47 protein-coding genes are annotated in these 51749 nt (G+C 74.1%); 33 read left to right on the forward strand and 14 right to left on the reverse strand.

The features are described 5' to 3' along the window. Positions 1–155: 155 nt before the first annotated feature. From ABT093_RS33430 to ABT093_RS33500, 15 genes are all read left to right on the forward strand, one after another. Positions 156–521, forward strand: coding sequence for an FKBP-type peptidyl-prolyl cis-trans isomerase (locus ABT093_RS33430; RefSeq protein WP_350570767.1), 366 nt, complete (start codon positions 156–158; stop codon positions 519–521). Positions 522–688: 167 nt separating this feature from the next. Beyond that, positions 689–1669, forward strand: a complete 981-nt coding sequence (locus ABT093_RS33435) for a helix-turn-helix transcriptional regulator (protein WP_350570769.1) — start codon at positions 689–691, stop codon at positions 1667–1669. A gap of 73 nt (positions 1670–1742) precedes the next feature. Then, complete coding sequence (locus tag ABT093_RS33440) at positions 1743–2699, forward strand: helix-turn-helix transcriptional regulator (RefSeq protein ID WP_350570770.1); 957 nt, start codon at positions 1743–1745, stop codon at positions 2697–2699. A 3-nt stretch (positions 2700–2702) separates the two neighbouring features. Further along, positions 2703–2933, forward strand: coding sequence for a hypothetical protein (locus ABT093_RS33445; RefSeq protein WP_350570771.1), 231 nt, complete (start codon positions 2703–2705; stop codon positions 2931–2933). A 23-nt stretch (positions 2934–2956) separates the two neighbouring features. Beyond that, positions 2957–3136 carry a hypothetical protein gene (locus ABT093_RS33450; protein ID WP_350570772.1) on the forward strand — a complete coding sequence of 60 codons (180 nt, stop codon included), beginning with the start codon at positions 2957–2959 and terminating at the stop codon, positions 3134–3136. A gap of 273 nt (positions 3137–3409) precedes the next feature. After that, positions 3410–3706 (forward strand): Sec-independent protein translocase subunit TatA, encoded by a 297-nt coding sequence (gene tatA, locus ABT093_RS33455; RefSeq protein ID WP_350570774.1) that lies wholly within the window; start codon positions 3410–3412, stop codon positions 3704–3706. A gap of 118 nt (positions 3707–3824) precedes the next feature. Next, the gene (gene tatC / locus ABT093_RS33460; RefSeq protein ID WP_502884376.1) at positions 3825–4715 is read left to right on the forward strand and encodes a twin-arginine translocase subunit TatC; all 891 of its coding nucleotides are present in this window, start codon (positions 3825–3827) and stop codon (positions 4713–4715) included. 138 nt (positions 4716–4853) lie between these two features. Further along, positions 4854–6020 (forward strand): NAD(P)/FAD-dependent oxidoreductase, encoded by a 1167-nt coding sequence (locus ABT093_RS33465; RefSeq protein WP_350570776.1) that lies wholly within the window; start codon positions 4854–4856, stop codon positions 6018–6020. A 60-nt stretch (positions 6021–6080) separates the two neighbouring features. Beyond that, positions 6081–6401, forward strand: coding sequence for a (2Fe-2S)-binding protein (locus tag ABT093_RS33470; RefSeq protein WP_350570777.1), 321 nt, complete (start codon positions 6081–6083; stop codon positions 6399–6401). Next, positions 6382–7845 carry an FAD/NAD(P)-dependent oxidoreductase gene (locus tag ABT093_RS33475; RefSeq protein ID WP_350570779.1) on the forward strand — a complete coding sequence of 488 codons (1464 nt, stop codon included), beginning with the start codon at positions 6382–6384 and terminating at the stop codon, positions 7843–7845. The genes ABT093_RS33470 and ABT093_RS33475 overlap by 20 nt, the downstream gene beginning before the upstream one ends. Positions 7846–8022: 177 nt before the next feature. Beyond that, positions 8023–8886, forward strand: a complete 864-nt coding sequence (locus tag ABT093_RS33480) for a dihydrodipicolinate synthase family protein (RefSeq protein WP_502884377.1) — start codon at positions 8023–8025, stop codon at positions 8884–8886. Between the two features lie 120 nt (positions 8887–9006). After that, a complete protein-coding gene (locus ABT093_RS33485) occupies positions 9007–10011 on the forward strand; it encodes a proline racemase family protein (RefSeq protein ID WP_350570781.1) in 1005 nt (334 codons plus the stop codon). A 55-nt stretch (positions 10012–10066) separates the two neighbouring features. Further along, positions 10067–11431 (forward strand): aldehyde dehydrogenase family protein, encoded by a 1365-nt coding sequence (locus ABT093_RS33490; RefSeq protein WP_350570782.1) that lies wholly within the window; start codon positions 10067–10069, stop codon positions 11429–11431. Then, a complete protein-coding gene (locus ABT093_RS33495; protein WP_350570784.1) occupies positions 11431–12486 on the forward strand; it encodes a proline racemase family protein in 1056 nt (351 codons plus the stop codon). Before ABT093_RS33490 ends, ABT093_RS33495 begins: the two co-directional genes overlap by 1 nt. Next, positions 12483–13493 (forward strand): ornithine cyclodeaminase family protein, encoded by a 1011-nt coding sequence (locus tag ABT093_RS33500; protein ID WP_502884375.1) that lies wholly within the window; start codon positions 12483–12485, stop codon positions 13491–13493. The genes ABT093_RS33495 and ABT093_RS33500 overlap by 4 nt, the downstream gene beginning before the upstream one ends. A gap of 227 nt (positions 13494–13720) precedes the next feature. Here the strand turns inward: ABT093_RS33500 and ABT093_RS33505 are convergent, their stop codons facing one another. Next, complete coding sequence (locus ABT093_RS33505) at positions 13721–14332, reverse strand: TetR/AcrR family transcriptional regulator (protein WP_350570785.1); 612 nt, start codon at positions 14330–14332, stop codon at positions 13721–13723. 107 nt (positions 14333–14439) lie between these two features. Here ABT093_RS33505 and ABT093_RS33510 point away from each other — a divergent pair, with 107 nt between their 5' ends. Beyond that, positions 14440–15330: an NAD(P)-dependent oxidoreductase gene (locus ABT093_RS33510; protein ID WP_350570786.1), complete on the forward strand. Its 891-nt coding sequence runs from the start codon at positions 14440–14442 to the stop codon at positions 15328–15330. Between the two features lie 174 nt (positions 15331–15504). Then, positions 15505–16215: a GntR family transcriptional regulator gene (locus ABT093_RS33515; RefSeq protein ID WP_350570787.1), complete on the forward strand. Its 711-nt coding sequence runs from the start codon at positions 15505–15507 to the stop codon at positions 16213–16215. Positions 16216–16403: 188 nt separating this feature from the next. Here ABT093_RS33515 and ABT093_RS33520 read toward each other — a convergent pair whose 3' ends face one another. Together ABT093_RS33520 and ABT093_RS33525 are read right to left on the reverse strand one after the other, a co-directional pair. Further along, entirely contained in the window at positions 16404–17084 is a 681-nt protein-coding gene (locus ABT093_RS33520; protein ID WP_350570789.1) for an ABC transporter ATP-binding protein, read from the reverse strand. Next, entirely contained in the window at positions 17081–18157 is a 1077-nt protein-coding gene (locus tag ABT093_RS33525) for an ABC transporter permease (protein WP_350570827.1), read from the reverse strand. Before ABT093_RS33525 ends, ABT093_RS33520 begins: the two co-directional genes overlap by 4 nt. Positions 18158–18319: 162 nt before the next feature. Here ABT093_RS33525 and ABT093_RS33530 point away from each other — a divergent pair, with 162 nt between their 5' ends. The 3 genes from ABT093_RS33530 (at position 18320) to ABT093_RS33540 (ending at position 21315) form a co-directional block, all read left to right on the forward strand. Next, positions 18320–19549, forward strand: a complete 1230-nt coding sequence (locus ABT093_RS33530; RefSeq protein WP_350570790.1) for a sensor histidine kinase — start codon at positions 18320–18322, stop codon at positions 19547–19549. Next, on the forward strand, positions 19546–20196 hold the full coding sequence (locus ABT093_RS33535) for a response regulator (RefSeq protein WP_350570792.1): 651 nt from the start codon (positions 19546–19548) through the stop codon (positions 20194–20196). The genes ABT093_RS33530 and ABT093_RS33535 overlap by 4 nt, the downstream gene beginning before the upstream one ends. 81 nt (positions 20197–20277) lie before the next feature. Then, complete coding sequence (locus ABT093_RS33540) at positions 20278–21315, forward strand: nitronate monooxygenase (protein WP_350570793.1); 1038 nt, start codon at positions 20278–20280, stop codon at positions 21313–21315. A 28-nt stretch (positions 21316–21343) separates the two neighbouring features. Here the strand turns inward: ABT093_RS33540 and ABT093_RS33545 are convergent, their stop codons facing one another. Beyond that, complete coding sequence (locus tag ABT093_RS33545; protein ID WP_502884378.1) at positions 21344–22747, reverse strand: aminopeptidase P family protein; 1404 nt, start codon at positions 22745–22747, stop codon at positions 21344–21346. 303 nt (positions 22748–23050) lie between these two features. On the opposite strand from ABT093_RS33545, the gene ABT093_RS33550 reads away from it, so the two are divergent. The 5 genes from ABT093_RS33550 to ABT093_RS33570 are packed head-to-tail and all read left to right on the forward strand — an operon-like array spanning position 23051 to position 28742. Further along, entirely contained in the window at positions 23051–24808 is a 1758-nt protein-coding gene (locus ABT093_RS33550) for an ABC transporter substrate-binding protein (protein WP_350570796.1), read from the forward strand. A gap of 13 nt (positions 24809–24821) precedes the next feature. Next, complete coding sequence (locus ABT093_RS33555) at positions 24822–25784, forward strand: ABC transporter permease (RefSeq protein WP_350570798.1); 963 nt, start codon at positions 24822–24824, stop codon at positions 25782–25784. After that, positions 25781–26767, forward strand: a complete 987-nt coding sequence (locus ABT093_RS33560) for an ABC transporter permease (protein ID WP_350570799.1) — start codon at positions 25781–25783, stop codon at positions 26765–26767. The genes ABT093_RS33555 and ABT093_RS33560 overlap by 4 nt, the downstream gene beginning before the upstream one ends. After that, on the forward strand, positions 26767–27768 hold the full coding sequence (locus ABT093_RS33565) for an ABC transporter ATP-binding protein (protein ID WP_350570801.1): 1002 nt from the start codon (positions 26767–26769) through the stop codon (positions 27766–27768). Before ABT093_RS33560 ends, ABT093_RS33565 begins: the two co-directional genes overlap by 1 nt. Further along, positions 27765–28742, forward strand: coding sequence for an ABC transporter ATP-binding protein (locus tag ABT093_RS33570; RefSeq protein WP_350570802.1), 978 nt, complete (start codon positions 27765–27767; stop codon positions 28740–28742). The genes ABT093_RS33565 and ABT093_RS33570 overlap by 4 nt, the downstream gene beginning before the upstream one ends. A gap of 297 nt (positions 28743–29039) precedes the next feature. On the opposite strand, the gene soxR is transcribed toward ABT093_RS33570, so the two are convergent. Beyond that, on the reverse strand, positions 29040–29588 hold the full coding sequence (gene soxR, locus ABT093_RS33575; protein WP_350570804.1) for a redox-sensitive transcriptional activator SoxR: 549 nt from the start codon (positions 29586–29588) through the stop codon (positions 29040–29042). Between the two features lie 47 nt (positions 29589–29635). Between soxR and ABT093_RS33580 the strand changes: the two genes are divergently transcribed. Next, positions 29636–31102, forward strand: coding sequence for an MFS transporter (locus ABT093_RS33580; protein ID WP_350570805.1), 1467 nt, complete (start codon positions 29636–29638; stop codon positions 31100–31102). A 153-nt stretch (positions 31103–31255) separates the two neighbouring features. Here the strand turns inward: ABT093_RS33580 and ABT093_RS33585 are convergent, their stop codons facing one another. Further along, the gene (locus tag ABT093_RS33585; protein WP_350570807.1) at positions 31256–33634 is read right to left on the reverse strand and encodes an immune inhibitor A domain-containing protein; all 2379 of its coding nucleotides are present in this window, start codon (positions 33632–33634) and stop codon (positions 31256–31258) included. A 166-nt stretch (positions 33635–33800) separates the two neighbouring features. Beyond that, positions 33801–35879 carry a S9 family peptidase gene (locus ABT093_RS33590; protein ID WP_350570809.1) on the reverse strand — a complete coding sequence of 693 codons (2079 nt, stop codon included), beginning with the start codon at positions 35877–35879 and terminating at the stop codon, positions 33801–33803. A gap of 92 nt (positions 35880–35971) precedes the next feature. On the opposite strand from ABT093_RS33590, the gene ABT093_RS33595 reads away from it, so the two are divergent. Continuing rightward, positions 35972–37141, forward strand: a complete 1170-nt coding sequence (locus tag ABT093_RS33595) for an aminotransferase class V-fold PLP-dependent enzyme (RefSeq protein ID WP_350570810.1) — start codon at positions 35972–35974, stop codon at positions 37139–37141. 11 nt (positions 37142–37152) lie between these two features. Here ABT093_RS33595 and ABT093_RS33600 read toward each other — a convergent pair whose 3' ends face one another. Beyond that, entirely contained in the window at positions 37153–37485 is a 333-nt protein-coding gene (locus ABT093_RS33600; RefSeq protein ID WP_350570812.1) for an ArsR/SmtB family transcription factor, read from the reverse strand. A gap of 42 nt (positions 37486–37527) precedes the next feature. After that, on the reverse strand, positions 37528–37902 hold the full coding sequence (locus ABT093_RS33605; protein WP_344322143.1) for a hypothetical protein: 375 nt from the start codon (positions 37900–37902) through the stop codon (positions 37528–37530). A gap of 263 nt (positions 37903–38165) precedes the next feature. On the opposite strand from ABT093_RS33605, the gene ABT093_RS33610 reads away from it, so the two are divergent. Next, positions 38166–41039, forward strand: a complete 2874-nt coding sequence (locus tag ABT093_RS33610; RefSeq protein ID WP_350570829.1) for a DEAD/DEAH box helicase — start codon at positions 38166–38168, stop codon at positions 41037–41039. Between the two features lie 111 nt (positions 41040–41150). Here ABT093_RS33610 and ABT093_RS33615 read toward each other — a convergent pair whose 3' ends face one another. From ABT093_RS33615 to ABT093_RS33630, 4 genes are all read right to left on the reverse strand, one after another. Then, positions 41151–41492, reverse strand: a complete 342-nt coding sequence (locus ABT093_RS33615; protein ID WP_350570814.1) for a winged helix-turn-helix domain-containing protein — start codon at positions 41490–41492, stop codon at positions 41151–41153. Further along, the gene (locus ABT093_RS33620) at positions 41489–42286 is read right to left on the reverse strand and encodes a hypothetical protein (protein WP_350570815.1); all 798 of its coding nucleotides are present in this window, start codon (positions 42284–42286) and stop codon (positions 41489–41491) included. The genes ABT093_RS33615 and ABT093_RS33620 overlap by 4 nt, the downstream gene beginning before the upstream one ends. Before the next feature lie 134 nt (positions 42287–42420). Next, positions 42421–43323, reverse strand: coding sequence for a 5'-3' exonuclease (locus ABT093_RS33625; RefSeq protein WP_350570830.1), 903 nt, complete (start codon positions 43321–43323; stop codon positions 42421–42423). Positions 43324–43380: 57 nt separating this feature from the next. Then, positions 43381–44424 carry a cation diffusion facilitator family transporter gene (locus ABT093_RS33630; RefSeq protein WP_350570817.1) on the reverse strand — a complete coding sequence of 348 codons (1044 nt, stop codon included), beginning with the start codon at positions 44422–44424 and terminating at the stop codon, positions 43381–43383. 183 nt (positions 44425–44607) lie between these two features. On the opposite strand from ABT093_RS33630, the gene chrA reads away from it, so the two are divergent. After that, entirely contained in the window at positions 44608–45783 is a 1176-nt protein-coding gene (gene chrA, locus ABT093_RS33635; protein ID WP_350570819.1) for a chromate efflux transporter, read from the forward strand. Between the two features lie 18 nt (positions 45784–45801). Here chrA and ABT093_RS33640 read toward each other — a convergent pair whose 3' ends face one another. Next, positions 45802–46539: a gamma-glutamyl-gamma-aminobutyrate hydrolase family protein gene (locus ABT093_RS33640; RefSeq protein ID WP_350570821.1), complete on the reverse strand. Its 738-nt coding sequence runs from the start codon at positions 46537–46539 to the stop codon at positions 45802–45804. Positions 46540–46695: 156 nt separating this feature from the next. On the opposite strand from ABT093_RS33640, the gene ABT093_RS33645 reads away from it, so the two are divergent. From ABT093_RS33645 to ABT093_RS33660, 4 genes are all read left to right on the forward strand, one after another. Further along, a complete protein-coding gene (locus tag ABT093_RS33645) occupies positions 46696–48138 on the forward strand; it encodes a glutamine synthetase family protein (protein WP_350570822.1) in 1443 nt (480 codons plus the stop codon). 5 nt (positions 48139–48143) lie between these two features. Continuing rightward, positions 48144–49535, forward strand: coding sequence for an aldehyde dehydrogenase family protein (locus ABT093_RS33650; RefSeq protein WP_350570831.1), 1392 nt, complete (start codon positions 48144–48146; stop codon positions 49533–49535). A gap of 90 nt (positions 49536–49625) precedes the next feature. Further along, complete coding sequence (locus ABT093_RS33655) at positions 49626–50381, forward strand: 3-oxoacyl-ACP reductase (protein ID WP_350570833.1); 756 nt, start codon at positions 49626–49628, stop codon at positions 50379–50381. 110 nt (positions 50382–50491) lie between these two features. Next, positions 50492–51622, forward strand: a complete 1131-nt coding sequence (locus ABT093_RS33660; RefSeq protein WP_350570824.1) for a DUF2510 domain-containing protein — start codon at positions 50492–50494, stop codon at positions 51620–51622. Positions 51623–51749: the final 127 nt, after the last annotated feature.

The following is a 51749-nucleotide window of genomic DNA, read 5'->3' on the forward strand; positions in this document are numbered from 1 at the left end:
GGCGGGCGATTTGGGGGGGGGGGGTGCGGCCGGGCCGGGCGGGGGGGGGGGGGCCGGCCGGGGGGGGGGCCCCGCGGCCGGGGGCCCCCCCCCGGGGGGGGCCCCCCCCCCCGCCGCTTGGTCATGGACCGAACCAACCGTGAGATGAGGCACTAGTGAGCAAGCCCGAGATCGACTTCCCGGTCGGCGACGCGCCGACCGAGCTGAAGATCCGCGACATCACCGTCGGCACCGGTGAGGAGGCCAAGCCGGGCCAGGTCGTCGAGGTCCACTACGTGGGCGTGACCTTCGCGACCGGCGAGGAGTTCGACGCCAGCTGGAACCGCGGCTCGACCTTCAAGTTCCCGCTCGGCGGCGGCCGGGTCATCAAGGGCTGGGACCAGGGCGTCGCCGGCATGAAGGTCGGCGGCCGCCGCGAGCTGGTCATCCCGCCGCACCTGGCCTACGGCAACCAGTCGCCCAGCCCGCTCATCCCGGCGGGCTCGACCCTGATCTTCGTGGTCGACCTGATCTCCGTCTGAGGACGCTGATCGCCAGGGCCGCACCCCGCACGCGGGGTGCGGCCCCACGTCTTCGTGGACTCGGCTTTTGCAGTGCGTACCGCTACCGGTACGGTCGGTCCCGCCGGGTCCACGACGCCCCGGCGGGCGCACCCCGCGCGCTGCGCGGCACACCGGAAGGGTCAGCGATGGCGATCGCCAAGGCAGAGCGGCTGATGAATCTCGCCCTGTGCCTGATGAACACCAGACGTCCGCTCTCCAAGAAGGAGCTGCGGGAGTCCATCGAGGCCTACCGCGAAGCCTGGCAGCACAGCAGCGAGGAAGCCTTCAACCGGATGTTCGAGCGGGACAAGGACGACCTGCGCGAACTCGGACTGGTCATCGACGTCGACGAGAACGCCCTGGACGGCGAGCTCGGCTACCTCGCCCGCGCCGACCGCAACCGCCTGCCGGAGATCGCCCTGGACGCCGAGGAGGCGGCCGCGCTCACCCTCGCCGCCCGGGTCTGGCAGCAGGCCAAGATGAGCGGCGCCGCCAGCGGCGCGCTCCAGAAGCTGCGGGCCGCCGGCATCCCCTTCACCGAGACCGAGCGCCGCCCCGCCCTCGAACCGCGCATCCCCGCCCGCGAGGCCGCGTTCGAGCCGCTGCTCACCGCCGCCCGCGACCGCCGCCCGGTCACCTTCGAGTACCGCAAGGCCGGCGCCGCCGCCGTCGAGCAGCGCACCGTCGAACCCTGGGCCCTGGAGTGCTGGCGCGGCCACTGGTACCTGGCCGGCTGGGACCGCGACCGCGAGGACGCCCGGGTCTTCCGGCTCAGCCGGATCACCGGCAAGGTCCGCGCCCGCTCCGGTGCCTTCCTCGGCGCCGTCCCCGAGCACGTCGACGTGCGGGCCACCGTCGCCAAGTTCGCCGGTGAGGGCGCCACCGCCACCGCCGTGGTCCGGGTCCGCCGGGGCGCGGGCTTCCCGCTGCGCACCAAGGCGCTCGCCACCCGGCGGGCCGACGACAGCTGGGACGAGCTGGAGATCCCGTACGGCAACGGGCTCGGCGCCGACCTCGCCGAGTTCGGGCCGGACGTGCTGGTGGTCGGCCCCGAGGAGCTGCGGGCCGACGTCATCGACCGGCTGCGCGCGGTGGCCGGCACCGTGGTGGAGAGTGTGGACGCATGAGCGAGCGAAGCGAGCGGATCACCGGAAGGCGCGTCCTGTGCGCAGCGCCTGCCGAGCGTAGCGAGGTGGCCGCATGAGTAACGCGATCGACCAGACCCGGCGGATGCTGTCGCTGGTCACCTATCTGCGCGAGCGCCCCGGCGCCGAGGTGGCCGAGGTGGCCCGCGCCTTCGGCATCAGCGAGCGCGAGCTGATCGGGGACCTCAACGTCCTGCCGATGTGCGGCACCAGCTTCCGCGGCGGCGACCTGCTCGACATCGACACCGACGGCGAGCGGATCTGGTGGCACAACGTCGACGACGTCGCCCAGCCGCTGCGGCTGGCCGCCGACGAGGCGACCGCGCTGCTGGTGGCCGCCCGCGCCGTGGCCGGCCTGCCCGGCCTGCGGGCCGGCGACCGCGAGGCGCTCACCCGGGCCGTCGCCAAGATCGAGAACGCGGCGGGGGAGAGTGCCGAGGGCAGCGCCCGGGTCGGCGTCACCTTCGAGGCCGAGAGCCACGTCTTCGCCGACATCGACCGTGCCCTCAGCGAGGGCCGTCGGCTCTGGCTGCGCTACTACTCGCACGGCCGCGGCGGCATGACCGAGCGCGAGGTCGACCCGATCCGGCTGCTCACCGAGGGACACACCTACCTGGAGGCCTGGTGCCGGACCTCCGAGGACCACCGGATGTTCCGGCTCGACCGGGTCGCCGAGATCAGGGTCCTGGACGTCCCCGCCGACCCGCCCAAGCGCGAGCCGCGCGACCTCTCCGGCGGGCTGGTCAACCCCTCCGCCGACGACCCCGAGGTGGTCGTCGAGGTCTCCTCCGGCGGCCGCTGGGTCGCCGAGTACTACACCCACGACCGGGCCGAGGAGCTGCCGGACGGCGGTCTGCGGATCACCCTGCGCAGCGCCGACCCCTCGCAGCTGCGTCCGCTGGTGCTGCGGCTGGGCCGCGACGGGCGGATCGTCTCGCCGCCGGAGCTGGCGGAGCAGGCACGCGCGGCGGCGCTGGAGGCGCTGGCGCACTACGGGGAGGGGCAGGTCTGAGCCGTGGAGCCCGGTACCAGATTCAAGGTGTACTGCTCGGAGTGCCGGGAGAAGGTGGAGCTGCCGGTCGAGGCGTTCCGCCTCACCTTCGGCCGTACGGCGGCGCAGACGCACTACAGCTTCGGGTGCCCGCTGTGCGGGGCGGCGGTGCGCAAGCCCGCAGGGGAGAAGATCGTCGCGGCGCTGACCGGGGCCGGGGTGCGGACCATGCGGCTGGTGCCGGCCGAGGGGTGAGCGGGGCCCGCTAGGGTGGGGGCATGTCCTGGATGCTCGTCGCCGCCGTCCTCCTCGCCACCGCCGGCCTGCTGGTGCTGGGTGTCCTCGCGGTCCGGCTCTGGCTGGACGTGCGGGCGCTGGCGAAGGGCGTGGACGCCGCCTCGCGGGCGCTGGCCGAGGCGGCCGGCGACCTCGCGGCCACGGCGGCGGGCCGCTCCTGACGGGGCGCGGGCCGCGCGGGCCGGGCGTACGGGGCGTCCGCCCCGGCGCACGGAGCGCGGCGGCCCGCCGCCGACCTGCCGGCAATGTCGAACAGGGGGTACCGGGGGCTGCTGCGCGCGGGCGGTGGCGCGTTACGCTCTCAGATGGCTCCTGAGCGCGAACGGGGGCCGCTGTCCTGTTCGGGCGGCCGTCGTCACGGCGTCACCCGCAGCGGTTACCATCCCCGCAGCGGGCGGCCCGTCGGGTGCCGCCAAGACTGAAGGTGGTCGAGCATGCGGGTCTCGTTCACCGCGATCCTCCTGGTCGCGGTCATTGCCATTGTGCTCTTCGGGGCCAAGCGGCTGCCGGAGCTGGCGCGTTCGCTGGGCCAGTCGGCACGGATCCTCAAGAGCGAGGCCAAGGCGATGCGCACCGACGGCACCGCCGACGCCGCGGTGCCGCCCGCCCCGGCGGTCGCCGACGGCGGTACGGCGAAGACCATCCAGTCCGCTCCGGGCGCGTCCGCGACCGCCCGTCCGGTGAGCGAGCAGCCCGCCGGGCGGTCCGCGCAGGACGGCGGGGCGCGCTGAGCGCGCACGCGCGACCACTGGAGGCCCGTCGACCGGCGGGCCTCGACGCACGAGTTGAGGACCGGGGTTGAGCAAGCTCACCAAGGCGTCGAAGACGCCCAAGGATCCCGAGGGGCGGATGGCCCTCGCCGACCACCTGCGGGAACTGCGGAACCGCGTGGTCAAGTCGGTCCTGGCGATCGTGGTGATCACGATCGTCGCGCTGATCTTCCACAAGCAGATCGAGACGCTGCTGCTCAAGCCGCTGCCCCAGTGCACCCCGGACACCATCGAGTCCACCAAGGGCAGGTGCGCGCAGGTCTCGACCATCGGTCTGACCGCGGGCTTCAACTGGATGCTCAAGGTCGCCCTGACGGTGGGCGTGGTCGCCACCGTCCCGATCTGGCTGTACCAGCTGTGGGCCTTCGTGGCGCCGGGCCTGCACAAGCACGAGCGCAAGTACACGGTCATCTTCATGGCGTGCGGCGCGCCGCTGTTCCTGGCCGGTGTGACCCTGGCGATCCTGCTGCTGCCGCTGACCGTCGAGGTGCTGATCTCGTTCACCCCGGACGAGACCACGCCGATCCTGCCGCCGGCGGACTACTTCGACATCGCCACCCGGCTGGTCCTGGTCTTCGGCCTGGCCTTCGAGTTCCCGCTGCTGCTGGTCATGCTGAACCTGGTCGGCATGGTCACCGGCAAGCGGCTGCTGGGCTGGTGGCGCGGCATGGTGATGGGCATCACCGTGTTCGCCGCCTTCGCGACGCCCAGCGCCGACCCGCTCAGCATGCTGGCGCTGGCCGCGCCGATCTGGGGCCTGTACTTCCTCGCGGTGGGCGTGGCGATGGTGAACGACCGGCGCAGGGCCCGGCGCAACCCGGACCTCGCGCTGAGCGACGAGGAGGCCTCGGACGTCGACCTCTCGGTGGCACCGGTCGCCGGGGCCGAGGCGATCGAGGCCTCGGGCACCCCGAGCGCTTCCGCCCCGGTGCCGGCCGCCCGCCAGGAGCAGATGGACGACATCACCTGATCCGCCCGACCTTCTGAGACCCACCGGTCCCGGCCCCGGCCCGCCGCCTCCCAGCGGCGGGCCGGGGCTTTTCGGTGCTTTTCGCGGTTTTGGCCCGGCGGTCTTGGCAGGTTCGATGGCATGTGACATATTACTGACGTGTCCCACTCCCAGAGACTCCCCGACGTCGTGGTGGTCGGTGCCGGTGTCGTCGGTGCCGCCTGCGCGTACTACGCCGCACGGGCCGGCCTCGCCGTCGACGTCGTCGACCGCGGCCCGGTCGCCGGCGGCACCACCGGGGCCGGCGAGGGCAACCTGCTGGTCTCCGACAAGGAACCCGGCCCCGAGCTCGACCTCGCCCTGTACTCCACCGGCCTGTGGCGCGAACTCTCCGACGAGTTCGGCGCCGCCGTCGAGTACGAGGCCAAGGGCGGCCTGGTGGTCGCCGGCACGCCCGCCCGGCAGGAGGCGCTGCGCGCCTTCGCGGCCGCGCAGGCCGAGGTCGGCGTCACCGCCGAGGAGATCCCCGGCGAGCGGCTGAACGAACTGGAGCCGCACCTCGCGCCCGGTCTGGCCGGCGGGTTCCACTACCCCCAGGACGCCCAGGTCCAGCCCGCGCTGGCCGCCGCCCACCTGCTGCGCGCCGCCCGCCTCGCCGGGGCGCGGCTGCACCTCGGCGAGGCCGTCCGGGCCGTGCGGCTGGGGAGCGACGGCGCCGTGCGCGGCGTGGAGACCGAGCGGCGGCGGCTCGACGCGCCCGCCGTGGTCAACGCCGCCGGCACCTGGGGCGGCGAGCTGGCCGCGCTGGCCGGGGTCGGGCTGCCGGTGCTGCCGCGGCGCGGGTTCGTGCTGGTCACCGAGCCGCTGCCGCGGATCGTCCGGCACAAGGTGTACGCCGCCGACTACGTGGCCGACGTGGCCAGCGGCTCCGCCGCGCTGCAGACCTCGGCCGTGGTCGAGGGGACGCCCGGCGGGCCGGTGCTGATCGGCGCCAGCCGCGAGCGGGTCGGCTTCGACCGGACGCTCTCGGTCGAGGTGCTGCACCGGCTGGCCGCCCAGGCGGCCGCGCTCTTCCCGGTGCTGGCCGGGGTGAACGTGATGCGCGCCTACCGCGGCTTCCGTCCGTACCTGCCGGACCACCTGCCGGCGATCGGTGCCGACCCCCGGGTGTCCGGGCTCTACCACGCCTGCGGCCACGAGGGCGCGGGCATCGGCCTGGCCCCGGCCACCGGGCTGCTGATCGCCCAGCAGCTGGTCGGAAAGGAGCCGGACCTCGGCCTCGCGCCCTTCCGGCCCGACCGCTTCCCGGCCGAGGACGCCGCCTGAGGCCGCCCGCGCGGTCCGCCCACCCCACGATCGGCTCATGAGCTGAACGGAGATCCCCCCATGCGCCGTAGCCGCACCCCCGCGGAGCTGGTCCGGGCCGAGCCCGCGCCCGCGCACACCATCGACTTCGACGGCCGGCCCGTGCCCGCGCTGCCCGGGCAGACCATCGCCGCCGCCCTGTGGGCCGACGGCGTGCTCGCCTGGCGCACCACCCGGGTCGGCGGCAAGCCGCGCGGGGCGTTCTGCGGGATCGGCGCCTGCTTCGACTGCCTGGCCACCGTCGACGGGCGGCCCAACCAGCGCACCTGCCTGCTGCCGGCCGAGCCCGGCACCACCGTCACCACCCAGGAGGGCCACGGCCGTGCCGACCTCGACGTCTGAGCCCGCGAACGGCTCCGGATCCGCCGCCGACGCGCGGTACGACCTCGCGGTGATCGGCGCCGGTCCGGCCGGCCTCGCCGCCGCCGTGACCGCCGCGGACCTCGGGCTGCGCTGCGCCCTGGTCGACGCCGGCCGGAGCACCGGCGGGCAGTACTACCGCCACCCCGCGCCCGGCCTCGGCGCCAACCGGCCCGACCGGCTGCACCACGGCTGGTCCGTCTACACCGGCCTGGCCGACCGGCTCGCCGTCCACCGCGAGACCGGCCGCGTCCGGCTGCTCTCCGGCCACCAGGTGTGGGCGCTGGAGCGCGCCGGCGACGGCGACTGGCGCCTGCACGCCACCACCGGACCGGACGCCGACGACCGGGCCACCGTCCGGGCCGCCGCCGTCCTGCTCGCCACCGGCGCCTACGAGCGGCAGCTGCCCTTCCCCGGCTGGACCCTGCCCGGGGTGGTGACCGCCGGCGGCGCGCAGGCCATGCTCAAGGCCGGCCTGGTGCTGCCCGGCCGGCGGATCGTGGTGGCCGGGAGCGGCCCGCTGCTGCTCGCGGCGGCCTCCTCCCTGGTCACCGCCGGTGCCGAGGTGCCCGCGGTGGTCGAGGCCACCGCGTACCTCGGGTACGCCCGGCGCCCCGGCGTCCTGGCCGCCGTCCCGGCCAAGCTGGTCGAGGGCGCCGGGCACGGCTCCGCGCTGCTGCGGCACGGCGTGCGGCTGCGGCCGCGCAGCGCGGTCGTCGAGGCGCACGGCACCGACCGGGTCACCGCCGTCACGGTGGCCCGACTGGACGCCGACTGGCGTCCGGTCCCCGGCAGTGAGCGGCGGATCGAGTGCGACGCGCTCGCCGTCGGTCACGGTCTGATCCCGCAGATCGAGCTGGCCACCGAGTTGGGCGCGGCCACCCGCACCACGCCCGACGGCACGGCCGCGCTCAGGGTCGACGCCCGCCTGAGGACCACCGTCCCCGGGCTCTGGGCGGCCGGCGAGACCTGCGGGGTCGGCGGCGCCGACCTGGCGATCGCCGAGGGCGAGCTGGCCGCGCACGCGGTCGCCGACCGGCCGGTGCGCACCGCGCTGCTGCGCAGGCGCTCCCGGCTGCGGGCCTTCGCCGAACTGATGGCCGCCGCGCACCGGCCCGGCCCGGGCTGGACCGACTGGCTGCGGGAGGACACCGACGTCTGCCGCTGCGAGGAGGTCCCGGCCGGCCGGATCCGCGAGGCGGTGGACGAGCTGGGCGCGGGCGACGCGCGCACCGTCAAGCTGCTGACCAGGGCCGGAATGGGCTGGTGCCAGGGGCGGATGTGCGGTGCGGCGGTCGCCTGCCTGGCGGGCGGCGCGGACCGTGCGGAGGTCCGCGCCGACAGCCGGCCGCTCTCCTGTCCCGTTCCGCTCGGACAACTCGCGGCCGAGCAGGACGGGCGGAACGAGCAGGACGGGGAGGACTGAGGTCCTTCCGGTTCCGGACCGGGGCCCGATCGGTCCCGGCCCGGGCCGGTCCGTCCGAAATCGCCCGGCGAGGGCCCTTGTCTCCGCCGCGCGCCCTCTAATAAAATGTCACACCTCACCAAGGAGTCACCTGTGTCCCAGACCCTGCACGACACCACCCGGCCCTGGCGCGGCATCATGGTCGCCACCACGCTCCCGCTGCGCCCGGACCTCTCCGTCGACTACGACGCCTACGCGGAGCACGTCCGCTGGCTGATCGAGTCGGGCTGCGACGGCGTCGTGCCCAACGGCTCGCTCGGCGAGTACCAGACGCTCACCGCCGAGGAGCGCGCCAAGGTCGTCGAGGTCGCCGTGGAGGCGGCCGGGGACGGCTCCCGGGTCATGCCCGGTGTCGCCGCCTACGGCAGCGCCGAGTCCCGCCGCTGGACCGAGCAGGCCGCCGAGGCCGGCGCCGGCTCCGTGCTGCTGCTGCCGCCGAACGCCTACCGCGCCGACCGGGCCGCCGTCCGCGCGCACTACGCCGAGGTCGCCAAGGCCGGGCTGCCGATCGTGGCCTACAACAACCCGATCGACACCAAGGTCGACCTCGTCCCGTCGCTGCTCGCCGAGCTGCACGGCGAGGGCTCGATCGTCGCGGTCAAGGAGTTCAGCGGTGACGTCCGCCGGGCGTACGAGATCGCCGAGCTGGCCCCTGGCCTCGACCTGCTGATCGGCGCCGACGACGTGCTGCTGGAGCTGGCCCTGGCCGGCGCGGTCGGCTGGATCGCCGGCTACCCGAACGCGCTGCCCGAGGCGAGCGTCGCGCTGTACAAGGCCGCCACCGCCCTCGACCTGGGCACCGCGCTGCCGCTGTACAAGGCGCTGCACCAGCTGCTGCGCTGGGACTCCAAGACCGAGTTCGTCCAGGCGATCAAGCTCTCCATGGACATCGCCGGCCGCCCCGGCGGTCCGACCCGGGCCCCGCGCCTGCCGCTGACCCCGGAGATCGAGGCGGCCGTCCGCGCTGCCACGGAGAAGGCGCTGGCCGAGGGCCTCGCCTGATCCGAACCCCGTGATTCCGGTGTCCGGGACGGCCGGCTGCGGCGGCAGCCGGCCCCTGGACCGGAACCCGGCACGGAGCGCCGTCCACCACCCGCCCACCACCCCACGGAGCGTCAGCAGATGCGCAGCCGTCACGTCTTCCACGCCGTCGACTCGCACACCGAGGGCATGCCCACCCGGGTCATCACCGGTGGGTTCGGTGTGATCCCCGGCGCCACCATGGCCGAGCGCCGGGTGCACTTCCAGCAGCACCTGGACGAGTTCCGGACCCTGCTGATGTACGAGCCCCGCGGCCACGCCGCGATGAGCGGCGCCATCCTGCAGCCGCCGACCCGGCCGGACGCCGACTGGGGCGTGCTCTACATCGAGGTCTCCGGCCTGCTGCCGATGTGCGGCCACGGCACCATCGGCGTGGCCACCGTGCTGGTGGAGACCGGCATGGTGCCGGTCGTCGAGCCCGTCACCACCGTCCGGCTGGACACCCCGGCCGGCCTGGTGATCGCGGACGTCGCGGTGGAGAACGGCGCGGCCAAGGCGGTCACCATCCGCAACGTGCCCTCCTACTCCGTGGCGCTGGACCAGAAGATCGAGGTCCCCGGCCACGGCACGGTGAGCTACGACCTCGCCTACGGCGGCAACTTCTACGCGATCCTGCCGCTCGCCGAGTTCGGCCTGCCGTTCGAGCGGGAGCGCAAGCAGGAGATCCTGGACGCCGGCCTGGCTCTGATGGACGCCATCAACGCCGGCCCGGACCGCCCGGTGCACCCGGAGAACCCGTCCATCCACAGCTGCCACCACGTCCAGCTGCTCGCCCCCGGCTCCACCGCCGAGCACTCCCGGCACGCGATGGCCATCCACCCCGGCTGGTTCGACCGCTCGCCCTGCGGCACCGGCACCTCGGCCCGGATGGCCCAGCTGCACGCGCGCGGCGAGCTGCCGCTCGACCGGGACTTCCGCAACGACTCCTTCATCGGGACCACCTTCATCGGCCGCCTGGTCGAGGAGACCGAGGTGGCCGGGCGTCCGGCGGTGGTGCCGACCGTCACCGGGCGGGCCTGGGTCACCGGCACCGCCCAGTACTTCCTGGACCCCAGCGACCCGTTCCCGGCCGGCTTCCTGCTCTGAGCCGCCGTCCCTCCCGCTCCCCCCTCCCGTCGAATCCCCCGAAGGGCTCCCCGCAGTGACGATCCGTTCGTACAACCCCGCCGACCCCACGGACCTCGTCGCCGAGGCCCCCCGCCCCGGTACCGAAGCCGTCGAGGCCGCCGTCGGCCGCGCCCGGACCGCGCAGACCGGCTGGCTCGCCGCCGGCGCTGGCGCCCGCTCGGCCGCGCTCACCCGGGTCGCCGAGGCGATCGAGGCGCACGCCGAGGAACTGGCCGAGCTGGTCGTGCGCGAGGTCGGCAAGCCGATCGCCGAGGCGCGCGGCGAGGTCGCCCGCACCGCCGCGATCTGGCGCTACTACGCGCAGGCGCCGTACGCGGCCTCCGGCGAGGTGCACGAGACCGCCGGCGGGCCCGGCCTGCTGCTCACCCGCCGCCGCCCGTACGGGGTCGCCGGGCTGATCACGCCGTGGAACTTCCCGCTGGCGATCCCCACCTGGAAGGCCGCCCCGGCGCTGGCCGTCGGCAACAGCGTCGTCCTCAAGCCCTCCTCGGAGGCGATCGGCTGCGCCCTGAAGCTGGCCGAACTGGTCGCCGGGGCCGGGCTGCCCGCGGACGTCTTCACCGTGCTGCCCGGCGGCGGTGCCGAGGGCACCGCGCTGGTCGGCTCGGCCGACGTGGTCTCCTTCACCGGCTCCACCGGCGTCGGCCGCCAGGTCGTCCGCACCGCCACCGAGCGCGGCACCCCGGTGCAGGCCGAGCTCGGCGGGCTGAACACCGGGATCGTCCTGCCGGACGCCGACATCGACCAGGCCGCCGCCCACCTCGCCAACGCGATCGCCGGCTACGCGGGCCAGAAGTGCACCGCCACCAGCCGGGTGGTCGCGGTCGGCGCGGCGTACGAGCCGCTGCGCGCCGCCCTGGTCAAGGCGCTCGCCCAGGTCGACGACACCTCCTGCGGCCCGGTCATCAACGAGGCCACCCGGGACGAGATCACCGCGGCCGTCGCCTCCGCCCGGGAGGCCGGCGCCGAGGTGCTGACCGGCGGCGCCGCGCCCCAGCGGGACGGCTGGTACCTGGAGCCGACCCTGGTCGCCGGGGTGCCGGAGGACCACCCGCTGCGCCGCGAGGAGTTCTTCGGCCCGATCGCCCTGCTGCACGAGGCGGCTGATCTGGACGAGGCGATCGCGCTCGCCAACGACACCCCGTACACGCTGTCCGCCTCGGTGCACACCCGGAACCTGGACGCGGCGCTGGCCGCCGCCGACCGGCTCAACGCGGGCATGATCCGGGTCAACGCGCCGTCCAGCGGCGTCGACTTCCACCTGCCGTTCGGCGGTGCCAAGGGCGCCAGCCACGGCGCCCGCGAGCAGGGCCGGGCGGCGCTGGACTTCTACACCCAGAGCCGCACCGTCACCCTGCTGCCGGGCGGGGGTGCCTGATGACGGCCCCCACCGACGGCGAGGTCCTGCACGTCGACACCGTCGACTACCACACGGCCGGCGAGCCGTTCCGGATCGTGGTCGCCGGCGCCCCGGCGGTCCCCGGTGACAGCGTCGCCGAGCGGCGGGCCATCGCGATCGGCGCCGGCGGCACCGCGACCGCGCCCCGGCCGAGCACGCTGGACGACGTCCGGCAGCTGCTCACCCGCGAGCCGCGCGGCCACGCCGGGATGTACGGCGGCTTCCTGGTGCCGCCGGACGACGACGAGGCCGACCTCGGTGTGCTGTTCTGGCACAAGGACGGCTACTCGACCGCCTGCGGCCACGGCACCATCGCGCTCGGCGCCTGGGCGGTCGACTCCGGGCTCGTCACGGCGCCCGACTACGGCGTCGCCCGGGTGCGGATCGACGTGCCCTCCGGCCGGGTCACCGCGCTGGTCCACCGGGCCGCCGGGCGGACCACCGGGGTGACGTTCCGCAACGTGCCCTCCTGGGTGAGCGAGCTGAAGCTGCCGGTGGAGACCTCGCGCGGCACCGTCGAGGTGGCCGTCGCGCACTCCGGCGCCTGCTACGCCTCGGTGCCGGCCGCCGCCCTCGGCCTCTCGGTGAGCCTCGGACAGCTGCCCGAGCTCACCGCGATCGGACGCGAGATCCGGGCCGCGCTGGCCGGCACCGAGGCGGTGCGCCACCCGGTGGACCCGCGGCTGTCCGGCGTCTACGGGGTCATCCTGTACGACGAACTCGCCTCGGAGAACGGCGGGCTGAACCAGCGCAACGTCACCGTCTTCGCGGACGGCCAGATCGACCGCTCGCCGTGCGGCTCCGGCACCTCGGCCCGGCTGGCGGTCCTGGCCGCCGAGGGCCGTCTCGCGCCCGGCGCGGAGCTGCGCCACGAGTCGATCGTCGGCACCGTCTTCGGCGGGCGGGTGCTGGCCGGCGGCGACCCGTGGGGCGACGGCGTGGTCACCGAGGTGACCGGCACCGCGCACCGCACCGGCGAGCACCGCTTCGTACTCGACCCGCAGGACACCCTCGGTACGGGGTTCCTGCTGTGAGCGGGGACCTGAGGACGTTTCCGGCCGCTGCCCCGGCCGCCGTCCCGGCCCCGGAACCGCCCGGCGCGGCGACTGAGCCGCTCCAGTCCGCCGCGCCGGGCCCGACCGGCGTACTCACCTCGGCCGCCATCGGGCTGACGCCCGCCGAGGCGGTCCGGGCGCTGGAGCAGGTGCTGCTCGACGGACTGGACCCGGAGGCCGCGCCCGCCCGCTCGGCGGTGCCGGTGCCGGCCGGGGAACTGCTGATGATGCCGGCCGCCTCCGCCCGCTACACCGGGGTGAAGATCGCCGGCGTCGCCCCCGCCAACCCGGCCGCCGGGCTGCCCCGGATCACCGGCAGCTACCTGCTGCTCGACGGTCCGACCCTGCAGCCGCTCGCCCTGCTGGACGGCATCGGACTCACCTCGCTGCGCACGCCCGCGGTCACCGCCGTCGCCCTGGACCGGCTGGCGGTGCCGCAGGCCGGGCACCTGGTGCTGTTCGGCTCCGGCCCGCAGGCGTACGGCCACCTGGACGCGCTGCTCGGCATCCGCCCGCTGACCCGGGTGACCGTGGTCGCCCGCAGCGAGCAGCCCGCCGAGGCGCTGGCCCGGTACGCCCGGGCGCGCGGCCTGGACGCCGCCGTCGGCACCCCGGCCGACGTGGCCGGGGCCGACCTGGTGGTCTGCTGCACCACCGCGCGCACCCCGCTGTTCGACGGCGCGCTGGTGCCGGACCACGCGGCGGTGGCGGCGGTCGGCTCGCACGAGGTGGACGCGCGGGAGGTGGACGAGGTGCTGGTCGGCCGGTCCGCGCTCTACGTGGAGGCCCGCTCGGTCGCGCTGCGCGAGGCCGGCGACCTGCTGATGGCGGGCGTGACCGGCGCCGACACCCTGTGGAACCTGGCCGAGCTGGTGCGCGGCGAGGCTCCGGTGCCGACCGACCGGCCGAGGTTCTTCAAGAGCGTCGGCATGGCCTGGGAGGACCTCGCGGTCGCGGCGGAGGCGTACCTGCGCGACACGCCCTGAAACTCCGGCCGGCACGGGTTCGCTGTGGGGCCCGACGCCAGGGTGCCGGCGCCTCGGCGCTGCGCCGGCACCCACCCCCCCGTAACCCATTGCCCTGGACGGGGGGCGTCGAAGTGACCGGCCGGAACGACGGCCGACGTGGTGGGACGGGATCCCCCGCCACGTCGGCCGTTTTTTGCGTCTGCGCGCCCTTGCGGGTTGCCAGGCCTGTTCGCGCTCGCGTCTGCTCAGGCCCGCGGCCGGTAGGTGCCGATCAGGCGGGCCAGGTGGCGGCCGGTCAGGTGGAGGGGCTCCTCGCTGCGGGCGACCTGGGCGGCGAGTTCGGCGCCCTCCAGGGTGTTGATGACGGTGGCGGCGAGTTCGCGGGCGTCGGCGAGGGCGATGCCCGAGCCGTGCAGCTTCTCCTCGACGATGGCGCGCCAGTGCGCGAACGCCTCGGCGACGGCCTGCTCGATGACCGGGGCCCGGCCGACCGTCTCCAGGGCGGTGGTGGTGATCGGGCAGCCGTCCTGCCAGTCGGAGGCGCGCAGGGCCTCGGCGAGCAGGCGGGTGCAGGCGGTGATCGCCTCGCCCGGGTCGGCGGCGCTGTCCAGCCCCTCGCGCAGCATCGCGGCGAACTCCTGGTCCCCGTGGCGGATCGCCTCGGCGGCCAGTTCCTGCTTCCCGCCCGGGAAGAAGTGGTAGACGGAGCCGAGGGTGGCCTCCGCCTCGCGGGAGATCTGCTTGATGCCGGTGCCCTCGAACCCCTGGCGCTGGAGCAGCCGGGAGGTGGCCCGGACGATCCGCTCGCGGGTGCCGGTGGTGGTCTTCACGGGGTTCACGGAGTTCGCGGAGTTCACGGCGGCGAGTCTAGCCGGTGGATTGAATAGAGCGTTCGTTCCAGTGCTGTGCTAGCGTCACCTCCTGGATAGAGCGTTCGTTCTAGTCGCCTTCGGAGGGGATCCCCATGTCCGTCACGCCGCAGCAGCCCAGCAGCAAGCCGTCCGTCACCCTGATCGGCCTCGGCCCGATGGGCCTGGCCATGGCCGGCGCCTACCTCGACGCCGGATACCGCGTCACGCTCTGGAACCGGACGGCCGGACGGGCCGGCGGCCTGGTCGCCCGCGGTGCCGTGCTCGCGCCGAGCGCGGCCGACGCGATCGCGGCCAACGAGCTGGTGGTGCTCAGCCTCACCGACTACGACGCGGCCTTCGCCGTGCTGGCCGCCGCCGAGACGGAGCTGGCCGGCAGGGTCGTCGTGAACCTCGGCTCCGACACCCCCGAGCGGGCCCGGGAGGCCGCCCGGTGGCTCGCCGAACGGGGTGCCGGCCACCTCACCGGCGGGGTCCAGGTGCCGCCGTCCGGGATCGGGAGGCCGGAGTCGTCCACCTTCTACAGCGGCCCGGTCGAACTGTTCCGTCGGCACCGCGCCGCGCTGGAGGTGCTGACCGGCGCCGACTACCGGGGTGACGACCCGGGGCTCGCCCAGGTGTACTACCAGATCCAGATGGACCTCTTCTGGACCTCGCTGGCCGGGTACCTGCACGCCACCGCCGTCGCCGAGGCCAACGGCATCCCGGCGGACGAGTTCCTGCCCCACGCCGCCGCGACGGCCGCCTCGCTGCCGGGCTTCCTCGCCTTCTACGCGCCGCGGATCGCCGCCGGGAACCACGAGGGCGACGTCGACCGGCTCGCGATGGGGCTGGCCAGCGTCGAGCACGTACTGCACACCGTGGAGGCCTCCGGGGTGGACGGCGCGCTGCCGCGGATGCTCGCCGACACCTTCCGGCGGGGCGTCGAGGCCGGGTACGGGGCGTCCAGCGCGAGCAGTCTGGTGCGGCTGTTCAAGGGGGAGTGAGGCGGGGGAGCCGAAGCAGTGGGCCGCCGACCGTTGTCACCGGGCGGCGGCCCTGTCACCATGGGTCCGGTCACGTGTCGAGATCGCTGACGTATCATCCGAATCACGGAATGTTGCACACTCAACGTAACGTGACATTGTACGCTGGTGTTCTGCACTCACCGGAGGAACACCATGGCCGACCTCAAACCCCGCACCCTGATCTCCGTCCAGGAGCGGCTGCGCGACCAGGTCGCCCACGCCCTGCGGGCCGCCCTGATCTCCGGCGAGCTGCGCCCCGGCGTCGTCTACTCCGCGCCGGCCCTCGCGGCCGACTTCGGCGTCTCCGCCACCCCGGTCCGCGAGGCCATGCTGGACCTCGCCCGCGAGGGCCTGGTCGAGGCCGTCCGCAACAAGGGCTTCCGGGTCACCGAGCTCACCGAGCGGGACCTCGACGACTTCACCGAGATCCGTGCCCTCATCGAGGTCCCGACCGTCGGCCGGGTCGCCCGCACCGCCAACGCCGACCAGCTGGAGGCGCTGCGCCCGCAGGCCGAGGCGATCGTCGCCGCCGCGGGCAAGCAGGACCTCATCGGCTACCTGGAGGCCGACCGCCAGTTCCACCTCGACCTGCTCGGCCTGGCCGGCAACACCCGCCTGGTCGAGGTCGTCGGCGACCTGCGCAAGCGCTCCCGCCTCTACGGCCTCAACCGCCTCGCCGAGCGCGGCGAGCTGGTCTCCTCGGCGGAGGAGCACCTGGAGCTGCTCGACCTGATGATCGCCGGCGACGCCCCCGCCGCCGAGTCCTGCATGACCCGCCACCTCGGCCACGTCCGCTCCCTGTGGGCCGAGGACGAGCAGCAGCCCGAGGAGTCGCGCACCGGCCTGCGGCTGCGCTCCCGCTAGGCGGTGGACCGCCCGTTCGGGTGAGAGTGCCGCGACCGGGGGGAACCGGGCCCGAGTCCACCGACCCGCAGGACGGCGAGCACCGGGTGCACGCCGTCCACCACCCCGGGCGGACGTTCGTGCTGCCCGAGTCCATCGGGGCGTCGGTGCCCCTGTCGGTGGACGACGTGCTGGCCGCCACGAAGTGGTCACACCGCGGCGGGGACCGTCAGACGGCCGTCGTGGACTTCGGCGACCTGGTCGACGGCGGTCAGGTGGGTGCGGTCGTGGGTGACCAGGACGGTGGCGGTGGCGCGCTGGTGGGTGAGGGTGGTGAGCAGGTCCAGGACGGCGGCGCCGCGTTCGTGGTCGAGGGCGCTGGTGGGCTCGTCGACCAGGAGGACGGTGGGGTCGTTCATCAGCGCGCGGGCGATGTTGACGCGCTGGCGCTGACCACCGGAGAGCTGGTGCGGGCGGCGGCCCGCCTGGTCGCGCAGGCCGACGGCGTCCAGCAGCTCCAGGGCCCGGGGGAGGGCGGTGCGCGGTGCGCGGCCGTCCAGGTGGGCCATCACCTGCAGCTGCTCGACGGCGGTGAGCGAGGGCAGCAGGTTGGGCTGCTGGAAGACGATGCCGATCCGGTCGCGGCGCAGCGCCGTCAGCGCGGTGCGGCTCAGGCCGGTGGTGTCCGTGCCGTCCACCACCACCCGGCCGGAGTCGGGGGCGATGAGCGTCGCGGCGACCGCCAGCAGGCTGGACTTGCCCGAGCCGGACGGGCCCACCACGGCGGTGAGCGTGCCCTTCGGGACGGTCAGCGAGACGTCGTCGAGGGCGGTCAGCCGGCCGTCGCCGTCCGGGTAGGTGAGGGTGACGTGGTCGAGAAGAAGGGTCATCGGGCGCTCCCCAGGGCGGTCAGCGGGTCGACGGCGGTGATGCGGCGGACGGACAGGGCCGCGCCGACCGCGCCGAGCGCGATCATGACGACGGCGGGCACCAGGACGGTCGGGGCGTCCAGGACGAACGGGACGGCGGAGCCGATCAGCGCGCCGAGGCCGGCGGCGACGGCGGTGCCGAGCGCGGTGCCGAGCAGCAGCAGGACGACGGCCTGTCCGAGCGCGTCGCGCAGCAGGTAGCGGGTGGAGGCGCCGAGCGCCTTGAGGACGGCGATGTCGCCGCTGCGCTGGATCGTCCAGACCGTGAAGAACGCGCCGATCACCAGGGCGGAGATGGCGAACAGGAAGCCCCGCATCAGCTGCAGCGAGCCGTTCTCGGAGGTGTAGGAGCCGATCGCGGCGAGCGCGTCGTCCCGGGTGCCGGTCTCGGTGCCGAGCGCGGCGTCGGCGGCGTCCAGGTCGGCGTTCTCGTCGGTGGTGAGCGCGACCACGGTGGCGTGGCCGGCGCCGCCCGGGGCGGACTGCTGCCAGTCGGCGAGGGTGGTCCAGACGACCGGGGTGTGGCTGTAGGAGGCGTCACCGGAGACGGCCGCGACCGTCAGCGGGTGGCCGGCGACGGTGAACGCGTCGCCGGGGTGCAGCCCGCCGAGGTCCTCGGCGGCGGTCTGCGACAGCACCGCCCGGCCCGGGGAGAGGGCGGAGCCCTGCGGGGCGAGCGTGGAGCCGTCGGGCGTGCCGAAGACGGAGACCGCGGCGGTGCGCGGACCGGCCGCCGCCTTGGTGGTGGCGATGCCGAGCGGCTGGGCGTCGGTGACGCCCGGGGTCCGGGCCCAGCCCTGCCACTGCTCGGGGGTGACCTGGGAGTCGGTGAACGACAGCTTCTGCCCGTCGGCGGGCCGGCCGAAGGCCAGGTGGTCGGCGGGCAGGCCGGTGATCGCCGAGATGTTCTGCCGGCCCAGCCCGGCGGTCAGGCCGGACAGCAGCCCGACCAGCACCGTGATCAGTACGATGACGGTTCCCATCAGGGCGAACCGCCCCTTGGCGAACCTCAGATCCCTCCAGGCGACGAACACCACAAGCCCTTCCGCTCGATCCACTGCGACACTGACGAGGTTCGTCGAAAGAGGGGCCCTCGGGCATCGCACCGGGGATTGGATCCTCGGCATCGAAGGGCAGAATCCGAGTTCAACCTTTTGATTGATGCCGGTCGGCGGCATGCGCCTTACGCTGGACGGATGGCGACCGATCGACCCCGTACCACTCCCGTCGCCCGCGTACTCCAGGTCTGCCTGCACCTGCTGGTGGCGGGCCTGCTGGCACTCGCCGTCGCCCGGGCCCTGGCCGGGCGGGGCGGCGACCCGGCGGCCGTCACGGCCGCCGCCACCGCGATGGCCGCGGTCTACACCGCCGGACCCCTGATCGCGGCCGTCGGCCGCTCCCGCCGGGCCGCCGGGCTCTGGCTGGCGCTGCTCGGCATCACCTGGGCGGGCGTGCTGGTCGTCTCCCAGGACGGCGTGTGGCTGGCCTTCCCGCTGTACTTCCTGGAGCTGCACCTGCTCGGCCGGCGCGCCGGCCTGGCCGCGGTCGGGCTCACCGCGGTGGCCTCGATCGCCGCGTACTCCGCGCACCAGCACGACGTGAGCCTGGCCGCGGCCATCGGGCCGCTGCTGGGCGCCGCCGTGGCCACCGCGACCGTGTACGGCTACCAGGCGCTCTACCGGGAGAGCGAGGAGCGCCGCCGCCTCATCGACGAGCTCACCGCGGCCCGGGCCGACCTCGCCGCGGCCCACCACGCGGCCGGTGTCCTCGCCGAGCGCGAACGGCTCGCCCGGGAGATCCACGACACCCTCGCGCAGAGCCTCACCAGCATCCAACTGCTGCTGCGGGCCGCGCAGCGCGCCCTGCCGGAGCGCACCGACGCCGCCGCCGAGTACGTCGAGCAGGCCCGGCAGGCCGCGCAGGACAACCTCGACGAGGCCCGCCGCTTCGTGCGCGCGCTCACCCCGCCGGCGCTGGAGAGCGACACGCTGCCGGTCGCCCTGGAGCGGCTGTGCGCGACGACCTCGGCGCGCAGCGGGCTGCCGGTGCGGCTGCACGTCTGCGGCGAGCGGGTCCGGCTGCCGGTGCCGCACGAGGTGGCGCTGCTGCGGATCGCCCAGTCGGCGCTCGGGAACACCGTGCGGCACGCCGGGGCGACGCACGCGGAGGTGACGCTGAGCTTCATGGCGGGGGAGGTGTCGCTGGACGTGGTGGACGACGGGGCGGGGTTCGACCCGGCGGCCGTCCGAGGACCGGCGGCGGCAGCGGAGGGCGAGGGCGGCTTCGGGCTGCCGTCGATGCGGGCCCGGGCGCGGGCGCTCGGCGGTACCTTCGCGGTGGAGTCCGCGCCGGGGGAGGGCACGGCGCTCGCCGTGCTGCTGCCGGTGCCCGGTGCTTCCGGCGCTTCGACTGAGGAGTCCCCGTGACCGAGGGTGTGATCCGCCTGCTGCTCGCCGACGACCACCCGGTGGTCAGGGCCGGGCTGCGGGCCGTCCTGGAGAGCGAGCCGGACTTCGTGATCGTCGCGGAGGCCGCGACCGCCGAGCGTGCCGTGGAGCTGGCGGCGGAGGCCGAGGTCGACGTGGTGCTGATGGACCTGCAGTTCGGGCCCGGCTCGGCGATGAACGGCGCGCAGGCCACCGCCGCGATCACCGCGCGGGGCGCGGGCGCGCCGCGGGTGCTGGTGGTGACCACGTACGACACCGACGCGGACACCCTGCCGGCGCTGGAGGCCGGGGCCACCGGGTACCTGCTGAAGGACGCGCCGCCGGAGGAGCTGGCGCGGGCCGTGCGGTCCGCGGCGGCGGGGCGGACGGCGCTGGCGCCGACGGTGGCGGACCGGCTGCTGGAGCGGATGCGCACGCCCGCGGCGGCGCTGAGCGTGCGCGAGACCGAGGTGCTGGGGCTGGTCGCGGACGGGCTGACCAACCAGGCGATCAGCCGCCGGCTGCAGCTGAGCCTGGCCACGGTGAAGTCGCACCTGGTGCACATCTACACGAAGCTGGGCGTGGAGTCGCGGACGGCGGCGGTGCGGGAGGCGCGGGCGCGGGGGCTGATCCGGCGCGGGGGTTGAACCGGCGCGGGTCGACCCCGGGCGTAGGGTGGGCGGGCAGCCCGAGAACCCCGGTGCGCCGTGTGAGTGGAGGATCCCCGGATGGCCGTGCGACTCGACGAACTCCCCCTGCCCGTGATCGCCGCCCCGATGGCCGGCGGCCCGTCGACGCCGGAGCTGGCGGCCGCCGTGAGCGGGGCGGGCGGGCTCGGCTACCTCGCCGCCGGGTACCGGAGCGCCGCGGCCACGCTCGAACAGGTCCACCGCGTCCGGGAACTGACGGACCGCCCGTTCGGCCTGAACCTGTTCGTGCCGGCCGGGCCCGGCGACCCGGCGGCCGTCGCCGCCTACCGGGAGCGGCTGCGGCCGGAGGCCGACAGGCACGGCGTGACCCTGCCGGAGGCGATCGCGCCGGACCGGGACGACTGGGACGCCAAGATCGCCGCGCTGCTCGCCGAGCCCGGCCTGGTCCCGGTGGTGTCGTACACCTTCGGGCTGCCCTCCGCCGAGGAGGCGCGGGCGCTGCGGGCGGCGGGCACCTTCCAGGTCGGCACGGTGACCACGCCGGAGGAGGCACGGCGCGCCGAGACGGCCGGGATGGACGCGCTGGTCGTGCAGGGGCCGGAGGCCGGCGGGCACCGCGGCACCCACCGGACGGCGGACCGCCCCGGGGACCTGCCGCTGCTCGACCTGCTGGCCGCCGTCCGGGCGGTGACCGGGCTGCCGCTGGTCGCGGCCGGCGGGCTGTCGGACGGTGCGGCGATCGCGGCCGCGCTGCGGTCCGGGGCGGTGGCGGTGCAGCTGGGGACGGCGCTGCTGCGCGCGGACGAGGCCGGGACGACGGCGGCACACCGCGCGGCGCTGACGGAGTTCGACACGACGGCGGTGACCCGGGCGTTCACCGGCCGCCCGGCCCGGGCGCTGCGCAACGACTTCGTCGACCGGTTCGACGCGTACGCGCCCGCCGCCTACCCGGACGTCCACTACCTGACCCAGCCGCTGCGCGCGGCGGCGGCCCGGCGCGGTGACACGCAGGCGATGCACCTGTGGGCGGGGACGGGTCACCGGGCGGCGCGCAGCGGCCCGGCGGCGGAGCTGGTCGGGGAGTTGTGGAAGGACGCCCGGGCCGCCGGGCTGTGAGACCCGGCGGCCACGGGAACGCGGGGGATCAGCCGAGCAGGCCGGCCATCCAGGCCTCGATGGCCGGCACCGTGCGGGGCAGGGCGCCGGACATCAGGCGCGCGCCGTCGGCGGTGATGACGAGGTCGTCCTCGATCCGGATGCCGAGGCCGCGCAGTTCGGCGGGCAGCGTCTCGTCGTCGGGCTGGAGGTAGAGGCCGGGCTCGACGGTGAGCACGTGGCCCTCCTCCAGCACGCCGTCCAGGTACGTCTCGGCGCGGGCCTTGGCGCAGTCGTGGACGTCGAGGCCGAGCATGTGGCCGGTGCCGCAGAGGGTGTAGCGGCGGTAGAGGCCGCTGTCGTCGGCGAGCGCCTCCTCGGCGCTGACCGGCAGGACGCCCCAGTCGGCGAGGCCCTCGGCGATGACGCGGGCGGCCGCGGAGTGGAAGTCGCGGAAGCGGGCGCCGGGGCGCAGCGCGTCGATGCCGGCCTGCTGGGCGGCGAGGACGAGTTCGTAGGCCTGCCGCTGGACGGGGGTGAAGGTGCCGCTGAGCGGGAGGGTGCGGGTGATGTCGGCGGTGTAGAGGGTGTCGGTCTCCACGCCGGCGTCGAGCAGCAGCAGGGCGTTGGGGTCGAGGGCGCCGTCGTTGCGGATCCAGTGCAGGACGCAGGCGTGGGCGCCGGAGGCGGCGATGGTCTCGTAGCCGATGCCGTTGCCCTCGGCGCGGGCGCGCAGGTTGAACACGCCCTCGATCCAGCGCTCGCCGCGGTGGTGGCGCAGCGCGGTGGGCAGGGCGCGCACGACGTCCTCGAAGCCGAGGACGGTGTGGTCGACGGAGAGCTGGAGCTGCTCGACCTCCCAGGTGTCCTTGACCAGCCGCAGCTCGGACAGCACGGCGGAGAACAGGCCGTCGCCCTGGCCGAGTTCGGCGGCGCCGGGGCGGCCGGTGGCGGCGTCGAGCGCGGGGTCGACACCGGTGAGGACGCGGGTGGCGGGCTGCGGGCCGGTGAGCAGCTTGTCCAGCTCGTCGAGGTGCTCGACGCGCACGCCGGTGAGCCGGGAGGCCTCGGCGAGGTCGGGGCGGCGGCCGACCCAGAACTCGCCGTAGCGGCGGTCGCGGAAGAACTCGGCGCCGCGCACCGGGTCGCCGCCGCGCGGGGAGCGGGGGCGCAGGTAGAGGACGGGCTCGTGGCCGTCGGGGCCGGTCGGCTCCAGGACGAGGACGTGGCCGACCTGGTCCTCGCCGGTGAGGCCGGTGAGCCAGGCGTAGGCGCTGTGCGGGCGGAAGCGGTAGTCGCAGTCGTTGCTGCGGACCTTGAGGGTGCCGGCCGGGACGATCAGGCGCTCGCCGGGGAAGGCGGCGGAGAGCCGGCTGCGGCGGCCGGGGGTCACCGCGAAGCCGGGGACGCGGTCGTCGGCCGGGAGCGGGGTGGGTGCCCAGGAGGTACCCATGAAGGCGTTGAGAGCGGGGGAGACGGGGAGGTCGTGGCTTCCGGTGTTGAGGCCGGTCTGACGGAGGGTCACCGGGTGCTCCTAAGCGGGTGGTGCGGATTTCGGGGAGGTGGGGGTGGCACGGACACAGCTCGGTAACGGGTGGCGTCACCTCTTGTGCAGTGCAATTTCACATTACTATGTTACGGGTCACACCGCGGAGCGGCTAGACCCGCAGAGGTCGCCCTCCGAGGCTGGTCCCGGATCCACCCCCGGGGCGGACGACGGGCCTTCACGGCGGGCCCCCCACTGCGGAGTCAAGATATGAACAGGCGTACCCAGACCGCCCTCGCGGCGGCCATCGCGGCGGCACTCACCCTCGGCCTCGGGGCCTGCGGCAACAAGGACAAGGGCGACGACGGCTCCGGCGATGCCGCCGCCACCTCCACCAAGGGCCCGGGCGCCGAGAACGGGACGATCGTCGGCGGTACGCCGGTCAAGGGCGGCACCCTGACCGTGCTGACCAACCAGGACTTCGCCCACCTCGACCCGGCACGCAACTGGACCCTGCCGCAGATGGACTTCGGTACCCGGCTGATCTACCGGACCCTGGTCACCTTCAAGGCCGAGCCGGGCGCCGCCGGCAGTGAGATCGTCCCCGACCTCGCCACCGACGTCGGCCGCCCGTCCGACGGTGGCAAGACCTGGACCTTCACCCTGAAGGACGGTCTGAAGTACGAGGACGGCACCCCGATCAAGGCCTCCGACATCAAATACAACGTCGAGCGCTCGTTCTCCCCGGACCTCACCGGCGGTCCCGACTACGCCGTCCAGTACCTGGCCGGTGGCGAGAACTACAAGGGCCCGCTGACCGGCGAGCACCTGCCGAGCATCGAGACGCCCGACGACAAGACGATCATCTTCCACCTCAAGCGTCCGGTCGCGGAGTTCTCCTACACGGCCACCCTGCCGACCTTCGCGCCGGTCCCGCCGGCCCAGGAGAAGGGCACCCAGTACGACACCCGGCCGTTCTCCTCCGGCCCGTACAAGATCGAGTCCTACGACCGCGGCAAGCAGCTGGTGCTGGTCCGCAACACCAACTGGGAGGCCGGTACCGACACGGTCCGCAAGGCCTACCCGGACAAGATCGTGGTGACCCAGGGTCTCAAGGGCGGCCAGGTCGACGACCGGATCATCGCCAGCGAGGGCGCCGACGCCTCCTCGATCGAGATGCCGTGGATGCGCCCGGAGTCCGTGCCGAAGGTGCTGCCCAAGGCGGACGTCAAGGCCCGCATGGTGGCCGAGCGCACCGGCTGCACCGACAACCTGTACATGAACACCTCCAAGGCCCCCTTCGACGACCCGAAGGTGCGCGAGGCGATCATGTACGCCGTCGACCGCGAGGCCCAGGTCACCGCGTGGGGCGGCCCCGCGCTGGCCGAGGTCGCAACCTCCTACCTGCCGCCGTCGCTGACCGGCGGTCAGAAGGCCGACCCGCTGCAGATCCCGGCCACCGGCGACCCCGAGAAGGCCAAGGAACTGCTGAAGGCGGCCGGCAAGACCGACCTCAAGGTCTCGCTCACCGTCTCGCTCGGTGACAAGACCCGCGGTGAGGCCATTCAGCAGTCGCTGTCCAAGGCCGGCGTCCAGGTCACCGTCAACACCGTCGACCCGTCCGCCTTCACCGACACCCTCGGCGACACCAAGAACGCCCCCGAGCTGACCATCAACGGCTGGTGCCCGGACTACCCGTCCGGCGCGACCTTCCTGCCCTTCATCTTCGACGGTCGCACCATCAAGGAGAAGGGCAACCAGGGCAACTACAGCCAGTTCCGCGACCAGGCCACGATGGACGAGATGGACCGCATCGCGACCCTGACGGACGTCAACGAGGCCAACAAGGCCTGGCAGAAGCTGGACGAGGACCTCATGAAGAAGGCTCCGGCCGTGCCGCTGATGTGGCAGCGCCGCGCGCTGCTGGTCGGCAACAACGTGGCCGGCGCGTTCGGCAACTCCGGCTACGCCGGAATGCTCGACATGGCCGTGATCGGCCTCAAGGACCCCTCGAAGAGCCAGGGCTGAGGGAACCTCCGCAATGAGTAGCACTTCCATCGAGCCCGCCGCCGCGCCCGTCGCGGCGGCGGGCCCCGCGAAGGCCTCCGGGCGCGGGCCCTGGCGGCTGGTCTGGGACCAGCTCTGGGCCAAGGGCTCCGCCCGGTTCGGCCTGATCACCGTCGCCGTCCTGGTCCTGCTGGCCGTGCTGGCCGGCCCGCTGAGCGCCCTCGGCGGCTGGTCCCCCGAGGAGTTCGACAAGCGCGCCATCGATCCCTACCTGGGCGGCGTACCCAAGGGCGACTTCGGCGGCATCGGCGCCCGGCACTGGCTCGGTGTCGAGCCGGTCACCGGTCGCGACCTGTTCGCCCGGGTCCTGCACGGCGGCCAGGTGTCGCTGCTGATCGCCTTCGTCGCCACCGCGGTGGTCGTGATCGCCGGCACCCTGGCCGGCATCGCCGCCGGCTACTTCGGCGGCCGGGTCGACGCCCTGCTCTCCCGGCTGATGGACCTCACCATGTCCTTCCCCTCGCTGATCTTCATGATCGCGATGATGTCGGTGGCCAAGGACGTCAACCGGATCGTGCTGATGACCGCGGTGATCGGCCTGTTCGGCTGGCCCGGCATCGCCCGCGTGGTCCGCGGTCAGACCCTGTCGCTCAAGCACCGCGAGTACGTCGAGGCCGCCAAGGTCGGCGGCGCGCGTTCCTGGCGCATCCTCACCAGGGAGATCCTGCCGAACGTCTCCGGTCCGATCATCGCGTACACCACGCTGCTGATCCCCGGCATGATCGCCACCGAGGCCGCGCTCTCCTACCTGGGTGTCGGCGTCCGGCCGCCCACGGCCTCGTGGGGCCAGATGATCGCCGAGTCGATCGTGCACTACGAGACCGACCCGACGTACTTCCTGATCCCGACGGTCTTCCTCTTCATCGCGGTACTGGCGTTCACCCTGCTCGGCGACGCGCTGCGGGACATCCTCGACCCCCGGGGAGGCCGGTCGTGATCCTCTACCTCGGCCGCCGGCTGATCGGCGTGGCCGGCATCCTGCTGGCCATCTGTGCCATCACCTTCACCATCTTCTACCTGCTGCCCAACGACCCGGCCGCGGCCGCCTGCGGCAAGACCTGCAGCCCCGACCGGCTCGCCGAGGTCAAGGCGGCGATGGGCCTGGACAAGCCGATCTGGGAGCAGTTCGGCACCTACCTGGTCGGCATCGTGGCCGGCCGCGACTACGGCAGCGGCCCCAGCGCCGTGCACTGCGGCTTCCCCTGCCTCGGCTACTCCTACGAGTACTCGCTTCCGGTCTGGGACCTGCTCGTCGACCGCCTGCCGGTCTCCGTCTCGCTCGCCCTCGGTGCGGCCGTGCTCTGGCTGGTCCTCGGCCTGGGCGCCGGCGTCACCTCGGCGCTGCGCAAGGGCAAGCCGGCCGACAAGGTCCTGATGGTGCTCTCGGTCGGCACCGCCTCGCTGCCGGTCTACTTCACCTCGGTCATGCTGATCTGGGGCGTCGTCCGCAGCGCCGGTCTGCTGCCCTACCCCTCGTACCACAAGTTCACCGACGGCCCGTTCGAGTGGGCCTCGAACCTGCTGCTGCCGTGGATCGCGCTGGCCCTGCTGTACGCGGCACAGTACGCCCGGCAGAGCCGCAACTCGATGATCGAGGCGATGGCGGAGCCGTACATCCGCACGGCCCGCGCCAAGGGCATGCCGTCGCGCACCGTCACCGTCAAGCACGGCCTGCGCTCCGGTATGACGCCGATCCTCACCATCTTCGGCATGGACCTCGGCGGCCTGCTCGCCGGCGCCGTCATCACCGAGTCGATCTTCGGTCTGCCCGGCATCGGACGGCTCTTCTACGACGGTCTGCTCCGCTCCGACCAGCCCGTCATCCTCGGCGTCACGTTGCTCGCGGCCTTCTTCATCGTCGTCGCGAACCTGCTGGTCGACGTGCTCTACGCGTACGTCGACCCGAGAGTGAGGTACTGATGACCGCACTGTTGGAGGTCGAGGACCTCAAGGTCTCCTTCGACACCCCGCGCGGCACCGTCCGGGCCGTCGACGGCATCAGCTTCGCCGTCGAGGCCGGCCAGACCCTCGGCCTGGTCGGCGAGTCCGGCAGCGGAAAGTCCGTCACCTCGCTCGCCGTCATGGGCCTGCACCGCGGCGCCGCCGTCACCGGCTCGATCCGGCTCAACGGCCAGGAGCTCAACGGGCTCGGGGAGCGCGAACTCGGTACCATCCGGGGCCGGCGGATCGCCATGATCTTCCAGGACCCGCTCTCCAGCCTGCACCCCTTCTACCCGGTCGGGGAGCAGATCGCCGAGCACTACCGGGTGCACTTCAAGGCCTCCCGCAAGGCCGGGCGGCAGCGCGCGATCGAGATGCTCGCCGAGGTGGGCATCCCCGAGCCGGCCCGCCGGGTCGACGAGTACCCGCACCAGTTCTCCGGCGGCATGCGCCAGCGCGTCATGATCGCCATGGCGCTCGCCTGCGAGCCCGACCTGCTGATCGCCGACGAGCCGACCACCGCGCTCGACGTCACCGTCCAGGCCCAGATCCTCGATCTGATCGCCCGGATCCAGCAGGAGCGCGGCCTCGGCGTCGTGATGATCACCCACGACCTCGGCGTGGTCGCCCGGGTCGCCCACGAGGTGCTCGTCATGTACGGCGGCCGCGCCGCCGAGCAGGCGCACGTGGACCGGCTGTTCGCCGCCCCCGCGCACCCGTACACCCGAGGGCTGCTCGACTCGCTGCCCCGTCTGGACGACACCGACGACGCCCCGCTGCGGGCCATCCCCGGCAGCCCGCCGTCGCTGATCGCCCCCGCCCCCGGCTGCTCCTTCGCCCCGCGCTGCGTCCGCACCACCGCCGCCACCGCCGAGGAACACGCCCGCTGCCTGTCCGAGCGGCCCGGCTTCGGCCCGCTCGCCCCCGGCCACCAGGCCGCCTGTCACCTGCCGCTGGTGCCGGAAGGAGCCCTGGGATGACCGAACCCCTGCTGACGGTCCGGGACCTGGTGAAGACCTTCCCCGGCCGCCGCTCGCGCACCGGCAAGGCCGGCGCCCCGATCCGGGCGGTGGACGGCGTCAGCTTCGACGTCGGCGCCGGCGAGACGCTGGGCCTGGTCGGCGAGTCCGGCTGCGGCAAGTCCACCACCGGCCGCATGATCGTCCGGCTGATCGACCCGACCTCGGGCAGCGTCAACTTCGACGGCACCGAGATCGGCGGCCTGAGCCAGGCCCAGCTGCGCCCGCACCGCAAGCACCTGCAGATGGTGTTCCAGGACCCGTACTCCTCGCTCAACCCCCGCCAGACGGTGGCCCGGATCATCTCCGAGCCGCTGCTGGTCCAGGGCACCGGCGCGGCCGACGCGCGCAAGCGGGCCGCCGAGCTGATGGAGCTGGTCGGCCTCATCCCCGAGCACCTGGACCGCTACCCGCACGAGTTCTCCGGCGGCCAGGCCCAGCGCATCGGCATCGCCCGCTCGCTGGCCACCTCGCCCCGGCTGGTGGTCGCCGACGAGCCGGTCTCCGCGCTGGACGTCTCCATCCAGGCCCAGGTGGTCAACCTGATGGAGCGGCTCCAGGACGAGCTGGGGCTGGCGTACATCTTCATCGCGCACGACCTCTCGGTGGTCAAGCGGGTCTGCGACCGGGTCGCGGTGATGTACCTCGGGCGGATCGTCGAGATCGGCGACAAGCACCAGGTGTACGGCAACCCCGCGCACCCCTACACCAAGGCGCTGCTCTCCGCGGTGCCGCTGCCCGACCCGGCGGCGGAGCGGGCGCGCGAGCGGATCGTGCTGCTCGGCGACCCGCCGAGCCCGGCCGACCCGCCGCCCGGGTGCAGTTTCCACCCGCGCTGCCCGAAGGCCCAGGAGATCTGCCGCTCCGAGCGACCGCTGCTGCAGATCGCCGGTCCGGGCGGCCGCGAGGCGGCCTGCCACTTCCCGGAGAACTGACCCGGGATCCACGGTCCCGCGGCCGCGGGCGCCTGCCACTGGGCGCGCCCCCGGTCGCGTTCCGACCGCCGTACCGTCCGAACCACCCCCACGCGGACGGTACGGCACCACACCGCGCGAGCAGCATGCCCGCTCGCGCACCGAACGCCCGGCCGGGCGCGGCGGGGAGCCTGATGAGGGCCGCGCCCGGCCGGGTCTCCACCCGGCCGACCTCCTGAAGGGTCGGCCGGGTGCGCCGGGCCTGCCGGGGCCGACCTGGGTCGTCGGTCCTGGCGGGCCCGTGCGGCGTTCACGGCCTCAGTCGGCCGGCCCGGCGGTTCCGGCTGTCCCGGTCGAGCCGGCCGGGCGGGTCGGGTCGGGCTCCTCGGAGGGCAGCCGGCGCGGGCCGGGGCCGTCGGCGGCCAGCGCGTCGCGCGGATTGAGCACCCGGCAGCGGCGCAGCGAGAGGCAGCCGCAGCCGATGCAGCCGGTCAGCTCCTCCTCCAGCCGCTCGATCTCCCGGCGCCGGGCCGCGAGCAGCGCCGCCCAGCGGCGCGAGATCCGCTCCCAGTCGCGCTTGTCCGGCATCCGCTCGGCGGGCAGGCCGGCGAACACCTCGGCCACCTCCGACAGCGGGATGCCGAGCCGCTTGGCGACCAGGATCAGCGAGAGCCGGCGCAGCACGTGCCGGTGGTAGCGGCGCTGGTTGCCGGACGTCCGCTCGGAGGCGATCAGCCCCTGCTCCTCGTAGAACCGCACCGCCGAGGCGGCCACGCCGGCCCGCCGGGCGACCTCGCCGACGGTCAGCAGGTCGATCGGGCGGGGCCTGTCCTCCGCGCCCTGCGCGGCGTCCGTGGCGCGGTCCATGGGCATCCTTGACTTCAAGCTCTGTTGAACTACTAGCGTACCGAGGCGTGACCGACTCCTCGTCCGCCCGGACCACTGCCACCCCCTCCGACCAGGGACGTCACGCTCCGGAGGCGGAGCCGCCGACATCCTCCGGCGGCTGGGGCGAACTGTTCTCCCGGCAGTTCGCCGCCCAGGCCTCGATCCTCGCCGGCGGCGTCGCGCTGTACGCGATGAACCTCTACTTCACCGCCGCCCTGCTGCCCTCGATCGTCGAGGACATCGGCGGCGCCCGCTACTACGCGTGGGTGGCGACCGGCTTCCTGATCGCCGCGGTGATCGCCGCGATGCTGGTCAGCCGGATGCTGGCCCGGCTGGGGCCCTCGCGCGCCTATCTGACCGGCTTCCTGGTGTTCGCCGGCGGCGCGGGGCTGACCGCGGTCAGCCCGACGATCGAGGCGCTGATCGTCGGCCGGATCGTCCAGGGCCTGGGCGGCGGGCTGATGGCCGGGCTCGGCTACGCGGTGATCCGCACCGCGTTCCCGGAGCGGCTGTGGACCAGGGCCGCCGGACTGGTGTCCGCGATGTGGGGCGTGGGCACCCTGGTCGGCCCCTCGCTGGGCGGGCTCTTCGCCGAACTGGGCCTGTGGCGCGGGGCGTACGCGCTGCTCCTGGCAGCGGCCGTGGTGCTGGCGGTGCTGGCCCGGCGCTCGCTGCCGGGGCCGTCCGGCACCGGACGGTCCGCCGAGCCGCTGCCACTGGCCTCGCTGGTGCTGCTGACGCTGGCGGCGGCCACCTTCAGCATCAGTTCGGCGGTGCCGCGCGGCTGGGCGACGGTGCTGTGCATCGTGGTGGGCCTGGCGCTGCTGGCCGGCTTCGTACTGGCGGAGCGCGGCGGGGCGGCGACCGTCCTGCCGAAGCTGACCTACCGGCGCGGCAACCACCTGAAGTGGATCTACCTGACCGTCGCCGTGTACTGCACCGGCGTGATGACGGAGACCTTCATCCCGCTGTTCGGCCAGGAGCTGGGCGGGCTCAGCCCGCTGGCGGCCGGGTTCCTGGGGGCGACGGTCTCGGCGGGCTGGACGTCCGCGCAGCTGTTCAGCGTCAACCTGGGCTCGGAGCGGGCCCGGGAGCTGGCGATCCGGCTCGGCCCGGCGGTGCTCACGGCGGGCCTGCTGGCGTACGGCCTGCTGCAGACGGGCTCGGCGTCCGGCGGGCGGGTGCTGCTGTGGGCGGTGGTGCTGGTCGCGGGCGGCACGGGCATCGGGGTCGCCTTCCCGCACCTGAGCGTCACGGCGATGCGCAGCACGGACGACGAGGCGGAGGGGGCCAAGGCGGCGGCCGGGCTCAACACCACCCAGCTGATCGCCTTCTCGGTGAGCTCGGCGCTGGCGGGGACGCTGGTGAGCATCGGCGGGGACTCGACGCTGGACGGGGCCCGGTACATGGTCTTCGGGCTCGGCGCGCTGACCGTGTTCGGCACCGCGACCGCGGCGCTGAGCCTGCGCCGGGGGCGTCCGGACGCGCGCTGAGCTCCGCACCCGGGGGACGCGCGCTGAGCTCCGCACCCGGGGGACGCGCGCGGCCGCCCCGGCCCTCCGTGGGGGAGGGTCGGGGCGGCCGTTCTTCCGCGGTACCTGTCTTCCACGGGAGACCCGGTGCTCAGGACACCGGGGGTGCTGGGGTCAGGACGCGGGGCCGACCCGGACGGTGGTGATCCGCCCGCCCTGGGCCTCGCGGACGACCTCGATCTTGGTGTTGGTGTCCGGGACGTTCACCGCGAGCAGCGGGGTGGCCGGGTCGCGGTAGACGCCGCTGTGGTCGTTGAAGACCGGCACGGCCGGCTTGGACCCGATGCGCACCGGGACGCCCGACTTGTGCAGGGTGAACGCGGTGGTCGGCTTGAGCGAGAAGGTCGCGTCGTAGGTCTGCGCCCGGCCGTTGACCAGGGTGCCGTCGGCGAAGCGGATCGGGGTCGGGCGGGCGTCGATCGGCAGGATCAGGCCGCCGCCCGGGTGGTCCTTGGTGTTGTTGTCGCCGTACGCGGTGTCCCAGAGCCAGACGAGCACGCCCTCCTGGTACGGGTAGTTGTCGACGATGTCCTTCTTGCCCTCGACGCCGGAGTAGCCGAAGTTGTACGGCCCGGTCTTCAGGAACTCGCCGAAGCCGGTGTAGCGGCGGTTCTCCACCAGGTAGGCGCGCGGGTGCTGCTTGACGAAGGTGCGGCCGGTCACGATGGTGAAGCCGGTGCTTACCCAGTCCGCGGTGCCGTTCTCGGCGCCGTCGGCGAACAGCTCGGTGCCGCCGGCGGTGATCTTCACCGCGTCGACCAGGACGCCCTTGCCGTGGGTGTTGTTGTCCGAGGTGACGTGGAAGCGGAGCCTGACGTTCTTGCCGGCGTAGCCGTCCAGCGGGATGTGCAGCTGCCGGTAGGCGCCCGAAGTGCCGCTCAGGCCGGGGACGTTGGCGCTGGTGTTGCCGATCGGGGCGCCGTCCACGGTGCCGGGCAGGGCGGTCCAGCGCTTGCCGCCGTCGGTGGAGGCCTCGACGGTCAGGAAGTCGTAGTCCTGCTCGACGTCGTACCAGATCGCCGCGTCGAGGGCGGCCGGGCCGGTGACCGAGGTCAGGTCGACGTCGCGGGCCAGCGCGTTGTCCAGGTCGTCGCCGGTCTGGCTCCACCACTGCTTGCCGCCCTCGCGCGGGTCGGCGAGGTCGGTGCTGGTGGTGCTGTCCGGCAGGTGGACCAGCACGGCCTGTGCCTGGTCGGTGTTGTAGCCGCTGACGCCGAGGGCGTGGCTGGAGCGGGTGGCGGCCTGCGCCTCGTCGTAGTTGAGCCAGCCGAACTGCAGCTTGCTCCAGGCGTCGAGGTCACCGGGGTAGGCGCCGGTGGTGTTCTTGCCCTTGCCCAGGTACGAGCCGGAGGACATCAGCGACCAGAAGTTGACGCTGTTGTCGCCGCCGGTGGTGCTGTACAGGTCGGGCAGGCCGAGGTTGTGGCCGAACTCGTGGGAGAACAGGCCGACGCCGCTGTTCTCGCCCGCCTGGACGTAGTCGTAGACGTACAGGCCGCTGTCGCCGACGGGCGCGCCGCCGATCTTGTTGCCCTCCGGGCCGACCTGGCCGGTCGGGTCGGGGAGGGTCCAGCTGCGGTGCGCCCACAGCGCGTCGGCGCCCTGCGCGCCGCCGCCCCAGGTCTCGTCGACGCCGGCGTGCACCACGATGACGTTGTCGAGGTAGCCGTCGGGCTGGGCGAACTCGCCGTTCTTGTCGTGGTCGTAGCGGTCGTAGACGTCGTACTGGGCCAGCTCGGCCTTGACGTCGGCGGCCGAGCGGCCCTTGGCGACCTGGCTGTCGTACCAGGCCTTGACGGCGTCCCGGATGAACTCCTGGCCCTGGGTCCAGGCGCCGGAGCCCTGCGGGCCCTTGTTGGAGCCGTAGCGGGCCTCGTTCCAGGGCAGGGTGACCCAGTCGCTGACGGTGCCCTCGATGTCGTAGCGGCCAGAGGACTGGGTGCGGTAGTAGTTGCGCATCGAGACCGCGCCGGGCGCGTCGTCGAAGAACATCTTCTGGTAGTACTGCCGGCTGAAGTCCTGGTTCCAGAGCGTGTGGTTGTCGCTCCGGCCCGGCTTGGCGATGCTGTTGTGCAGCGGGCCGGGGGTGCCGCCGTAGCGCGGCTGGCCGTTGTGGAGGGTGGTGTTGTCCACCTGGTCGCCGAACTCGGCGAGGATGACGAAGACCTTGTCCTTGCGCTGCTGGGCGAGCTGGACGTAGTCGTTGCCGACCCGCACCTTGGCGGGCGCCCGGCGGTCGGTGGTCTTCGCCACGGCACCCTTGTTGAGCTGCTCCAGTGCCTTGGTGCGCAGCGACTGGCGCTCGCGCTCCTGCGGGGCGAGCGGGGCGGGCGGGGCTTCGAGGCCGCCGGCCTCGGTGCCGCTGCCGCTCTCGGCGGTGAGAGCGGGCGCGGGAGTGGGGGAGGCGGCCTGGGCGGCGGTGGACCCGAGGAGGGTGGCCGCTATCGCACTCGTGGTGAGTGCGGCCGCGAACGCCGCGGACAGTCTGCGCAACTGACCGGTCCTTTCCGGACGGGGGTGGTCGGGTGAGCGCAGGTAATATTTCACATGTCATGGGTCACACGGAAGACTTCGGGCTCCGGTCCCGGCAAAAGCCGGGCGCCGCACGGCCCGGATGGGGCCGTGCGGCGCCCGGAGGGGTCGGCCGGGGGTCGGCGGGTCAGGCCAGGGAGGCTCGCAGGAAGGCGAGTTCGGCCTGCGCCAGCTGCTCGTTCACACCGCCCGGCGTCATGTGCGTGACGCCGGGCAGGGCCAGCAGGCTGTGCGGGCGGCCGGCCCGGGTGAGCGCCTGGGAGAGCAGCAGGGTGTGCGAGGGGTGCACGTTGTCGTCGGCCAGGCCGTGGATCAGCAGCAGCGGCCGGGTCAGCGACGGCGCGTCGTCCACCAGGCAGTCGGCCGCGTAGCCCTCCGGGTTCTGCTGCGGCAGGTCCAGGTAGCGCTCGGTGTACGCGGTGTCGTACAGCCGGAAGTCGGTGGGCGGGGCGCCCGCACAGGCGGCGTGGAAGACGTCCGGGCGGCGCAGCACGGCCATCGCCGCGAAGTAGCCGCCGTACGACCAGCCCCGCACGCCGACCCGGCCGAGGTCGAGGTCGGGGTGCGCCTCGCCGAGCGCGAGCAGCGCGTCCACCTGGTCGTCCAGCGCCACCTGGGAGAAGCGGCGGAAGATGGTCCGGGTGAAGGCCGGGGAGACGAACGGGGTGCCGCCGTTGTCGACGGTGACCACCGCGAAGCCCTGGTCGGCCCACCACTGCTTGAGCTGCCAGCGGCGCGGCTCGTTGGCCACCGCCTGGTAGCCGGGGCCGCCGTAGACGTCGAGCAGCACGGGCAGGCGCCGGCCGGGGACGTGCCCGCGCGGGTAGACCACGGCGCTGGGCAGGGCGCGCCCGGTCACCCGGGCCAGCCGCGGCTTGACCCGGAAGGGCAGGGCGGCCGAACGGTCCGTCAGGGCGGTGACGCCCTGCGGGGTGAGGGCCTCGCGGCGCACGCCGTCCGGGTCGGCCGAGGTGAGCAGCAGGGTGTCGCCGGCGGCCAGGGCGCTGTGCACGCCGGGGCCCTCGGAGAGCCGCTCGGGGGCCCCGCCGTCCGGGTCGACCAGGTGGACGTGCTGGTCGAACGGGTCGCCCTCGCCGGTCTCGCAGAGCAGCTTGCCGCGCAGCCGGCCGACCACCCGGCGGATCTGCAGGCCGGTGGTGTCCAGCGGCTTGCCGTCCAGGGCCAGGCCGCGGGCCTCGGGCGTGTCGTGGACGGTGAGCAATCGGCCGTCGTCCAGCCGGGCGGGGGTGCCGGGCAGGTCGTCGACCCAGAACGCGTCGGTGGTGCGGGAGAGTTCGGTGGTGGCGCCGGTGGCCGGGTCGGCGCTCAGCAGCAGGATGTTCTGCTGCAGCCGGTCGGCGACGGTGAGCAGCAGTTCGTCGTCGCCGGCCCACTCGGCGGCGCACAGGTAGGGGAAGGCCGCGGTGTCCCAGGCGAGTTCGACCCGGTTGCCGTCCAGGCCGAGCACCCAGAGCCGGACGTCGGCGTTGGGGCCGCCGGCCTGCGGGTAGGCGAACCGCTCGGGGGCCTGCTCGGGGTGGGCCGGGTCGGCGAAGTGGCGCGGCGGGACGGCGGACTCGTCCACCCGGGCGGCGAGCACGGCGCCGCCGTCCGGACGCCACCAGTGGCCGCGGTGGCGGCCCAGCTCCTCGGCGGCGGCGAACTCGGCGACGCCCCAGCGGGCGCCGTCGTCCGGGCTGAGCCGCTGGCGGCCGGGGACGTCGGCCGAGGTGACGTAGAGGGCGTCGTCGGCGACGTAGGCGACGAGTTCGCCGGTCGCGTTCGGGCGGGGGTCGAAGGCCGGGCCGGCGGTGGGGATCTCGGTGCTGCGGCCGGTGGCGGTCTCGGTGCGGAAGAGCCGGCCGTCCAGGACGAAGACGGCGACGGCGAGGTCGGGGGTGGCGGCGAAGGTGCCGATGCCGGCGGCGGTGAGCCGGCTCCGCTCGCGCAGCCGGCGCTCGACCGCCGGCAGGTCGGCGCTCGCGCCGGTGCGGCCGGGGGCGAGCGCGGTCGGGTCGGCGACCTCGCGCTCCTCGCCGGTGGCGAGGTCGAGGAGGTGCAGCCGGTCGAACGGGTCCTCGGGGCCGGTGGAGCGGAGGAGCAGCAGGCGGGTACCGTCCTGGTTGAGCGACACCGCTCGAGGGGCACCGAAGCTGAAGCGGCCGGTCCGGGCGCTGAGGGAGAGGTAGGAGTCGGTGATGGTCACCGCCCGATGGTCGCCGCGGGACCCGTCCTCAGACCAGTGGGGCGACATGTGAAATGTCACACATCACGTGATCCAGGTAACAGGAGGAGAGTATGACCGAGACCGCGCGGAGCGTCGAACCGCCCGAGCCGCTGGCCGGCACCGAGACGCTGTTCTCGCTGGACCCGGCGGTGGTCCACCTCAACCACGGCTCCTTCGGCGCCGTCCCCGTCCCGGTCCAGCGGCTCCAGCGGCGGCTGCACGAGGAGCAGGAGGCCGACCCCGACGGCTTCTTCGCCGAGCTGCCCGCCCGGGTCGCCGCCGCCCGGACCCGGATCGCTGCCGCCCTCGGCACCGAGCCCGAGCTGCTCGCCCTGGTGCCCAACGTGACCGACGCGATCGCCGTCACCCTGGCCAACGTGCCGCTCTCCGCCGGGGACCACGTCCTGGTCAGCGACCACGGCTACGGCACCGTCACCGAGGCCGTGCGGCGCCGGGCCGAGGACGCCGGTGCGGAGCTGCGCACCGTGCGGCTGCCGCTGGACCTGCCCGACGGCGACGCGGTGCGCGAGACCGTGCTGGCCGAGGTCACCGACCGCACCGTGCTCGCCGTCCTGGACGGCATCACCTCGCCGACCGCCCGCCGCCTCGCCACCCCGGACCTGCTGCGCGCCCTGCGCGGCCGCGGCGTGACCACCGTGGTGGACGCCGCGCACGAGCCCGGCATGCTGGCCGGGCCCGTCCCGGAGGAGGCCGACTTCTGGTTCGGCAACCTGCACAAGTGGGCCTTCGCCCCGCGGGCCACCGGCGTGCTGGTGGTGCGCCCGGAGTGGGCCGGCAAGATCCGTCCGCTGATCCTCTCCTGGGAGGACCACCAGGGCTACCCGGCCTCCGTCGAGTGGCGCGGCACCCTGGACTACACGCCCTACCTGGCCGCCCCGGCCGGACTCGACCTGCTGGACGCGCTCGGGCCGGAGCTGGTGCGCGGCCACAACGAGCGGCTCGCCGCGTACGGCGCCGCGCTGGTGGCCGAGCGCACCGGGCTCGCGGCGCTGCCGTCCTCGGCGGGCCTGTCGATGCGGGCGCTGCGGCTGCCGGCCGGGGTCGCCGAGACGCTGCCGCAGGCGCAGGAGCTGATGGCCGGGATGTGGCGGCGGCACGCGGTGCGCACGGTGGCGCGTCCGTGGCCCGGCGGCGGGGTGCTGCGGGTGTGCGCGCAGCTGTACAACCGGGCGCCCGAGTACGAGGTACTGGCGGACGGGCTGGCCGGGCTGCTCGGGTAGCCGCGACCCGCTCAGTCCGCGGCGGCGCGCAGCTCGGCGAGCAGTACGTGCTGGTCCGCGAGGACCCCGGTGAGGATCCGCCGCGCCGCCCGCAGCAGGTCGGCGACGTCCCCGCCGGCCAGCGCGTACACCACCGTGCTGCCCTCCCGGGTGGCGCTGACGATGCCGGACCGGCGCAGCACCGCGAGCTGCTGCGAGAGCCTGGAGGGTTCGACCTCCAGCTCCGCCAGCAGGTCGCGCACGGGCGTCGGTCCGGCCTGCAGCAGCTCCAGGACCCGGATCCGGACGGGGTGGCCGAGCATCCGGAAGAACTCGGCCTTGGCCTGGTACAGCGCGATCGCCACGGCGCTCCCTCCCTGTTCCCCTCGCCGGTGCGTTTCCGGCCGTCAGATCTCCAGCGCCGTCTCGATCCGCTTCAGCTGGTGGCGGGCCATCGCCAGGTTGGCGCGGCCCCGGTTGAGCGCGAGGAACAGGAACAGGCCGCGGCCGCCCTGCGTGGTCAGCGGCCGGAGCAGGTGGTACTGGCTGGTCAGGCTGACCAGGATGTCCTCGATCTCGTTGTCGAGCAGGTTGAGGTGCTCCATCGCCCGCATCTTGGCCCGCACCACGTCGGTGTTGCCCGCGGCGGCGACGTTGAGGTCCAGTTCTCCGCCGTCACCGAGGGTGCCGAGGGCCATGCCGCTGCCGTAGTCGACCAGGGCGACGCCGATCGCGCCCTCGATCGCCATGGCCTCCTTGAGCGAGGTCTCCAGGTTCGCCATCGTGCGCTCCTCCCGTGGGCCCGGTGGGTGTCACCGGGATGTGGCACCGAATGTAGGCAGGCCGCACGGCGTGTCACCGCGGATGACCGGAGTCGTCCGAAGCTGGTCGCCGGGTGACCGCTTGAAGACATTTGCAACTATGGATGTGAGAGAGAAGCGATCCCTTGCCCGGGAAAAACGGTGCTATCGATGTCAGCCCCGCCGGGTAACCTCTCGCTGAGATGCGAGATCACACCAACGACCCCCGCGACCCCCGGACGGCGATGAACACCCCTGAGCGCGAGCCCTCCGACGGCCGGGAGCCCACCGACGAGCAGGAGCTCAGCCCGGCCGAGGCCTTCGCCGCCTCCCGCCGCCGGGCCAGGGAACAGGCCACCGCCCTGTTCGGCTTCCAGCAGCTCTACGACTTCCCGCTGGACGACTTCCAGCTGGAGGCCTGCCGCGCCCTGGAGGCCGGCGAGGGCGTCCTGGTCGCCGCGCCCACCGGCTCCGGCAAGACCATCGTCGGCGAGTTCGCCGTCCACCTCGCCCTCCAGGGCGGGCGCAAGTGCTTCTACACCACGCCGATCAAGGCGCTCTCCAACCAGAAGTACGGGGACCTCGTCCGGCGCTACGGCGCCGCCAAGGTCGGCCTGCTCACCGGCGACAACACCGTCAACGGCGACGCCCCGGTCGTGGTGATGACCACCGAGGTGCTCCGCAACATGCTCTACGCGGGCTCCAGCACCCTCGACGGCCTCGGCTACGTGGTCATGGACGAGGTCCACTACCTCGCCGACCGCTTCCGCGGCGCCGTCTGGGAGGAGGTCATCATCCACCTCCCCGAGTCCGTCACGCTGGTCTCGCTCTCCGCGACCGTCTCCAACGCCGAGGAGTTCGGCGACTGGCTGGACACCGTCCGCGGCGGCACCCGGGTCATCGTCTCCGAGCACCGGCCCGTCCCGCTCTGGCAGCACGTGATGGCCGGCAACCGGATGTACGACCTGTTCGCCAGCCCGGACCGCGACGGCCGCCCCAAGGGCAGCCTGCGCAACCCCGGCAAGGCGGTCAACCCCGAGCTGGTCCGCCTCGCCCGCGGCGAGCTCGACCGCAACCCGCGCGACCGCTTCGGGCGCGGGCGCGGCCGCTCCATGCCCAACGGCCGCCCCGGCAAGGTCTGGACCCCGGGCCGGGTCGACGTCATCGACCGGCTCGACGCCGAGGGCCTGCTGCCCGCCATCACCTTCATCTTCAGCCGGGCCGGCTGCGAGGCCGCCGTCCAGCAGTGCCTCTCCTCCGGCCTGCGCCTCAACAAGGACGCCGACCGCGCCCAGGTCCGCGCCCTCGTCGAGGAGCGCTGTGCCGACATCCCCGACGAGGACCTGCACGTCCTCGGCTACTTCGAGTGGCTGGACGGCCTGGAGCGCGGCATCGCCGCCCACCACGCCGGCATGCTGCCGCGGTTCAAGGAGGTCGTCGAGGAGCTGTTCGTGAAGGGTCTGGTCAAGGCCGTCTTCGCGACCGAGACCCTGGCCCTGGGCATCAACATGCCGGCGCGCTCCGTCGTCATGGAGAAGCTCGTCAAGTGGAACGGCGAGACCCACGCCGACATCACCCCCGGCGAGTACACCCAGCTCACCGGCCGGGCCGGACGGCGCGGCATCGACATCGAGGGCCACGCCGTGGTCCTGTGGCAGCGCGGCCTCGACCCGGAGGCGCTGGCCGGCCTCGCCGGTACCCGCACCTACCCGCTCAAGTCCTCGTTCCGGCCGTCCTACAACATGGCCGTCAACCTGGTCTCCCAGTTCGGCCGGCACCGCTCGCGCGAACTGCTGGAGACCTCCTTCGCGCAGTTCCAGGCCGACCGCTCGGTGGTCGGCATCGCCCGCCAGGTCCAGCGCAACGAGGAGGGCCTGGAGGGTTACCGCGAGTCCATGACCTGCCACCTCGGCGACTTCGAGGAGTACATGGCGCTGCGCCGGCAGCTCAAGGACCGGGAGAACGACCTCGCCCGCGAGGGCAGCAGCCAGCGCCGCGCCGCCGCCGTCGAGTCCATCGAGCAGCTCCGGCCCGGCGACGTCATCCACGTGCCGACCGGCAAGTTCGCCGGCCTCGCCCTCGTCCTCGACCCCGGTCTGCCGCCGGTCAACCGCTCGCCGCGCGGCGGCCCGCGCCACCCCGACTACCAGGACGGGCCGCGTCCCGTGGTGCTCACCGCCGAGCGGCAGGTCAAGCGGCTCGCGATGATCGACTTCCCGCACCCCGTCGCCGCGATCGAGCGGCTGCGCATCCCCAAGTCCTTCAACCCGCGCAGCCCGCAGTCCCGGCGCGACCTCGCCTCCGCGCTGCGCACCAAGGCCGGCCACCTGGAGCCCGAGCGGTTCCGGCGCGGGCGCGCGGCCGCCGCCGACGACCCCGAGATCAGCCGGCTGCGCACCGCCCTGCGCCAGCACCCGTGCCACGGCTGCGACCAGCGCGAGGACCACGCCCGCTGGTCCGAGCGCTACCACCGGCTGCACCGCGACACCGAGCTGCTGGAACGCAAGATGCGCTCCCGCACGCACACCATCGCCCGCACCTTCGACCGGGTCTGCGGCCTGCTCACCGACCTCGGCTACCTCAGCGGCGACACCGTCACCGAGGACGGCAAGCGGCTCGGCCGGCTCTACGGCGAACTCGACCTGCTCGCCTCGGAGTGCATCCGCGAGGGCGTCTGGAGCGGTCTCGCCGCCGCCGAACTCGCCGCCTGCGCCTCGGCGCTGGTCTACGAGGCCCGCCAGTCCGACGACGCCACCGCCCCCCGGGTGCCCGAGGGCGCGGCGAAGGAGGCGCTCGGCCAGATGGTCCGGATCTGGGGCCACCTCGACGCCCTGGAGGAGCAGCACCGGATCAACACCGCCGAGGGCGTCGGCCAGCGCGAGCCGGACCTGGGCTTCGCCTGGGCCGCCTACCGCTGGGCGCTCGGCCACTCGCTGGACCAGGTCCTGCGCGACGCCGACATGCCGGCCGGCGACTTCGTGCGCTGGACGAAGCAGCTGATCGACGTCCTCGGCCAGATCCAGGACGCCGCCGGCGAGGACGCCGATCTGCGCAAGACCGCCCGCAAGGCCGTCGACGGCCTGCGCCGCGGCATCATCGCTTACTCCTCCGTCGGCTGACCCTCCCGCCGGGCGTCGCCTCCCGCGACGCCCGGCCCCCGGGGTCCGCGCACGGCGGTGACGGCCGGGAACCCGGGCCGCCGGGAGCGGGTGGCCGGCGGGTCCGGCGTCCTACTCCTGCGGGGCGGCGGCTTCGAGCCGGTGGACGAGGGCGCGCAGGGCGCGCAGCTCGCGGTCGAGGGCCTGGGCGCCGGCGGGGGTGAGGGTGACCCAGGTGCGGGGCCGGCGGCCGGCGTAGCCCTTGTTCACCGCCACCAGGCCGGAGTCCTCCAGGACCTTCAGGTGGCGCGAGAGGTTGCCGTCAGTGAGCCCCAATTCCTGCTTGAGGAAGGCGAAATCGACGCTCTCGGCTTCGCGGGCGATGGCCAGGATGCCCAGCCGGACCCGCTGGTGGACGGTGTCGTCCAGGGCCAGGGTCGGGTGCTGCTCCTCGGTGCCGTCCGCGACGCTCATGGGGTGACCGTACGGGATGCGGCGGACGCGCGGCGCTCGGCGGTCCACTGGGTCAGTCCGGTGGCGAGCAGGACCACGGCGAGCAGCAGGGCCTTCGGCCGGGGGCCGTCGGCCCAGGAGCCGTCGAAGTGGTCGAGCCACGGCAGCCAGCCGCTGCCCCAGAGGCCCGTGAGGTAGGCGGTGAGCAGCGCGGTGTGGACGAGCCCGGTGGCGGCGACCAGCCGGTTGCGCTCGGCGAGGCCGAGGACGAGCAGGCCGATGCCGACCACGTACCAGGGCGAGGCGTAGTCGTTCGCGAGGAAGGAGAGGCCGTCCGGCACCCGGCGGGCGAACAGCAGGAGGACGAGCGGGACGGCGGCGACCAGGACGCCGGCGCCGGCCGCGGTGGCGAGCCAGGCGCCGCGGTGCGGGACGATGCCGCGGGTCTCCCCGCGCCTCCGGTACCAGCGGGCGAGGGCGAACCAGGCCAGCGGGAGGAGGGCGTACCAGACGCCCCAGCCGACGAAGCGCGCGATGGCCCCGTCGAACTCGCCCTCCAGGCACGGCCCGTCGAGCGAGTGCTGCACGCAGAGGCCGATGTGCTCCGAGTAGGCGAAGTACGGATACGAGGTGATGCTGCGTCCGTCGGGCGGGAAGTTGTAGGCCTCCCGGGCGATCGGCACCGCCGCCAGGGCCAGCAGCCCGAAGGCGAGCAGCGGGACGCCCGAGCCGCGCAGGCGGATACGGGCCCGGGCGCGCAACCCCTCGGTGGCGGCGAGCAGTTCGGCCGGGTCGCCCCGGTGCAGTGTGTCCATGGTCCACCCCTGGTGACGTCGTGTCAGTGGCTCTACTTTGCATCGCAAAGTAGATTGCGGTCAAGAGCTCATGGCCACGCAAAGCAAAGAGGGCCCGTCGCGTGGTGTGCGACGGGCCCCGGGGGCGGGTGGTGTCAGCGGGCGGTGAGCGCCTCCAGGACGCGGTCCAGGGAGGTGCCGAGGTTCCAGCGGGCGGAGAGGGACTCCAGGGTCATCGGGTCCAGCGGCTCGCCCGGCAGGGCGGGGTCGAAGTCGGGCAGCGGGGCGTCGGTGGCGACCCGGACCACGGTGGGCGCGACGTCCAGGTAGGCCGAGGCCTCCAGGATGTTGCGGCGCCGGGCGGGGGTGAGCGCGGAGCCGATGTCCTGGGCGGCGGTGCGGATGCCGGCCAGGTCGCCGTACTCGTGGATCAGCTGGGCCGCCGTCTTCTCGCCGATGCCCTTGACGCCGGGCAGGCCGTCGCTCGGGTCGCCGCGCAGGGCGGCCAGGTCGGCGTACTGGGCGCCGCTCACGCCGTACTTCTCGCGCAGCAGCGCGTCGTCGGTGACCTGGAGGTTGCCCATGCCCTTGACGGGGTAGAGCACGGTGATCGCGCGGGCGTCGTCGACCAGCTGGAACAGGTCGCGGTCGCCGGTGACGATCTGCACCGGCCCGGTGGCGCCCGCGGTCAGCGTGCCGATCACGTCGTCCGCCTCGTAGCCGGGGGAGCCGATCCGGGCGATGCCGAGCGCGTCCAGCACCTGCTCGATCACCGGGACCTGCGGGGCGAGGGTGTCCGGCACCTCCTCCTCGCCGTCGGTGGCGGCCTCGGCGACCCGGTGGGTCTTGTACGAGGGGATGAGGTCCACCCGCCACTGGGGGCGCCAGTCGGCGTCCATGCAGGCGACCAACTGGTCGGGCCGGTGGTCGTGGACCAGCCGGGCGATGAAGTCCAGCAGGCCCCGGACGGCGTTGACCGGCTCGCCCTGCGGCGAGCGCAGGGTGTCCGGTACGCCGAAGTAGGCCCGGAAGTAGAGACTGGCGGAGTCGAGCAGCATCAGGCGGGGTGCGGTCACGCCTCCGATCATGCCGTACCGGGCGGACACGCCGGGCCCTCAGTGCTCGTGCGGCCCGGCGCGGTGGACGGGGCCGTGGGCGTCGGCGCAGTGCTCGGGGGTGAGGTCGCCGGGCGTGGCGATCTGCAGCAGCGCGCCGGCCTCGTCCTCGCCGACGTGGTCGACCTGGAGGGTGCTGTGGGTGATGCCGTACTCCTCGGCCAGCCGGCGCTGGAGCCCGCGCCGCACCGCGTGGCAGTCGCCGCCCGGGGTGACCAGGATGTGCGCGGAGAGCGCGGGCTGCCCGGAGGTGATCTCCCAGATGTGCAGGTCGTGGATCTCCTCGACCAGCGGCTGGGCGACCAGCCGGTCGGCCACCGCGTCCGGGTCGACGCCGGCGGGCGCGGCCTCCAGGAAGATCCGCCCGGAGTCGCGGACCAGGCCGATGCCCGCCTTCAGCATCAGCGCGACCACGACGAGGGAGGCGATCGAGTCGGCCCGGGCGAAGCCGGTGGTCACCATCACCACACCGGCCACGGCGGTGGCGATGAACGCGTAGAGGTCGGTGAGGACGTGCTGGAAGGCGCCCTCGACGTTCAGCGAGCTGCGGTTGGCCTTGGACATGCACCAGGTGGCGGCGAGGTTGACGACCACACCGACCAGCGCGGTCACCAGCACCAGCGACCCGGTGACCTCCGGCGGCTCGAACAGCCGGCTGATCGCCTCGTAGCCGAGCCAGGCCGAGAGCACCAGCAGCGTCACGCCGTTGGCCTGCGCGGAGAGGATCTCGGCGCGCTTGAGGCCGTAGGTGTAGCCGCCGCGCGCCGGGCGGGCGGACAGCCGCATGGCGATCAGCGCGAGGACGATCGAGGCGGCGTCGGTGAGCATGTGCGCGGCGTCCGAGATCAGCGCCAGCGACTGGGCCGCGAAGCCGACCACCACCTCGCCGGCCATGAACACCACGATCAGCGCGAGCGCGCTCACCAGCCAGCGGCGGTCGGCGTCGGCGGAGACGCCGTGCGAGTGGCCGCCGTGGCCACCGGAGCCGCCGTGGGCGTGCTTGTGGTCATGCCCATGATCATGGTGGGAGTGTTCGCCGGCCATCGAAGTCCTCTCCTGGAACGCATGAAGACACGGGGGTCAGGGGCGGGCCGTGTGGCGGCCCCGCACTCGAAGTGAACCGCAGATCCAACGAAGATCCAAAGGCTGCACTGGAGACCGTTGTCATTGCCGAGCCGTAACCCCCGTCCGGTATTGTCGCGCCGCCGCTGAACAGGGGAGACACGCATGGAAGCGACCGGACGGGTGAGTCTGGGCACGATCGCCCGCGAGTGGGGCCGGATCGGCATCACCGGCTTCGGCGGGCCGCCCGCGCACATCCTGCTGCTGCGCCGGCTCTGCGTGGAGCGGCGCAAGTGGCTCTCGCCGGAGGAGTTCGAGGACGGCATCGCGGCGACCAACCTGCTGCCCGGACCGGCCTCCACCCAGCTCGCGATCCTCACCGCCTGGCGGCTGCGCGGCACCGCGGGCGCGCTGGTCGGCGGAGCCTGCTTCATCGCGCCCGGGCTCGCGCTGATCCTCGCCCTCGCGGTGCTGTTTCTGGCCGGCGACCCGCCGCCGTGGGTGCTCGGCGCGGCCGCCGGCGCGGGCGCGGCCGTCCCGGCGGTCGCCGTGCAGGCGGCCACCTCGCTGCTCCCCGCGAGCTTCACCCGGGCCGGGCGGGCCCGCGCCGCCCGCGTCCGCTGGGGCGGGTACGCGCTCGCCGGCGCGCTGGCGGCCGTGCTGACCGGCCCCTGGCTGGTCCTGGTGCTGATCGCCTCCGGGCTGGCCGAGATCGCCGTCCGCAGGCAGCCCGGGGGAGCGGGCCTCGAACGCCCCCGCCGCACCCCCGGCGGCCCGCTGCCGCTCGCCGTCGCACTGCCCGCGCTCGGCGGGCTCGGCGCGGTGGCCTGGACGGCGTTCAAGGTGGGCGCGCTCTCCTACGGCGGAGGGTTCGTGATCATCCCGCTGATGCAGGACGACGCCGTCGACCGCTACCACTGGATGACCGACGGACAGTTCCTCAACGCCGTCGCCCTCGGCCAGGTCACCCCCGGCCCGGTCGTGCAGACCGTCGCCGTGGTCGGCTACGCGGCCGCCGGGATCGCCGGCGGGCTGCTCGCCGCGGCGGTCGCCTTCGCGCCGTCCTTCCTCCTCGTGATCCTCGGCGCCCGGCACTTCGACCGGCTGCGCGCCGACCGGCGGGTGCAGGACTTCCTCACCGGCGCCGGCCCGGCGGTGATCGGCGCCATCGCGGGTTCGGCGCTGCCGCTCGCCGCCGCGCTCGGCCACGGCTGGCAGTGGGCCGTGCTGGGCTGCGCGCTGCTCTGGCTGGTCGGCGCGCGGCGCGGGGTGGTGCCCGCCCTGCTGGCCGCCGGCGCGGCGGGGGTGATCGCCGCGGCCACCGGGCTGCCGCTGTCCTGAGCGGTCCCCGGGGACGGGCTACCCCACCTCCACCGGCTCCAACTGCACCGACCGCGCCGCCGTCGCCGCCCGCACCAGCGCCTGCATCACCCGCAGGTCGTCACCCTGCTCCGGATGCCACTGCACCCCGAGCGTGAACCCGGGCCCCTCCACCGCCTCCACCGTCCCGTCCGGCGCGTGCGCGCTCACCCGCAGCCCCGTCCCCAGCCGGTCCACCGCCTGGTGGTGGAAGGTCGGCACGGTCAGCTCCGGCTCCGGCAGCAGCCCGCCCAGCAGCGTGCCCGGCACCGGCCGCACCAGGTGCCTGGCGTACCGGCCGGGCGAGCCGCCGTGCATGTCCGCCTCGACGACGTCCGGCAGGTGCTGGATCAGGGTGCCACCGCACACCACGTTGAGCACCTGCATGCCCCGGCAGATCCCCAGCAGCGGCATCCCGGCCGCCAGCGCCGAGCGCAGCAGCGCGCTCTCCCAGACGTCCCGCTCCACCGCGTCGATGTCGCTCAGCGGGTGCGGCGGCTGCCCGTAGTAGGCCGGGTCGATGTCCGGCCCGCCCGCGATGACGAGGGCGTCGAGCCGGGCCAGCACCTCCGGCGCGCGCTCGGGGGCGTCCGGCGGCAGCAGCACCGCGATCCCGCCCGAATCCTGGACGTACGCGGTGTACCGCTCGGGCACCAGGGCCACCCGACGATCCCGCCAGTCGCTCCAACTCGCGTCCACCAGATAGGTGCTGACGCCGACAATAGGCCTGCGATCCATGGCGCGCATTCTCCTCCCGCACCGCCCGATCCCTCGTCAACCTCGCACCTCGGCGCGCCACACCCGCCCGCCCTCTTCCGTGCCCTCCGCGACAGGCCGTACGGTTCGCTGTGACCGCTTGGTCTCGCTGCGTGATCGAGGAGGAGGGCGACCGCCATGTCCGACCGCACCACCGCGCCCAGCGGCGCCGGGGCCACAGCCGGCGCCACCCCCGGCACACCCGGTGCCTCCGGCACCCCGCCGCGCCGCGCCCCGCTGACCCTGGACGAACTGCGCACCCTGGTCGACGCCGGCGAGGTCCACACCGTCGCCCTCGCCTTCACCGACATGCAGGGCCGCCTCCAGGGCAAGCGCTTCGCCGCCCGCTTCTTCCTGGACGAGGTCGCCGAGCACGGCGCCGAGGCCTGCGAGTACCTGCTCGCCGTCGACGTCGAGCTGAACACCGTGGACGGCTACGCGCTCTCCTCCTGGGAGACCGGCTACGGCGACTTCGCCATGCGCCCCGACCTGTCCACCCTGCGCCTGACCCCCTGGCAGCCCGGCACCGCCCAGGTCACCGCCGACCTGGCCGGCCGCGGCGGCCACCCGGTGGCCGCCGCGCCCCGCCAGCTGCTGCGGCGCCAGATCGCCCGGCTGGCCGAGCACGGCCTGGCCGCCGACATCGGCACCGAACTGGAGTTCCTGGTCTTCCGCGACACCTACGAACAGGCCTGGCAGGGCGGCTACCGGGGCCTGACCCCGGCCAGCCTCTACAACATCGACTACTCGCTGCTCGGCACCGCCCGGGTCGAACCGCTGCTCTCCCGGATCCGCACCGAGATGGCCGGCGCCGGCCTGGTCGTGGAGTCCGCCAAGGGCGAGTGCAACCTCGGCCAGCACGAGATCGCCTTCCGCTACACCGACGCGCTCACCACCTGCGACCAGCACAGCGTCTACAAGACCGGCGCCAAGGAGATCGCCGCCCAACTCGGCTGCGCGCTCACCTTCATGGCCAAGTACGACCAGCGCGAGGGCAACAGCTGCCACATCCACCTGTCACTGCGCGACGCCGTCGGCGCCCCGGCGTTCGCCGCCGCGGACGGCCGGATGACCGACACCATGCGGCACTTCCTGGCCGGACAGCTGGCCGCGCTGCGCGAGTTCACCCTGCTCTACGCGCCGAACATCAACTCCTACAAGCGCTACCGCCCCGGCTCCTTCGCCCCGACCGCCGTCGCCTGGGGCCGGGACAATCGGACCTGCGCCTACCGGGTGGTCGGCAACGGCGCCGGGCTGCGGATGGAGAACCGGGTGCCCGGCGGCGACGTCAACCCGTACCTGGCGGTGGCCGGCATGATCGCCGCCGGACTGCACGGCATCCAGCAGAAGCTGGACCTGCCCGTTCCCTGCCTCGGCAACGCCTACGCCGCCGACGACTACGCCCGGGTGCCCGGCTCGCTGCGCGAGGCCGCCGACCTGTGGGGCGCGAGCGAACTCGCCCGCGCCGCCTTCGGGGACGACGTCGTCGAGCACTACCTGCACATGGCCCGGGTCGAACAGGCCGCCTACGACAGCGCGATCACCGACTGGGAGCGCTACCGATCCTTCGAGCGGATGTGAGCACCATCGACACGACCACCACCCTCGCCCAGGCGCATCCCGCCGCCCGCACCCTGCACAACCCCGCCACCGGTGAGGCCCTCGGCACCGTCCCCGACACCACCCCCGGGCAGCTGGACGCCGCCGTGCGGCGCGCCGTCGAGGCGCAGCGCGGCTGGGCCGCCCTCGCCCCCGGCGAACGGGCCCGGCTGCTGCGCCGCTTCGCCGACCAGGTGGAGGTGCACGTCCCCGAACTCGCCGCGCTGGAGGTCGCCGAGGCCGGCCACACCATCGGCAACGCCACCTGGGAGGCGGGCAACGTCCGCGACCTGCTGGAGTACGCGGCCGGCGGCGTGGAGCGACTGACCGGGCGGCAGATCCCGGTCGCCGGAGGGCTGGACGTCACCTTCCACGAGCCGGTCGGCGTGGTCGGGGTGATCGCGCCGTGGAACTTCCCGATGCCGATCGCCGCCTGGGGCTTCGCCCCCGCGCTGGCCGCCGGCAACGCCGTCCTGCTCAAACCCGCCGAGGCCACCCCGCTCACCGCGCTGCGACTGGCCGAACTCGCCCTCGCCGCAGGGCTTCCGGAGGGCCTGTTCCAGGTGGTGCCGGGCGCCGGTCCGGTGACCGGCCGGGCCCTGGTCGACCACCCGGCGGTGCGCGAGATCGTCTTCACCGGGTCGACCGTGGTCGGCAAGGAGGTCGCCGCCCGCTGCGCGGCCCGGGCCAAGCGGGTCACCCTCGAACTCGGCGGCAAGAGCCCCAACATCGTCTTCGCCGACGCCGACCTCGAAGGCGCCGCGGACCCGATGTCCTTCCTCGACAACAGCGGCCAGGACTGCTGCGCCCGCAGCCGGATCCTGGTCCAGCGCGAGGCCTGGGACGACTTCCTGGCGCTGCTGCTGCCCGCCGTCGAGCGGATCCGCACCGGTGACCCGGCCGACCCGCGGACCGACCTCGGCCCGCTGATCTCGGCCGCGCAGGTCCGCCGGGTGGCGTCGTTCGTGACGCCCGAACTGCCCGTGCTGGCCCGCGGCGCGGTGCCGGACGGGCCGGGCCACTGGTACCCGCCGACGGTGCTGGCGCCCACCTCGGCGGACGTCCCGGCGGTCACCGAGGAGATCTTCGGCCCGGTCGCGGTCGTCCTGCCGTTCACCGACGAGGCGGACGCGCTGCGGCTCGCCAACGCCACCCGCTACGGCCTGTCCGGCTCGATCTGGACCCGCGACCTGGGCCGGGCGCTGCGCCTGGCCCGGGGCGTCGCGGCGGGCAACCTGTCGGTCAACTCGCACGCCTCGGTGCGGTACTGGACGCCGTTCGGCGGCTTCGGCGAGTCCGGGGTCGGCCGCGAGCTGGGGCCGGAGGCGCTGGCGCACTTCACCGAGACCAAGAACGTTTTCATCCGGACCGAGGAGTAGGAGCACCCGGTGACCCACCAGTCCCACCACCCCCGCGCGTCCGAGAAGTCCGAGAAGGCCGCGCAGCCCCCGGCGCCGGTCTGCCGCCGGCTGGTCGGCCGGACGGCCGTGATCACCGGCGCGGGCAGCGGGATCGGCCTGGCCTCGGCCCGCCGGCTGGCCGCCGAGGGCGCGAAGGTGGTCTGCGCCGACATCGACGAGACCACCGGCAAGGCGGCCGCCGAGGAGGTCGGCGGCCTGTTCGTGCACACCGACGTCACCGACCCGGCGATGGTCGAGGCGCTCTTCGACGAGGCCTACGAGACCTTCGGCAGCGTGGACGTCGCCTTCAACAACGCCGGCATCTCGCCGCCGGAGGACGATTCCATCCTCACCACCGAGCTGGACGCCTGGCGCAGGGTCCAGGAGGTCAACCTGACCTCGGTCTACCTCTGCTGCAAGGCGGCGCTGCCGTACATGCGCCGCCACGGGCGCGGCTCGATCGTCAACACCGCGAGCTTCGTCGCCCGGATGGGCGCCGCCACCTCGCAGATCTCCTACACCGCCTCCAAGGGCGGCGTGCTGGCGATGTCCCGCGAGCTGGGCGTGCAGTTCGCCCGGGAGGGCATCCGGGTCAACGCGCTGTCGCCGGGGCCGGTGGACACCCCGCTGCTGCGCGAGCTGTTCGCCAAGGACCCGGAACGCGCGGCCCGCCGGCTGGTGCACATCCCGCTCGGCCGCTTCGCCCGTCCGGAGGAGATCGCCGCCGCGGTGGCCTTCCTCGCCAGCGACGACTCCTCCTTCATCACCGCGAGCGAGTTCCTGGTCGACGGCGGCATCGCCGGGGCCTATGTGACCCCGCTGTAGCGCGCCCGAGGGGCCCGGCCGCGCCTTCTCACCGTAATCTCATCGAAAAGGCCGGGAATCCGGGGTCCAGCTGATTTCGCGCTTATCCGGCTGCCCTTAGATTCTTTGTCGTGAGTGAGCAGATCCCCGCCGGGTGGTACCCGGATCCGAAGGACATCACCAGCGACCCGAGACCGCAGCGCTGGTGGGACGGCAAGGGGTGGACGGCCGACACCCGGCCCGCACCCTCGGACGCACCGCCGGCGCAGGCCCCGGCCGCCGGTGCTCCGGGGCCGGACGAGGCCGCCGGCCCCCGGGTGCTGGAGGGGGAGGTGCTGGAGGGCGGGCCGTCGGCCCGCTTCCCGGAGCCGCCGCCCTTCGGCACCGCCTACGGTTCGCCGGTGCCGCCGGCCCCGAAGCGGCGGCGCAGGCCGTCCGCGGTGGTGATCGCGGCGGCGGTGGCGGCCGTGCTCGGCCTGGGCGTCGGCTCGGGCGTCACCTACCTGGCGATGGACGACCACGACGAGCGGAACCGCACCGCGCACTCGGGCGACACCGTCCGGCCGGAGGGCGACGGCGGCTGGTTCGGCCTGCCGGGCTTCGGCGGCCCCGGCGGCAACGGCCCGGGCGGCAACGGCGGCAACGGCGGCGACGGCCCCGGTGGTAACGGCGGCAACGGCGGCCAGGGCAAGGGCGACGGCAACGGCAAGGGTGCCGTCCCCGGCAGCGACAAGGCCGTCGACATGGTGAACCGGCTGGTCCTGCCGGTCCCCTCCGGCTGGGAGGGCGGCACCACCCGCGACGGCTACGCCGCGCTCTCCGTCGGCTCCTACGAGTGCGAGGGCGGCGGCAGCTGCTCGCTCGGCGGCGCCAACACCGGCCGGATCGAGGGCGGCGGCACCGACGCGCAGGCGGCGGCCAAGGCCGACATCGAGAAGGCCGCCAAGGACTCCTACAACGAGATCGTCTCGCACGAGGAGCTGAAGTCCGAGGCGGTCAAGGTGGACGGCCGCGACGGCTACCTGGTCCGCTGGAAGGTGGACGCGGCCAAGGGCAACGACGGCTACGTGCAGACGGTGGTCTTCCCGTCCGCCGACGGCAAGTCGCTGGTCTCGGTGCACCTGGGCTTCGACATCGCGGCCAAGGCGCCGGACGTCGCGGTGATGGACACCATCGTCAAGGGCATCGACGACTACAGCGGCAGGCTGCCGGCCTTCCCTGGCGGCCCGAACGGCAACGGCAGCGGCACCGCGAACACCTGACGGGAGGCCGTTCGGCTCACGCACGGCGGCGGCCCGCCCGGCGGCGGCGCTCGGCCCGCGGCCCGAGGCCGAGCAGGGTGGGCAGGACGGGCGGACGGGTGCCGCCGTGGGGGCTGGTCACGGCTGC

This window comes from Kitasatospora sp. NPDC002551 (assembly GCF_040296005.1).
Classification (GTDB): domain Bacteria; phylum Actinomycetota; class Actinomycetes; order Streptomycetales; family Streptomycetaceae; genus Kitasatospora.

Bases quoted from the DNA above. Each gene is read 5' to 3' on its own strand.
- ABT093_RS33620 (WP_350570815.1), bottom strand. From the start codon at position 42,286: ATGGACACACTGCACCGGGGCGACCCGGCCGAACTGCTCGCCGCCACC.
- ABT093_RS33440 (WP_350570770.1), top strand. From the start codon at position 1,743: ATGAGTAACGCGATCGACCAGACCCGGCGGATGCTGTCGCTGGTCACC.
- ABT093_RS33565 (WP_350570801.1), top strand. From the start codon at position 26,767: ATGACCGCACTGTTGGAGGTCGAGGACCTCAAGGTCTCCTTCGACACC.
- ABT093_RS33570 (WP_350570802.1), top strand. From the start codon at position 27,765: ATGACCGAACCCCTGCTGACGGTCCGGGACCTGGTGAAGACCTTCCCC.
- ABT093_RS33640 (WP_350570821.1), bottom strand. From the start codon at position 46,539: ATGGATCGCAGGCCTATTGTCGGCGTCAGCACCTATCTGGTGGACGCG.
- ABT093_RS33495 (WP_350570784.1), top strand. From the start codon at position 11,431: ATGACGGCCCCCACCGACGGCGAGGTCCTGCACGTCGACACCGTCGAC.
- ABT093_RS33610 (WP_350570829.1), top strand. From the start codon at position 38,166: ATGAACACCCCTGAGCGCGAGCCCTCCGACGGCCGGGAGCCCACCGAC.
- ABT093_RS33450 (WP_350570772.1), top strand. From the start codon at position 2,957: ATGTCCTGGATGCTCGTCGCCGCCGTCCTCCTCGCCACCGCCGGCCTG.
- ABT093_RS33485 (WP_350570781.1), top strand. From the start codon at position 9,007: ATGCGCAGCCGTCACGTCTTCCACGCCGTCGACTCGCACACCGAGGGC.
- ABT093_RS33435 (WP_350570769.1), top strand. From the start codon at position 689: ATGGCGATCGCCAAGGCAGAGCGGCTGATGAATCTCGCCCTGTGCCTG.
- ABT093_RS33520 (WP_350570789.1), bottom strand. From the start codon at position 17,084: ATGACCCTTCTTCTCGACCACGTCACCCTCACCTACCCGGACGGCGAC.
- ABT093_RS33530 (WP_350570790.1), top strand. From the start codon at position 18,320: ATGGCGACCGATCGACCCCGTACCACTCCCGTCGCCCGCGTACTCCAG.
- ABT093_RS33515 (WP_350570787.1), top strand. From the start codon at position 15,505: ATGGCCGACCTCAAACCCCGCACCCTGATCTCCGTCCAGGAGCGGCTG.
- ABT093_RS33550 (WP_350570796.1), top strand. From the start codon at position 23,051: ATGAACAGGCGTACCCAGACCGCCCTCGCGGCGGCCATCGCGGCGGCA.
- ABT093_RS33510 (WP_350570786.1), top strand. From the start codon at position 14,440: ATGTCCGTCACGCCGCAGCAGCCCAGCAGCAAGCCGTCCGTCACCCTG.
- ABT093_RS33595 (WP_350570810.1), top strand. From the start codon at position 35,972: ATGACCGAGACCGCGCGGAGCGTCGAACCGCCCGAGCCGCTGGCCGGC.
- ABT093_RS33545 (WP_502884378.1), bottom strand. From the start codon at position 22,747: ATGGGTACCTCCTGGGCACCCACCCCGCTCCCGGCCGACGACCGCGTC.
- ABT093_RS33645 (WP_350570822.1), top strand. From the start codon at position 46,696: ATGTCCGACCGCACCACCGCGCCCAGCGGCGCCGGGGCCACAGCCGGC.
- ABT093_RS33540 (WP_350570793.1), top strand. From the start codon at position 20,278: ATGGCCGTGCGACTCGACGAACTCCCCCTGCCCGTGATCGCCGCCCCG.
- ABT093_RS33605 (WP_344322143.1), bottom strand. From the start codon at position 37,902: ATGGCGAACCTGGAGACCTCGCTCAAGGAGGCCATGGCGATCGAGGGC.
- soxR (WP_350570804.1), bottom strand. From the start codon at position 29,588: ATGGACCGCGCCACGGACGCCGCGCAGGGCGCGGAGGACAGGCCCCGC.
- ABT093_RS33615 (WP_350570814.1), bottom strand. From the start codon at position 41,492: ATGAGCGTCGCGGACGGCACCGAGGAGCAGCACCCGACCCTGGCCCTG.
- ABT093_RS33630 (WP_350570817.1), bottom strand. From the start codon at position 44,424: ATGGCCGGCGAACACTCCCACCATGATCATGGGCATGACCACAAGCAC.
- tatA (WP_350570774.1), top strand. From the start codon at position 3,410: ATGCGGGTCTCGTTCACCGCGATCCTCCTGGTCGCGGTCATTGCCATT.
- ABT093_RS33625 (WP_350570830.1), bottom strand. From the start codon at position 43,323: ATGCTGCTCGACTCCGCCAGTCTCTACTTCCGGGCCTACTTCGGCGTA.
- chrA (WP_350570819.1), top strand. From the start codon at position 44,608: ATGGAAGCGACCGGACGGGTGAGTCTGGGCACGATCGCCCGCGAGTGG.
- ABT093_RS33480 (WP_502884377.1), top strand. From the start codon at position 8,023: ATGGTCGCCACCACGCTCCCGCTGCGCCCGGACCTCTCCGTCGACTAC.
- ABT093_RS33470 (WP_350570777.1), top strand. From the start codon at position 6,081: ATGCGCCGTAGCCGCACCCCCGCGGAGCTGGTCCGGGCCGAGCCCGCG.
- tatC (WP_502884376.1), top strand. From the start codon at position 3,825: ATGGCCCTCGCCGACCACCTGCGGGAACTGCGGAACCGCGTGGTCAAG.
- ABT093_RS33555 (WP_350570798.1), top strand. From the start codon at position 24,822: ATGAGTAGCACTTCCATCGAGCCCGCCGCCGCGCCCGTCGCGGCGGCG.